Source organism: Kitasatospora sp. NPDC089797, from assembly GCF_040684795.1.
Classification (GTDB): Bacteria; Actinomycetota; Actinomycetes; order Streptomycetales; family Streptomycetaceae; genus Kitasatospora.
The window spans coordinates 57,672-113,726 of record NZ_JBFBGS010000007.1 but is presented as its reverse complement, the minus strand read 5'-3'; the positions used below and the strand labels follow the sequence as shown (position 1 = coordinate 113,726).

Annotated in this window: 55 protein-coding genes and 4 pseudogenes (2 of these 59 running past the window's edge); 34 read left to right on the top strand and 25 right to left on the bottom strand. The window is 72.0% G+C overall.

The genetic code is table 11. From position 1 onward, the window contains the following. The 3 genes from AB0O91_RS07760 to AB0O91_RS07750 form a co-directional block, all read right to left on the bottom strand. Positions 1-321, bottom strand: the 5' portion of a protein-coding gene (locus tag AB0O91_RS07760) for a hypothetical protein (protein WP_363429014.1). 39 nt of this gene lie to the left of the window's left edge; only the first 321 of its 360 coding nucleotides appear in the window; its start codon is at positions 319-321; the stop codon falls past the left edge of the window. Between the two features lie 83 nt (positions 322-404). Next, complete coding sequence (locus AB0O91_RS07755; RefSeq protein WP_363429012.1) at positions 405-860, bottom strand: DUF6262 family protein; 456 nt, start codon at positions 858-860, stop codon at positions 405-407. Between the two features lie 5 nt (positions 861-865). Next, a complete protein-coding gene (locus tag AB0O91_RS07750; RefSeq protein ID WP_363429153.1) occupies positions 866-1,609 on the bottom strand; it encodes a tyrosine-type recombinase/integrase in 744 nt (247 codons plus the stop codon). Between the two features lie 133 nt (positions 1,610-1,742). Between AB0O91_RS07750 and AB0O91_RS07745 the strand changes: the two genes are divergently transcribed. Beyond that, on the top strand, positions 1,743-2,096 hold the full coding sequence (locus tag AB0O91_RS07745; RefSeq protein ID WP_363429010.1) for a hypothetical protein: 354 nt from the start codon (positions 1,743-1,745) through the stop codon (positions 2,094-2,096). A gap of 12 nt (positions 2,097-2,108) precedes the next feature. Here the strand turns inward: AB0O91_RS07745 and AB0O91_RS07740 are convergent. Then, positions 2,109-2,372 (bottom strand): annotated as a pseudogene (locus AB0O91_RS07740) (ATP-binding protein); the annotation flags it as partial. 280 nt (positions 2,373-2,652) lie between these two features. Between AB0O91_RS07740 and AB0O91_RS07735 the strand changes: the two are divergent. The 6 genes and pseudogenes from AB0O91_RS07735 to AB0O91_RS07710 all read left to right on the top strand — a co-directional run. After that, a complete protein-coding gene (locus tag AB0O91_RS07735) occupies positions 2,653-3,753 on the top strand; it encodes a tyrosine-type recombinase/integrase (RefSeq protein WP_363429008.1) in 1,101 nt (366 codons plus the stop codon). Then, positions 3,750-4,682 carry a tyrosine-type recombinase/integrase gene (locus AB0O91_RS07730; RefSeq protein ID WP_363429006.1) on the top strand — a complete coding sequence of 311 codons (933 nt, stop codon included), beginning with the start codon at positions 3,750-3,752 and terminating at the stop codon, positions 4,680-4,682. Before AB0O91_RS07735 ends, AB0O91_RS07730 begins: the two co-directional genes overlap by 4 nt. Continuing rightward, positions 4,679-4,909 (top strand): annotated as a pseudogene (locus tag AB0O91_RS07725) (site-specific integrase); the annotation flags it as partial. The gene AB0O91_RS07730 and the pseudogene AB0O91_RS07725, both read left to right, overlap by 4 nt. Before the next feature lie 178 nt (positions 4,910-5,087). Next, positions 5,088-5,660: a tyrosine-type recombinase/integrase gene (locus AB0O91_RS07720; protein ID WP_363429150.1), complete on the top strand. Its 573-nt coding sequence runs from the start codon at positions 5,088-5,090 to the stop codon at positions 5,658-5,660. A 59-nt stretch (positions 5,661-5,719) separates the two neighbouring features. Continuing rightward, entirely contained in the window at positions 5,720-6,133 is a 414-nt protein-coding gene (locus AB0O91_RS07715; protein WP_363429148.1) for a CPCC family cysteine-rich protein, read from the top strand. 60 nt (positions 6,134-6,193) lie between these two features. Further along, positions 6,194-6,463 (top strand): annotated as a pseudogene (locus AB0O91_RS07710) (ATP-binding protein); the annotation flags it as partial. Positions 6,464-6,518: 55 nt separating this feature from the next. On the opposite strand, the gene AB0O91_RS07705 reads toward AB0O91_RS07710, so the two are convergent. The 4 genes from AB0O91_RS07705 to AB0O91_RS07690 all read right to left on the bottom strand — a co-directional run bounded on the left by AB0O91_RS07705 (position 6,519) and on the right by AB0O91_RS07690 (position 11,164). Continuing rightward, a complete protein-coding gene (locus AB0O91_RS07705; RefSeq protein WP_363429004.1) occupies positions 6,519-6,752 on the bottom strand; it encodes a hypothetical protein in 234 nt (77 codons plus the stop codon). Positions 6,753-7,351: 599 nt separating this feature from the next. Continuing rightward, entirely contained in the window at positions 7,352-8,566 is a 1,215-nt protein-coding gene (locus tag AB0O91_RS07700; RefSeq protein WP_363429002.1) for a hypothetical protein, read from the bottom strand. Positions 8,567-8,766: 200 nt separating this feature from the next. Then, entirely contained in the window at positions 8,767-9,498 is a 732-nt protein-coding gene (locus tag AB0O91_RS07695; RefSeq protein WP_363429000.1) for a hypothetical protein, read from the bottom strand. 247 nt (positions 9,499-9,745) lie between these two features. Further along, positions 9,746-11,164, bottom strand: coding sequence for a hypothetical protein (locus tag AB0O91_RS07690; protein WP_363428998.1), 1,419 nt, complete (start codon positions 11,162-11,164; stop codon positions 9,746-9,748). A 406-nt stretch (positions 11,165-11,570) separates the two neighbouring features. Between AB0O91_RS07690 and AB0O91_RS07685 the strand changes: the two genes are divergently transcribed. The 3 genes from AB0O91_RS07685 to AB0O91_RS07675 all read left to right on the top strand — a co-directional run bounded on the left by AB0O91_RS07685 (position 11,571) and on the right by AB0O91_RS07675 (position 14,159). Next, positions 11,571-12,131, top strand: coding sequence for a hypothetical protein (locus tag AB0O91_RS07685; protein ID WP_363428996.1), 561 nt, complete (start codon positions 11,571-11,573; stop codon positions 12,129-12,131). Positions 12,132-12,274: 143 nt separating this feature from the next. Then, positions 12,275-13,744 carry an NF041680 family putative transposase gene (locus AB0O91_RS07680; protein ID WP_363428994.1) on the top strand — a complete coding sequence of 490 codons (1,470 nt, stop codon included), beginning with the start codon at positions 12,275-12,277 and terminating at the stop codon, positions 13,742-13,744. A gap of 37 nt (positions 13,745-13,781) precedes the next feature. Continuing rightward, positions 13,782-14,159, top strand: coding sequence for a hypothetical protein (locus tag AB0O91_RS07675; RefSeq protein ID WP_363428992.1), 378 nt, complete (start codon positions 13,782-13,784; stop codon positions 14,157-14,159). A 7-nt stretch (positions 14,160-14,166) separates the two neighbouring features. On the opposite strand, the pseudogene AB0O91_RS07670 reads toward AB0O91_RS07675, so the two are convergent. The 6 genes and pseudogenes from AB0O91_RS07670 to AB0O91_RS07645 all read right to left on the bottom strand — a co-directional run bounded on the left by AB0O91_RS07670 (position 14,167) and on the right by AB0O91_RS07645 (position 19,101). After that, positions 14,167-14,995, bottom strand: a pseudogene (locus tag AB0O91_RS07670) (IS5 family transposase). A 202-nt stretch (positions 14,996-15,197) separates the two neighbouring features. Further along, entirely contained in the window at positions 15,198-16,103 is a 906-nt protein-coding gene (locus tag AB0O91_RS07665; RefSeq protein ID WP_363428990.1) for an alpha/beta fold hydrolase, read from the bottom strand. A 284-nt stretch (positions 16,104-16,387) separates the two neighbouring features. Continuing rightward, positions 16,388-16,810 carry an organic hydroperoxide resistance protein gene (locus AB0O91_RS07660; protein WP_363428988.1) on the bottom strand — a complete coding sequence of 141 codons (423 nt, stop codon included), beginning with the start codon at positions 16,808-16,810 and terminating at the stop codon, positions 16,388-16,390. Beyond that, positions 16,807-17,751, bottom strand: a complete 945-nt coding sequence (locus AB0O91_RS07655) for an NAD-dependent epimerase/dehydratase family protein (protein WP_363428986.1) — start codon at positions 17,749-17,751, stop codon at positions 16,807-16,809. The genes AB0O91_RS07660 and AB0O91_RS07655 overlap by 4 nt, the downstream gene beginning before the upstream one ends. A gap of 106 nt (positions 17,752-17,857) precedes the next feature. After that, positions 17,858-18,373 carry a TetR/AcrR family transcriptional regulator gene (locus tag AB0O91_RS07650; protein WP_363428984.1) on the bottom strand — a complete coding sequence of 172 codons (516 nt, stop codon included), beginning with the start codon at positions 18,371-18,373 and terminating at the stop codon, positions 17,858-17,860. A 164-nt stretch (positions 18,374-18,537) separates the two neighbouring features. Further along, entirely contained in the window at positions 18,538-19,101 is a 564-nt protein-coding gene (locus AB0O91_RS07645; RefSeq protein ID WP_363428982.1) for a GNAT family N-acetyltransferase, read from the bottom strand. 405 nt (positions 19,102-19,506) lie between these two features. Here AB0O91_RS07645 and guaD point away from each other — a divergent pair, with 405 nt between their 5' ends. Together guaD and AB0O91_RS07635 are read left to right on the top strand one after the other, a co-directional pair. After that, a complete protein-coding gene (gene guaD / locus AB0O91_RS07640) occupies positions 19,507-20,931 on the top strand; it encodes a guanine deaminase (RefSeq protein WP_363428980.1) in 1,425 nt (474 codons plus the stop codon). After that, the gene (locus AB0O91_RS07635; RefSeq protein ID WP_363428978.1) at positions 20,928-21,875 is read left to right on the top strand and encodes a hypothetical protein; all 948 of its coding nucleotides are present in this window, start codon (positions 20,928-20,930) and stop codon (positions 21,873-21,875) included. Before guaD ends, AB0O91_RS07635 begins: the two co-directional genes overlap by 4 nt. A 106-nt stretch (positions 21,876-21,981) precedes the next feature. Here AB0O91_RS07635 and AB0O91_RS07630 read toward each other — a convergent pair whose 3' ends face one another. From AB0O91_RS07630 to AB0O91_RS07620, 3 genes are all read right to left on the bottom strand, one after another. Beyond that, positions 21,982-22,722, bottom strand: a complete 741-nt coding sequence (locus AB0O91_RS07630) for a TIGR04222 domain-containing membrane protein (RefSeq protein ID WP_363428976.1) — start codon at positions 22,720-22,722, stop codon at positions 21,982-21,984. Positions 22,723-23,291: 569 nt separating this feature from the next. Continuing rightward, complete coding sequence (locus AB0O91_RS07625) at positions 23,292-24,038, bottom strand: AIM24 family protein (RefSeq protein ID WP_363428974.1); 747 nt, start codon at positions 24,036-24,038, stop codon at positions 23,292-23,294. Between the two features lie 575 nt (positions 24,039-24,613). Then, on the bottom strand, positions 24,614-25,057 hold the full coding sequence (locus AB0O91_RS07620; protein WP_363428972.1) for a hypothetical protein: 444 nt from the start codon (positions 25,055-25,057) through the stop codon (positions 24,614-24,616). Between the two features lie 177 nt (positions 25,058-25,234). Between AB0O91_RS07620 and AB0O91_RS07615 the strand changes: the two genes are divergently transcribed. Together AB0O91_RS07615 and AB0O91_RS07610 are read left to right on the top strand one after the other, a co-directional pair. Next, positions 25,235-25,537, top strand: coding sequence for a hypothetical protein (locus tag AB0O91_RS07615; RefSeq protein ID WP_363428970.1), 303 nt, complete (start codon positions 25,235-25,237; stop codon positions 25,535-25,537). A 156-nt stretch (positions 25,538-25,693) separates the two neighbouring features. Then, positions 25,694-26,221: a ferredoxin gene (locus tag AB0O91_RS07610; protein ID WP_363428968.1), complete on the top strand. Its 528-nt coding sequence runs from the start codon at positions 25,694-25,696 to the stop codon at positions 26,219-26,221. A 373-nt stretch (positions 26,222-26,594) separates the two neighbouring features. Here AB0O91_RS07610 and AB0O91_RS07605 read toward each other — a convergent pair whose 3' ends face one another. Continuing rightward, on the bottom strand, positions 26,595-27,599 hold the full coding sequence (locus AB0O91_RS07605; protein ID WP_363428966.1) for a CehA/McbA family metallohydrolase: 1,005 nt from the start codon (positions 27,597-27,599) through the stop codon (positions 26,595-26,597). 334 nt (positions 27,600-27,933) lie between these two features. Between AB0O91_RS07605 and AB0O91_RS07600 the strand changes: the two genes are divergently transcribed. The 12 genes from AB0O91_RS07600 (at position 27,934) to AB0O91_RS07545 (ending at position 40,068) form a co-directional block, all read left to right on the top strand. Then, positions 27,934-28,854 (top strand): hypothetical protein, encoded by a 921-nt coding sequence (locus tag AB0O91_RS07600; protein ID WP_363428964.1) that lies wholly within the window; start codon positions 27,934-27,936, stop codon positions 28,852-28,854. A 64-nt stretch (positions 28,855-28,918) separates the two neighbouring features. Then, entirely contained in the window at positions 28,919-30,670 is a 1,752-nt protein-coding gene (gene uppS / locus AB0O91_RS07595) for a polyprenyl diphosphate synthase (protein WP_363428962.1), read from the top strand. Positions 30,671-31,026: 356 nt separating this feature from the next. After that, positions 31,027-31,428, top strand: coding sequence for a hypothetical protein (locus AB0O91_RS07590; RefSeq protein ID WP_363428960.1), 402 nt, complete (start codon positions 31,027-31,029; stop codon positions 31,426-31,428). A gap of 48 nt (positions 31,429-31,476) precedes the next feature. Beyond that, on the top strand, positions 31,477-32,070 hold the full coding sequence (locus AB0O91_RS07585; protein ID WP_363428958.1) for a hypothetical protein: 594 nt from the start codon (positions 31,477-31,479) through the stop codon (positions 32,068-32,070). Positions 32,071-32,316: 246 nt separating this feature from the next. Next, positions 32,317-32,409, top strand: coding sequence for an Ms4533A family Cys-rich leader peptide (locus AB0O91_RS07580; protein WP_363428956.1), 93 nt, complete (start codon positions 32,317-32,319; stop codon positions 32,407-32,409). A 169-nt stretch (positions 32,410-32,578) separates the two neighbouring features. Then, the gene (locus AB0O91_RS07575) at positions 32,579-34,297 is read left to right on the top strand and encodes an ABC transporter substrate-binding protein (RefSeq protein ID WP_363429146.1); all 1,719 of its coding nucleotides are present in this window, start codon (positions 32,579-32,581) and stop codon (positions 34,295-34,297) included. Between the two features lie 42 nt (positions 34,298-34,339). Further along, on the top strand, positions 34,340-35,434 hold the full coding sequence (locus tag AB0O91_RS07570; RefSeq protein WP_363428954.1) for an ABC transporter permease: 1,095 nt from the start codon (positions 34,340-34,342) through the stop codon (positions 35,432-35,434). After that, positions 35,431-36,420: an ABC transporter permease gene (locus tag AB0O91_RS07565; protein ID WP_363428952.1), complete on the top strand. Its 990-nt coding sequence runs from the start codon at positions 35,431-35,433 to the stop codon at positions 36,418-36,420. The genes AB0O91_RS07570 and AB0O91_RS07565 overlap by 4 nt, the downstream gene beginning before the upstream one ends. 53 nt (positions 36,421-36,473) lie before the next feature. Next, a complete protein-coding gene (locus AB0O91_RS07560; RefSeq protein ID WP_363429144.1) occupies positions 36,474-38,126 on the top strand; it encodes an ABC transporter ATP-binding protein in 1,653 nt (550 codons plus the stop codon). A gap of 161 nt (positions 38,127-38,287) precedes the next feature. Further along, a complete protein-coding gene (locus AB0O91_RS07555; protein ID WP_363428950.1) occupies positions 38,288-38,719 on the top strand; it encodes an Rrf2 family transcriptional regulator in 432 nt (143 codons plus the stop codon). A gap of 106 nt (positions 38,720-38,825) precedes the next feature. Further along, a complete protein-coding gene (locus tag AB0O91_RS07550) occupies positions 38,826-39,572 on the top strand; it encodes a glucose 1-dehydrogenase (protein ID WP_363428948.1) in 747 nt (248 codons plus the stop codon). A 130-nt stretch (positions 39,573-39,702) separates the two neighbouring features. Beyond that, positions 39,703-40,068, top strand: coding sequence for a hypothetical protein (locus AB0O91_RS07545; RefSeq protein ID WP_363428946.1), 366 nt, complete (start codon positions 39,703-39,705; stop codon positions 40,066-40,068). Positions 40,069-40,118: 50 nt separating this feature from the next. On the opposite strand, the gene AB0O91_RS07540 is transcribed toward AB0O91_RS07545, so the two are convergent. Then, positions 40,119-41,114 (bottom strand): winged helix-turn-helix domain-containing protein, encoded by a 996-nt coding sequence (locus tag AB0O91_RS07540; protein ID WP_363428944.1) that lies wholly within the window; start codon positions 41,112-41,114, stop codon positions 40,119-40,121. A 208-nt stretch (positions 41,115-41,322) separates the two neighbouring features. Here AB0O91_RS07540 and AB0O91_RS07535 point away from each other — a divergent pair, with 208 nt between their 5' ends. From AB0O91_RS07535 to AB0O91_RS07510, 6 genes are all read left to right on the top strand, one after another. Continuing rightward, the gene (locus AB0O91_RS07535) at positions 41,323-41,685 is read left to right on the top strand and encodes a hypothetical protein (RefSeq protein ID WP_363428942.1); all 363 of its coding nucleotides are present in this window, start codon (positions 41,323-41,325) and stop codon (positions 41,683-41,685) included. An 84-nt stretch (positions 41,686-41,769) separates the two neighbouring features. Next, entirely contained in the window at positions 41,770-42,678 is a 909-nt protein-coding gene (locus AB0O91_RS07530; RefSeq protein WP_363428940.1) for a hypothetical protein, read from the top strand. A gap of 173 nt (positions 42,679-42,851) precedes the next feature. Further along, positions 42,852-43,184: a putative quinol monooxygenase gene (locus tag AB0O91_RS07525; RefSeq protein ID WP_363428938.1), complete on the top strand. Its 333-nt coding sequence runs from the start codon at positions 42,852-42,854 to the stop codon at positions 43,182-43,184. Between the two features lie 117 nt (positions 43,185-43,301). After that, positions 43,302-44,066 carry an IclR family transcriptional regulator C-terminal domain-containing protein gene (locus AB0O91_RS07520; RefSeq protein WP_363428936.1) on the top strand — a complete coding sequence of 255 codons (765 nt, stop codon included), beginning with the start codon at positions 43,302-43,304 and terminating at the stop codon, positions 44,064-44,066. 474 nt (positions 44,067-44,540) lie between these two features. Continuing rightward, complete coding sequence (locus AB0O91_RS07515; RefSeq protein WP_363428934.1) at positions 44,541-45,569, top strand: dihydroxyacetone kinase subunit DhaK; 1,029 nt, start codon at positions 44,541-44,543, stop codon at positions 45,567-45,569. Beyond that, a complete protein-coding gene (locus tag AB0O91_RS07510; RefSeq protein WP_363428932.1) occupies positions 45,566-46,270 on the top strand; it encodes a DAK2 domain-containing protein in 705 nt (234 codons plus the stop codon). Before AB0O91_RS07515 ends, AB0O91_RS07510 begins: the two co-directional genes overlap by 4 nt. A gap of 69 nt (positions 46,271-46,339) precedes the next feature. On the opposite strand, the gene AB0O91_RS07505 is transcribed toward AB0O91_RS07510, so the two are convergent. After that, complete coding sequence (locus tag AB0O91_RS07505; RefSeq protein ID WP_363428930.1) at positions 46,340-47,032, bottom strand: HAD family phosphatase; 693 nt, start codon at positions 47,030-47,032, stop codon at positions 46,340-46,342. Between the two features lie 268 nt (positions 47,033-47,300). Then, positions 47,301-48,239: a ScbA/BarX family gamma-butyrolactone biosynthesis protein gene (locus AB0O91_RS07500; RefSeq protein WP_363428928.1), complete on the bottom strand. Its 939-nt coding sequence runs from the start codon at positions 48,237-48,239 to the stop codon at positions 47,301-47,303. Positions 48,240-48,352: 113 nt separating this feature from the next. Between AB0O91_RS07500 and AB0O91_RS07495 the strand changes: the two genes are divergently transcribed. After that, positions 48,353-48,988 carry a ScbR family autoregulator-binding transcription factor gene (locus AB0O91_RS07495; RefSeq protein ID WP_363428926.1) on the top strand — a complete coding sequence of 212 codons (636 nt, stop codon included), beginning with the start codon at positions 48,353-48,355 and terminating at the stop codon, positions 48,986-48,988. Positions 48,989-49,007: 19 nt separating this feature from the next. Here AB0O91_RS07495 and AB0O91_RS07490 read toward each other — a convergent pair whose 3' ends face one another. Together AB0O91_RS07490 and AB0O91_RS07485 are read right to left on the bottom strand one after the other, a co-directional pair. Further along, a complete protein-coding gene (locus tag AB0O91_RS07490; RefSeq protein ID WP_363428924.1) occupies positions 49,008-49,970 on the bottom strand; it encodes a DUF5133 domain-containing protein in 963 nt (320 codons plus the stop codon). Between the two features lie 106 nt (positions 49,971-50,076). After that, a complete protein-coding gene (locus tag AB0O91_RS07485; RefSeq protein WP_363428922.1) occupies positions 50,077-50,853 on the bottom strand; it encodes a DUF4389 domain-containing protein in 777 nt (258 codons plus the stop codon). 357 nt (positions 50,854-51,210) lie between these two features. Here AB0O91_RS07485 and AB0O91_RS07480 point away from each other — a divergent pair, with 357 nt between their 5' ends. Continuing rightward, positions 51,211-52,032, top strand: a complete 822-nt coding sequence (locus tag AB0O91_RS07480; RefSeq protein ID WP_363428920.1) for a serine protease — start codon at positions 51,211-51,213, stop codon at positions 52,030-52,032. Between the two features lie 68 nt (positions 52,033-52,100). Here the strand turns inward: AB0O91_RS07480 and AB0O91_RS07475 are convergent, their stop codons facing one another. Together AB0O91_RS07475 and AB0O91_RS07470 are read right to left on the bottom strand one after the other, a co-directional pair. Continuing rightward, positions 52,101-53,651 carry a condensation domain-containing protein gene (locus AB0O91_RS07475; protein ID WP_363428918.1) on the bottom strand — a complete coding sequence of 517 codons (1,551 nt, stop codon included), beginning with the start codon at positions 53,649-53,651 and terminating at the stop codon, positions 52,101-52,103. Further along, positions 53,648-56,055 carry the 3' end of a MupA/Atu3671 family FMN-dependent luciferase-like monooxygenase gene (locus AB0O91_RS07470; protein WP_363428916.1) on the bottom strand. Its footprint extends 11,140 nt past the window's final position, so 2,408 of the gene's 13,548 nt are visible here — the last part of the coding sequence; its start codon lies beyond the right edge, outside the window; its stop codon occupies positions 53,648-53,650. The genes AB0O91_RS07475 and AB0O91_RS07470 overlap by 4 nt, the downstream gene beginning before the upstream one ends.

Sequence of the window (56,055 nt, the reverse complement as noted above, 5' to 3'; positions counted from 1 at the left end):
GGTCTCGACCAGGCCGACGAGGACCTGGGTCATCTTGCTGATGCCGGCGTCGCGGACGATGAGGCCGTCCGAGCACGAGAAGTAGGCACCGCCGAGGGCCTCCCCGGTCGCCGCCCACCGCTCCATGACGGTCTCCACTTCAGCGAAGGTGATGACGGTCGCACTCCAGCGGGTCCCGTCGTTGAGGTCCACGAAGACGTCGACGTTGTCCACCGACTCCAGGTCCTCGCCGGCATTCGGAAGGAACGCCGCCTCGAAATGCTCCGTGCGGACCCTGTACCAGGGCCCGTCCCATCTGCCCGCTTGTTCGTCGTGGCTCACCGGGCGAGTCTGCCGGGCTGATCCTCCGACCTCAACCGCATTGTTCTGGCACACATGCGGACATGCAGTGGCTGGCCCCTCATTCACCGGGGCGCGTCGCCGCGTTCCCGAAGCCGACGCTGGAGGCGAAGGATCTCGCCATGGGCAGCGGCCAGCCGCTGTTCGAGCTCTTGGACGCGCTCACGGTGGGCGGCGCGTTCGCGGCGGAGAGCCTCGGTGAGGCTATGGATCACCGTGCCGTCGTCGGCTGACGGGTCCTGCTGGAGGGGCCGGTGGTCAGCCCGTTGCTGGCCGCGCAGGGTTTCGATGCGTTTGCGCAGGTCGGCGTGGGCGTAGAGGAAGTCCAGGCTGACGCCCGCCGCGCGGGCGACAGCCCGAAAGTTGATCTCCTCGCCTGCTTTGACCAGCCGCCGGATGCCTGCCTCTGCTCGGTGGACGGCCTGCTCGTGCTTCTCCTGGGCTGCCTGCCGCAGGGCGATGATGCGCCGGTTCTCGGCTGGGGCAGCGGTAGGGACCGAGGTGGTCGGGCGGGTGGTCATGCGGGCTATGTCCCTTTGCCATCAGGTGTGTTGGCGGTGCTCTGGTAGCAGGTGCGACCGAGCACGCCCGCGCCGCGGACGACGGCGGCGCTGTCGTCCGGCTGGGCTTCCAGAGCGGTGATCTCCAGTTGCATGCTGCGGATCTCCGCGGTGCGCTGTTCCAGCCAGACGTTGGCCTCGCTCATCGGCTCGCCGTAGCGTTCGGTGTGCCGGGCCTGTCGAGTGGCGACCAGCGCCTGGGTCTCGGAGAGTTGGCGCTGGATGTCAGGGAGGAAGGTGCGATCGGTGGCGAAGTGGTCGCATCCGTGGCAGGCGTTCCCCTTGTCGCAGGACCGGGTGGGCGGCAGCAGGCAGTAGCCGTTGGGCAGGATGCGGTCGGTGCGGCGGTCGAGCTGGACGAGGTCGAGCATGTCCCGGCGATCCATACCGAGTTCGCGTCCGTCGCGGCCGACTTTGGCCAGGGCAAGGAACTCGCGCTCGGCGGTGCTGGCCAGGGTCGCCGCGTAGCGCATCGTCATTTCCGGAGAGAGGTGGCCGAGGTAGCGCTGGACGACGTGGATGGGGGCTCCGGCGTTGATCAGGGTGGTCGCCTTGGTGTGGCGGAGCCGGTGGCTTCGCGAGTAGAGGAGGAGTTCGCCGCGCGAGTAGCGCAGGTCCAGGTGGTGGCTGAAGTCCTTCAGGACGTGGTTGTAGTTGCTGGTCTCCCAGGACTTGGTGCCGTGCCGGTTGCCGGTGGTCTTAGGAAACAGGTGTCCGCGTACTTGTTGAAGTGCTCAGCAAGGTACAGCTGAAAGTGCTCAGCTCCTGCTGCGGGTGGACGCCGGGAAGGCCCAGCCGCTCAGCCCGTGCTCGGTGTCTGTCGCGGGTGTCATGATCTCGCTTGTGGACGAGGTCATGGGTGTTCTGAGGCAGGAGTTTGATGCGGAGGAAGGAAGCTTCCTCCTTCGGCTGCGGGATGATCTGGAGTGGGACCGAGTGGCCTTCAGCCGCCTGGAGCGGGCAATGCGTGCGGCGTGTGAGCAACTCCAGGGAGACGAGAACCTTGATCGCTGGGTCGCCGAGGGTTTCTACGAGGTTGCGACGTGGGTTCCGTCGTGGACTTCACACGCGAACTTCCCAAGGCCGGTTCCGGACTCCTACTACGAGGACTGCATCGAGCGTCTCGGTGATCTGGCCGACTGGTTCTTCCGCGGGTGGCACGACCGCTCGGCCGCAAATTCCTGGGTCGACCTCTGAAGCCGTCGTCGGTCACGCCGCGTCAGTTTCGCGTTCGATTGCGGTGAGGCGGTTCTTCAGCCGGTAGCTGGGGCCGTTGATCGAGATCACGTCGCAGTGGTGGAGGAGCCTGTAGAGGATGGCGGTGGCGAGGACCTCGTCACCGAACACCTGTCCCCACTCGCTGAAGGTCTTGTTCGAGGTCAGGATGATCGAGCCCTTCTCGTAACGCTTGGAGATCACCTGGAAGACCAGGTTCGCCTCGGCGCGTTCAAGGGGCTGGTAGCCGACCTCATCGACCTATGCGGATATCGGCATAGATCGACCTATGCCGAGACCGCGACTATGCCGAAGCCGTGTGCGTTCTTCCGCTCCTTCGTGGGGTTTCGGCTGGTCATGGCTCTGCATAGTTTCCGTGCCGGGCAGCCTCGTGGGCGAGGGGCGGGGTGCTCCCGGCGAGGGGGTGGCAATGCCGCACGGAAGTACGCGTCGGAACGCGGGTGCCCTGGCACCGCAGGTCGAGGGCTATCGGGCATGGCTGGCGGAGCGTGGGTACACGACCCTGACCGTCAGGAACATGCTCAAGGATCTGGGGCAGGTGGGTCTGTGGCTGTCGAGGCAGGGTCTCGGTGCCGCTGATCTGGACGAGGGGCGGCTGAAGCAGCACCTTGCCGATCTGCGGAAGTCGGGGCGTCGCCGGGTGGCTGGGCCGCGCGGCATGGTCCCGCTGCTGACGTTCCTGCGTGAGGCCGGGGTGGTGCCCGCGCCACGGGTGCCACTGTCGCCGGTGGATCTTCTGCTGGAGCGGTACCAGCGCTGGATGGAGTCCGAGCGTGGCCTGTCGGCGTCGACGATGCTGCGCTACGGGAACACCGCCCGGCGCTTCCTGGACGAACAATCCATAATCGACGGAAAGCTCACGCCGGACAGCCTGACCGGCGCCGACCTGAACGCGTTTCTACTGCGGGAATGCGCCAGGGTCTCGGCGGGCTCGGCGAAGGGGCGGGTGGCCGAACTGCGGTCGCTGATGCGATTCCTTCACCTGCACGGCGTCACCCCGATGAAGCTCGGCGGAGCGGTGCCCCCGGTGGGCGGCTGGCGCTTCGCCTCCGTGCCGCCGACGATGGCAGCCGGCGACGTTCAGCGATTGCTGGACCATACTCCGCGCCACGGGACGGTCGGCATCCGCGACTACGCGATCCTGATGCTGGTGGCCAGGCTCGGGCTGCGTTCGATCGAGGTGGCCCGGCTGCTGCTGGACGACATCGACTGGCGCTGCGGCGAGATCGCCGTCCGCGGCAAGGGGCGCCGGGAGGACCGGCTCCCGCTCCCGGCCGACGTCGGAGAGGCCCTGGTCGCCCACTTGGCTGGCCCGAGACCTCGCCTGGATGCCCGCCACGTCTTCCTGACCTGCAAGGCTCCGCACGGTCCGATCCGGGCGGACCTGGTCGGCGACGTAGTGGAACGAGCCTGCCGGCGGGTCGGCACGCTCAAAGTCGGCCCGCACCGACTGCGTCATGCCCTGGCGGCCGACATGCTCCGACACGGCGCCGGGCTCACGGCCATCGGCCAGGTGCTCCGGCACCAGGACCTGGCCACCACCGCCCTCTACGCGAAGGTCGACTTCATCGCCCTGCGCGCGGTCGCACAGCCCTGGCCCGGGACGGAGGCGGCATGACCGATCTTCGCCAAGCGGTCGACGACTACCTGCGGCTTCGCCGTTCGCTGGGGCACCAGATGGCCGAAGCGGCCTATCTGCTGCCGGACTTCGTGAGATTCATGGACGACCGCGGCGAACAGACCGTCACCATCGCCGCCGCCCTGGACTGGATGAAGACCCGCGAGCCCGAAGTGATCACAACGGTCAGCCCTCGGAGGATCACCGCCGTCCGCGGGTTCGCCCGCTACCTGAGCGGGATCGACCCGGCGACCGAGGTCCCGCCGCTGGGGCTCGTGCCCTACAACCGACGCCGGGGGCAGATCTTCCTCTACTCCGACGCCGACATCGCGGCGATCATGACGGCGGCCAAAAAGACGATCCCCCAGCCACTGCGGGCGGCCACCTATCACACGCTCATCGGGCTGCTGGCCGCGTCCGGCCTACGGATCGGCGAAGCCATCAAGCTGGACCGCAACGACATCAACTGGACCGAGGGCGTCCTGCACATCCGCGAGTCCAAGTTCGGCAAGTCCCGCCTGGTCCCGCTGCAGGACAGCACCACGAACGCCCTGCGCGAGTACGACAGGCTGCGCGAAGACCTGATGCCCAGGCGCAAGGACCCCGCGTTCTTCATCTCCCTCACCGCGAAGCGGCTGATCTACGCCTGCGTGCATCCGGTGTTCCGGGCTCTGGTCGACACCGCCGGAGTCGGCCTCGACGCCCTGCACAGACCCCGGCTGCACGAGCTGCGACACACCTTCGCCGTTCGAACCCTGCTGCACTGGTATCGCACCGAGGACAACATCCAGGAGAAGATCCCGTCACTGTCCACCTATGTGGGACACCGCGAACCAGCCTGCACCTACTGGTACTTGTCGGCTGCCCCGGAACTGCTCGCACTGGCCGCCGCCCGCCTCGACGGCATCCGGAAGGCGGCCTGCACATGACCCTGATCGCACCGACCCTGCAGGCGTTCTTCACCGAACGCCTCGCCCGCCAGCGACAGGCCAGCCCCCGCACCATCGCCGCCTACCGCGACGCGATCCGCCTCCTGCTCGGCTTCGTCCGGCATCGGACCGGAACCGCGCCGGCGAAGCTGGACTGGAACGACCTGAACGCGGACGTGATCTCCGCGTCCCTGAACCATCTGGAAGAGGAGCGCGGCAACAGCACCCGAACCCGCAACGTCCGCCTGACCGCGATCCGCTCCCTGTTCTCCTACGCCGCCCTCCAGCACCCCGAACACGCCCTGCTCATCCAGCGGGTCCTGGACATCCCGCCCAAGCGGTTCGACAAGAGGACCGTCACGTTCCTGACCAGCCAGGAGGTCGACGCCCTGCTGGCGGCACCGGATCCGAAACGCTGGGAAGGACGACGGGACAAGGCCATGGCTGGCACTGGCCGTCCAGACCGGCCTGCGCGTCACCGAACTCACCAGCCTGAACTGCGACGACATCACCCTGGGCGACGGCACCGCCGTCCGCTGCGAGGGCAAGGGACGCAAACAGCGCACCGTCCCGCTCGACCGCCCTATCCAGAGCCTGCTGGGCACTTGGCTGAACGAGCGAGCCGGACGCCGCGGCGACCCTCTCTTCTGCACCCGCGCCGGGCGGCGCCTCAGCCGCGACGCCGTCGCCCAACGCCTGAGCATCCACGCGCAGGCCGCGGCGCGAGCCTGCCCTTCCCTGCTGGACAAGAGCATCCATCCGCACGTCCTGCGGCACAGTTGCGCGATGTCGTTGCTGCAGGCAGGCGTCGACACCACGGTCATCGCGCTCTGGCTCGGCCACGCCGGCGTCCGCTCCACCGACGCCTGCGTCCACGCCGACTTGACCATCAAGGAGAAGGCGCTCGCGCTGACCGCGCCGGTCACTGCTCGGCCGGGCCGCTACAGGGCCCACCGACAAGGTCCTCGCCTCCCTTGACCGCCTGTGACACAAATGATCGAAGGCCGCAGGTCCGGCTATGCGACACTCACCGCGTGATGACGCCCAGAGAACTGCGCGAGGCATGCCCAACCGGTGGAGGTCCTTACGCCTGCCCTTGTTGCAAACTCCTGACCTTGGACGCCCGCTGCGACTGGGAGATCTGCCCCGAATGCGGCTGGGAAGACGACGGTCAGGACGACTTGAACGCCGACGAGGTATGGGGCGGTCCCAACGGATCCGAAAGCCTCACCGACGCCCGCCTCCGCTACTCGAAGTATGCCGCGACCGCCAGAGCAACAGACTCAGGATCGGCCGCAAACGGTGGTCAGGGCAGGTGGCTCAAAGCCTGCCGGAGTTACCGCGCCTCTCGGCGTTTGCCAGAGCACTTCGATGCCACGCCTTCCCCGGTGACTATGCCGAACACCGCCGAGCGGAGCGGCGGTTCAACCAGCGGTGATCTCGCAAACTGAGACGACCCTCGGCATAGTCGCGGTCTCGGCATAGATCGACCTATGCGGATATCGGCATAGGTCGATGAACTCGGATACATGGAACTCGACCGCAGGGGCGCCGAGTTGCTGTTCCAGGTCCTGACCGAGCGCGAGGAGAAGAACAGCGTCGCCATCGCCTCCAACGAGTCGTTCGGCGGCTGGACCAAGACCTTCACCGACCCAAGGCTCTGCGCGGCCATCGTCGACCGCCTCACCTTCGGCGGCAACATCATCGAGACGGGAACCGATTCCTACCGCCTCGCCACCACCCGAGCCCGGGCCGAACAGCAAGCGGCAGCCGCCGGCTGAGGATCGCAGCAGGGTCTTCCTCGGCTGCAGCCGGCAGGCGCCGAGGAAGACCCCATCACAGGTTCGGCCCACCCGAGTAGGAGGACTGACCAAACACACGGGCCACCCAGCCGTCGAGCCGGACGCCGAACTCCCGAGCTGAAGCGATACCCGAGGCCGGAAGAGCGCCACCGTCGTCCATGCCGTCGAAGTAGTCGACATCGGCCCAGCCACCACGGAACAGCACCACCGACAGCTCAGCCTCCGCCGGACCCGAGATAAGCACACCAACGGAGTCAGGATCGTTCACAACCGACCTGTCCGTCTCAAGTCGCTGAGGCCAAGGAGCAGCTTCATCGCGCCAGGTCACCCGGCCCCACCGTCAGACCACCAGCCCGCCACCCCGGCGCCCGATCAGCTACTTCTGCAGCCGCCTCATCAAGATCAATAAATCGCTCCATGGACAGATCATGGTCCATGCCCGGCGCACTGCTCCACCGACTTCCCCCAGAGCGACACGACCCAAGCGCTGCCACTTCTCGGCAACATTTCCCGTCGAACAGATCCACAACCGCTGTCGGAACTCACCGACAAGTGCTGTCAGGTCTCACCTACGCAGCCAAGCGGCGCCTGCGCCGTACTCGGGCAGGCCGCCGGGACCGGGCACGTTCACTCCTGCCTGGCCGGGCACATTCATGTGCACGCCGACATGGGATCGCTCGCGTCTGCCCGGGGCGGGCCGGTGCGAGTCGTCGCGGCGCGTTGTTCGCCGGGTGCACAGGCGAGTTGCTCGCGAAGCTGCCGGTTCTCCTCGGTGAGGTGCCGGATGCGGGCGTTGGCGGCTTCGAGGCGCCGCCGCACGGAAGCGTCGGAGGTGCGCTGACGTGCGCGCCACCCGCGGCCTGCCCGTCAGTGCATCGGTTCATCGTCCAGGACGACCGTCACGCCACGCTCGTCGAAGATCTCCAGGACGTCGTCGAAGTAGGAACTGCTCGCACCGCACTCGACGGCCCGGTCGCCGAAGGCACGACGGGCGATGTCGGAATCGTGCCAGACCAGGGTGAACGGGGGAACGACCGCCGACCCGCCGCCGAGGCGGTCCTGGAGCCAGAAGAGTCCTGTGCCCAGTTCCCGGCCGGGGCCGAGGACGGCCTCGCCGATGGCCAGGTGAAGGCCCGGCACGTCGGTGGCGAACCGGCCGTCGAGGTGGTACTCGCGGCCGGAGCGGCCGATGCCGGGGCCGTACGGGCCACTGGTCGTCAGGCGCAGCCACGCGTACCGGCCCCTGGTGGTGAGCGGTGCCCAGAGGTTGGGCCGACTCGGTTCGCCGTCGTACCAGGCCTCGTGGATCGCACGGGCCTCCAGCGGCGGCCGTGCGTCGCCACGGTCCGCGAGCGTGAGGTCCAGCAGGGAGCCGCCCAGGACGGAGGGCCGCACGTCGGCGATGTCGACGTCGACGCCGTGGCGGTACATGACCCGGCCGTTGCGGTCCAGTGCCGCCAGCCACACGCACTCCCAGGGCCGGGGGTACGGGTCCTTCAACCGTTCCAGCAGCGCGTCGGTGGGTTCGCAGCCGATCAGGTGGATCGGCTCCGGCCGCGGGGGGCGCTGCGGGTACAGACCCCGTGTTTCGAGGCAGGTGCCGAGCGGTTCGTCGCCCCACCGGTGCGCCGGCCGGATTTCGAAGCGGTAGGACGTCGGGGGCGCCGGCACGGCAAGGGCCCCGTACATGGTGTTCGCGACACCGGCGCCGAGGACCAGGTCGATGCGCTCCGGATCACCGGGCGTGGGGCGGTGGGTGATGACGGAGACGTCGACGAGCTCGACCTCCGTCGGCGATGTCATGTCGTCCGCGTCGAGGACGTCCACGACCAGGTCGCCGAGCAGCCGGTCCCGCGCAGCGGGTCGGGTGGCGAGCGCGACGAGCCGGCTTTCCCGTGGGCAGCCGCGCAGAGTGACGACCTCCCGGTGCGGCGGCACCGGCGCCACGTACAGCCCCTCGACGTCGAGGCAGCGCGCGAGGAGCGCGACGCGTTCGGGGTCCTCCAGGCTGGATTCGTCCGCGACGAGCAGGTAGCGCAGCGGGAGGTCCCGCTTCCAGCCGAGGAACTCCGTGACCCGCATTCGACCTCCGGTACTCGACCCCTTCCGAACCGGGCCACCCTACGGCCCGTCGGAACGACGGTCACACGGGTTTTTCACCGGTGAGAACCCCTCTCGGACGGCCCCGGGCTCCTCTCTCCGACCGGATCGCGCCCAGCGCCACCGCTCCGGAGCTCACCAGCGGCGACCGGGCCCGGCTCATCGCAGGCTCGGCCCGGCGACTACGAGTTCTCCCAGAAGAAGCGTCCCTCGCGGTGATCGGGGCTGACGAAGGCAAAACCCTGGCCGTGGCCGAAGTTGAGGAAGTACGGGTCGTCCTCGCGTTCGCCGGCGTCGCTGATCTTGAAGAGGAACTGCCAGGGGGACCCGACCCGCGCGTAGCAGTTGGGGTAGCAGGCGGAGCCGCCGAAGTAGTCGTGGAGATCTTCGCCGCCGGGAAGCTCCACGTCGGGCCCCTCGCCACGCATGCTCCGCTCCCACGCGGCCTGCTCATCGATCGAACGGTCGACCGCCGGCGATACCGGTTGCAGGTCGACAAGCCACTCGACGGGCACCTCCGCCTCGTCAGGCCCCCAGCGCCAGAGCGTCCGGCCGCGCGTTCCCGGCGGCCCGATGACGGCGAAGTCGGGTACGCGACCGTCGGGTTGGAGCAGGAGCACCCCGTCCCCGGCCTCCGGGTCCAGCCCGCCCATGATCAGGTCCTCCTCATCGAGGAAGAGGTAGGCCATGCGGAGCTCGTCGCCGGGGACGGGGAACTGGCCGATGAACACCAAGGGCACGCCGGTCTGCGGGTGCACGGGCCAGGCGGGTTCGGACAGCCAGACCGGATCGCCGCCGAGCTTCGCCACCGGATCGGCGACCGGCCGCTCGGGAGCCCGAAGAACCAGCTGCCGGCGCGGCAGGAACGCAGCATCGTACGGCCCGGTCGCCTGCCCGGTAGGACGCGTGATCATGCCGTGGACCCTACGGCACCGTACTGACGAACCTCCACCGACCGCCAAGGCTCGTGCGGCCCGCCGACGCGACTACGGCAAAGGCGCGCTCTCCCGCCCGGCAGACCACGCCATGAACCGCGCGTACCGGACGGACGGCACCACGCACCATGCCTTCGAAAAGCCATCGCCGCAGCTGCCCACACCCATCGCGGAGTCCTCGCCGATGTAGCTGCCGAGTGCTCAGGTCCGTACGGACCGGCACAGCTCACGACGAATCGTCGTCGCTCCGGTCTTCCCCGCTCGTGATGTCGAGAGCTCCGTCGCGCAGAACGAAGTGGCGGGCCGCACTGTCATCAACGGTGACGCGAGGCCGGCTGACGCCCTGGAATGCCTCGGCCCGCAGCTGGAAACGGGCCGGGTTGGCGCCCCCCACAGCGCGCAGACGCCAGGGGCCGTCACCGGCACTCTGCGTGTGCGGCGGCACGGCCAGGTGCAGGAGGGCGGAGGCGTCGTGGTGAGTGCCGTAGCGCGTGTGAGCAGAGGTGTACGTGGCCAATCGGAGCTCGGCCGGCGGCGAGCCGGGGGCCGTTAGGAGGTCTGGCGTGGACTGCTGCGGTACGTCGGCGGCCGAGTGCGATGGGCTCCGGGCACGCAGGCTGACGAGGACGTCCGGTTGATGGGCCGTCTCCATCTCCGCCAGCACTGCGGCGAACCAGTCGGCGAGAGCAGGGCCACCACGCCGGGCCCAGGTCTCGATGAGTCCGCGGAAACCGGCTTCCCGGCGACGGGACGTGCGCTGCGCGCCTACGGCGAGGATCGCCTCGCCGGCGCCGGCGAAGGCCCGCTGGAAAGAGCGCACCGGGACGCGGTGCGTGTGCCCGGCAGAGCGGACCATGCGGATGTGCAGCATGGCGCGGTGCAGGAGAGTCGCGGCGGCCTTGGCGTTGGCGCCCAAGTGCCCCTCCTGCGGGGAAACGGGCACGGCAGGCCGGCTGTCGCCATGCGGCGTGGTCGCGTCAGCCCGACGACCGGCGGCGGACCGGTGCCAACAGCTGTCGTCCGGGCGGAGGTCGGCCATCGCCGCACGGAGCACGCCGCGGGCTCCGACGCCGATCGATACGCCGTCTGCATCTGGTCGAAGGACGACGCCCCGGGCGTCATGGGAATCGAAGCGGACCTCGGTGATGTCGCGCAGCCGTATGTCCAGCCTGGCAGTCTCGGGAGAGGTGACCTCGTCCACGGGATAGGAACGCGCAACAGCCAGTTCGAGATACCCGATGAGACGGCTGCCAGTCCGTTCGACCTGCAGATGGCGAACCTCGGCCGACGGCAGGTCGTAATCGGTGGCGAGGCTCTCCGCACTCTGCGGCGTCACCACCATCGTCGGGGCCATCACCTGCCCCAGATAGTCTCGACCTGGTACGTCAGGCTCCGCCGGCGCCAACAGCTCGTCCAACGAGTGACCGGCGAGCGAGGCCTGTTCCCGCATCCAGGCTCGCCTTTCCTCACCGAGGCCGGCCATCCACGCCAAGGCCGCCCGCGCACGACGCTCGCGCCCGGTTCGCGTGCTGGCCGTCACCGCCCGAAACAGCGGAACGGTGTTGTTGTCCCACACGTCCGCCGCCGCGCGGATGGTCTCTCGGTCGAAGCGGCGCGCGTCCGAGGAAGCCTCGGCGATCTGCACCAGAGAGCGGTCCAACAACGCGACCAGGACGGCGACCGCGGAACTCCGTTGAACGGGCGCCGCTCCACAGAGCCAATCCGTACCTGCACGGCGCCAAGGAGAGGAGGCATCAAAATTGGCCATGCCGGGATCCTCGCACGAAGCACGATCACACCGAACAGGTAGATGAGCACGTTCCTCTGCGTCGAGCTGGGAGTGCGGCACCACTCTCCTTCGGTCGATCCCGGGCCCTGCACGTAGCACCTGGAGCTCGCTGATTTCCGTCACGATCACCCGCCCCTCCGACACACCGCGCCCTAACTTGTTGTTTAACCTTGGCGCCTGCGAGGGTGTGGTGGGTGCTGAGCTGGTGGCTGGTCGGAAATTCGATCGTCGACCGGCAGGGTGACTTGGCAGAGTGCTCGTCATGAGCAACTCGTACGCGCAGGCAGTGCTGAGGACGACGGATGTTGCGGAGGCATTGCGAGTCGCTGGGCAGTTGCTCGATCTCGCTGACACCGGGGAACTCGAAGTTGACTTCGAAGCGCGGGTCTCCACGCCCCGTGAGCTGGAGCGGCTGACCGAAGTCATGCCGGACGCTGACTGGTGGTCCTACGGGGCCGACCGGCACGGCTCCTCCCGCGATGGCGACTCTCCGTCAGAGTGCCTCCCGATCTTCATGAGCAGATGGTGCATGGCCCCGGAAGATGTGGAGGCGTTCCTGGCTGCGGCGGGGAGCGTCCCAGTCATGGTGCGCTGGGATTTCAGCAGTTGGCCCGAGGCTCCTGAGGTCGGCCTCGGCTTCGGAGGCACCAGAGGCGCTTACGTGACGGTATGTGTGAATGCTCGCGACCTCTACCTTGAAGAGCCCGCGACGGATCACACGGTGTACGTCCACGTGAAGCAGGTCGAAGCCCAACGGGCTGCCTGGCTGGCAGCGCAAGTCGGCCTTGAGGTCATCGGCGAGTTGCAGATGGCACCCCTCTGAGTTTGTGATCTAGCCAGCGGGCTCGAACAGGCCAGCTCTGTGATCACTCGTCCGGGTATTCACGGGACACTGGAGCAGCCTTCGCGTAATCCTGAACTCGACTAAGAGGACACGGACTTGACGCGAAGGCCGTACTGGTGTTCATGGTGGAGCAGGGCGTGCAGTGCGATCCATTCGCGGAACTGTCATGCTTCCGAGGGGTCTTCTACGACTGCCTGACCGGACGGCGCGACGCGCTGTTCGAGCTCGCCGATGCGGTGCTGTGCACCGACGGCCCGGTGAAAACGCTGGTCGGCTTGGCGCCGGCTCCCGAGCACCGGCGCGGCCACGGCGCCCTGTACGGCGCGCTGAACCGGGGCCGCCTGGACGTCGATCGGCTGAGGGCCGAGCTGGCCGGCCTGCCGCTGCCCCGCGCCGCCGACGGCCGCCTGGTGCTGGCGGTGGACGTCCCGCCGTGGCTGCGGCCCGACGCCGACACGAGCGATGCCCGTTCGTTCTGCCACACCTACGGCCGTGGCGATGCCAGGCACCAGATGATCCCGGGCTGGCCCTACTCGTGGGTCGTCGCCCTGGAATCGGGCCGGACCGCGTGGGTCGCCCCGCTGGACGCGGTGCGGCTGCGGCCGGGCGACGACCTCGCCGCCGTCACCGCCGCACAGCTGCGGGATCTGGTCGAGCGTCTGGTCGCCGCCGGCCAGTGGAGCCCGGGCGATCCGCCGGTGTTGATCGTGGCCGACGCCGGCTACGACGTGATGCGGCTGGCCTACCTGCTGCGCGACCTGCCCGTGGAGATTCTGGGCCGTCCGCGTTCGGACCGGGTGATGCGCCGGCCGGCACCGACCCGTGCGCAGTTCGCCGCGGCCAACCCCGCCGGCGGGCGGCCGCCCAAGCACGGGGCTGAGTTCATCTTCAAGGACGCCAGGACCTGGGGCACCCCAGATGCGGAGACGAAGGCGCAGACCACCCGCTACGGCACCGCCCGCGCCCAGAGCTGGGACCGGCTCCACCCAGAGCTGCAAGGGCGCGCCGCCTGGCGCGACCACCCCGGCCGGCTCCCGGTCATCGAGGGCACCGTCATCCGACTCCAGGTCGAGCACCTGCCCAGCGGCGGCGACCCCAAGCCGCCGTGGCTGTGGTGGTCACGGCCCACGGCCGGCCCCACGGAGACCGACCTGGCCTGGCAGACGTTCCTGCGCAGGTTCGACATCGAGCACTTCTTCAGGATGATCAAGCAAACCCTCGGCTGGACCGCTCCGAGACTGCGAGATGCCGAGGCTTTGGACCGCTGGACCTGGCTGATCGCGGTCGCGCACACCCAACTCCGCCTCGCCCGCTCGCTGGCCGTCGACCTGCGACGTCCCTGGGAGAAGCCGGCCGAACCGGACAAGCTCACCCCGGCACGGGTCCGACGTGGGTTCCGACACCTGCACGCCAGAACCTCAACGCCGGCCGCAGTGCCGAAACCCACCCGCGCCGGCCCCGGGCGCCCGCCCGGCTCCACGAACCGCCGCTCCACGACCCGCTACGACGTGGGCCTGCTCCTGGCCACCGGCGAGTCCTACCGTCGACCGGCCCATCACACGGTCGGCAGCAAACCACGCCGCACTGGATAAATCACAAGCTTAGATCCGTCCGTGAGATCGTCTACCCGTGATCGAAACCTGGGTGATCAATGACGGCAGCCGTGCCTCTGTGTCGTCCGAGGTCGTGCTGGAGGGTCTTCGGTTGAGGATCGCCAGCGGGCAGCTTGAGACGTGGCTGATCAGTTCGTCTGGGCGGTCACTGGCCTTTGTGACGAACACCGAGCGCGCGATGGTGATGCTGCTGGAAGAGGAGGGTGATCCTGGCGGACATGCTGTGGACCCCGGATCCGATGGGTCGAGCGGCGGGTTCGTCCTGTCCAACGGACAGCATGACGAGTACCCGAACCAGGACACCGTGCCCATCGGTGACGCATTCAGAATCGTGGAGCACATCGTCGGCACGGGCTCGTGGCCAGCGGACGCGCGTTGGGTGGTCGATCGCTGACAGCGGCCTAATGCCTGGCCCAGATGAGGATGGCGGCGAGGTGGAGTGCGGCCTGGTAGGCGATGGCGAGTTTGTCCGTTCGCATGGCCAGGCCGCGCCACTGCTTGAGCCGGTTGATGCACCGCTCGACCGTGTTGCGCTGCTTGTACGCCTCGGCGTCGAAGGCGGGCGGGCGGCCGCCGGCACGGCCTCGCCGCAGACGGTGGCCGATCTGGTCGGAGGGCTGGGGGATGACAGCACGGATCCGGCGTCGGCGGAGGTGACTTCGGATCGCGCGGGATGAGTAGGCGCGGTCCGCCAGGACGGTGTCCGGCCTGGTCCTTGGTCGTCCGGGCCCGCCCCGTGGAACACGGATGGCAGCCATGACGGCCTCGAAGGCTGGGGCATCGCCTGCTTGACCTGCGGTGACGCGGAGGGCCAGTGGCCTTGCACTGCCGTCGCCGGCAAGGTGACCTTCGTACTCAGGCCGCCTCGGGACCATCCGAGTGCGTGATCGTCGGGCTTGGCCCGGCCTGGAGCCCCTTTTTCCTGACTTCGGAGGAATGCTGGTGGGCCCGGCAGACGGTGGAGTTCACCGACACGGTCCAGCCGACGTCGTCGTTGCCGTCCGCTGCTGACAGGACTGCAACAAGGATCCGTTCCCAGGTGCCGTCCACGGCCTATCTGATGAGCCGTTTGTGGGCGGTCTGGAACGGGCCGAGCTCGTCCGGCAGATCCCGCCAGGGCGAGCAGGTTCGGTACTTTAGCGCGATGGCTTCCAGGGTTCGGCGGTGGTCGGCCCATCTCCGCCCGCGAACCGGATCGGTCGGCATCAGCGGCTCGATCCGGTCCCACATCGCATCAGTGATCACTAACCGGACGGACGCATCTGATCAACTGACCAGCCGTTCAAAGAGACACGCTCTGATCCCGCGGCCTCCTTCTTGCTTCAGAGAAGTCCCCCGACGCCGTCCCTCCTCAGCACCAGATCCTCAACCTGCGGGTGCGGCGAGCATCGCAACCTTCCGGTCCCGACGTCCCGCTCGACATTCCGATCCCCTACGCGATGTGCTCGCGAATTATTTCTCCGACCTGCCGAGGAAGCCCGGGCGAGAACAATGAGTGCCCCATTCCCGCCATCGGCTGGAATCGGGAATGCGGGATCTCCTCGGCCAGGGCGCGGCCGTGCGGGAGCGGGCGCAGGGGGTCCTCGGTGCCGTGGATGACCAGTGTCGGGGCCTTGATCGAGGCCAGCGGGGCCAGACGGTCCTCGGTCATGTGACGTCCGGCCAGGTCGTGGTTGAGGGCCGCGGTGTGGTCGCCGGTCCGGTCGAAGGAGGCTTGCACGAAACGGTGAGCGGCCGGCTCGTCGAACGGCAGGACGTCGCCGTTGAGCACGCGCCACGTCTCCAGGTTCGCCGTGACGTACTCGTCGCGCGTCCCCTGCGGGAGGGTGGCGCGGTGTGCCAGGTGTGCCAGGAAGCGTGGTGTGGGTGGCGGCAGGTCGCTTGGGTCAGCTGCCTGACCGGCCATGGCGCGCGCCCAAGCCGGACCCGCGCTGTGCCCCATCGGGCCGGTCATGATCGCGGTCAGGGTCAGCACGCGTTCAGGGCGGTGCACGGCCAGCCACTGGCCGATCGCGCCGCCCAGAGACGCTCCCACGACGTGCGCGGCGGCTACCCGGTGACCGTCGAGCACCGCCGTCGCATCGAGGGCCAGGTCCGCCAGGGCGTAGGGGTGGGTGGCGAAGTCCACGCAACTGGAGCGACCGGTGTCCCGGTGGTCGTAACGGATGACCTGGAGACCACCGGCGACGAACGCATCCACCAACTCGTCCGGCCATCCGAGGCCCGGGGCGGAGGTACCCATCACCATCAGGACCGCCGGGTCGCCTGGGGAACCGAGGCGTTCGGTCCACAAGCGCAATTCACCGGATTCGACGATCAATTCAGTAGGCGCAGTCATGGCAGTCAACATAGCGAGCAATCAGGCAATTTTCCATCGCCTTGACCGATATGACTTTCCATCATTTTCTGGTAAAATACTGAATGGTTCACAGAGGTGCTGCAGGAATTGGCCAGCTGCATCAACTCGGACAGCCCCTGCTCGCCGAGACGAGTTCGGGCCCGGCATCGTGCAGTCGCCCGGAAGCTCCGGGTTCTGACGGATGCCGGTGCTGCGACCGTCGGCAGGACGGTCGCAGCACCGTGGTATCGGCGCTCCGCCTCGCGGATGCCGGGGCCCGTCGGTCAGACGGTGACGCGCAGCGTGACGTCGATGTTGCCGCGGATCGCCCGCGAGTACGGGCAGCGCCCGTGGGCGTCCCTGGCCAGCGACTCGGCGTCCGCCTGGGACAACCCCGGCAGCAGCACGGACAGTTCGACGTCGAGCAGGAAACCGGCCTCGTCCTGGGCCAGGCCCACCCGTGCGACGACCGTGTCGTCGGACAGCTTGACCTTGCGTTCGCGGGCGACCAGCCGCAGTGCGCTGTGGAAGCAGGCCGAGTAGCCCGCGCCGAACAGCTGCTCCGGGTTGGTCGCCGCGCCGGAGCCGCCGGCTTCCCTGGGGAGCGCGAGTGCGGTGTCCAGCAGGCCGTCGCTGGAGCGGACCCTGCCGTTGCGGCCGTCGCCGCTGGAGGTCACTTCGGTGGTGTAGAGGGTCTTCACGGTCACTGTCCTTCCTGGACGGAGTGGGCGAACCAGTCGAGGGTCCTGGCGAGCGCCTCGCGCATCGGGGTGGCGCGGACGCCGAACGTGCCGGTGTAGAGCGAGTCGTCCATGACGAACGGCTCGGTGTGCCAGTAGAAGAGTTCGCGGTACTCGGCCATGAACTCCTCGTCGTACGGGCCGAACGGCTCCGCCTCGCGCTGCACCGTGAGCTGCGTCGGCAAGCCGGTCAGGTCGCCGATGAGGTCGTGGATCTGCCGGGTCGTGTACGGGCCGTCGACGGGCAGGTGCCACAGCCGGCCGAGTGCGCGCTCGTCGGAGCCGAGCACGGCGAGCCCGGCGGCGAGGTCGGGCACGTAGGTGTAGCTCCTCGGCAGGTCGATGTCGCCCAGTCCGAGCCTGGTCGCGCCGGCCAGCGCGGCCGGGAACACCGCCGCACCCAGCGAGGACAGCAGGACGCGCGGGCCGAAGAAGTCGGCCGCCATGCCGAGCGCGACGCGGACATCCCCGCGCTCGTGCGCGGCCAGGTACCGCTCGGTGATCCCGGCGCGCGTCCTGCCCTTGGGGCCCGGCGCGGCGAGCGGCGTCCGCTCGGTCATCGGCACCCCGCCGGTGGGGCCGTACTGGTTGAGCGTCTCGACGGTGACCAGCTTCGCGCCGCTGCGGCCGACCACGTCGAGCAGCGCGTCCTGGATCACGGGCAGCACCTGCGGCTGCAGTTGGTACGGCACGTGCGTGCAGTTGTAGACGACGTCGGCGCCCTCGACGATCTCGGCGAGCTGGGCCCGGTCGGTCACGTCGGCGGCGACCCGCACCGAACCGGCGATCTGCTCACCGCCGCCGGACCGGTTCACCGTGCGCACCCGGTTGCCCCGGGCGACGAGCTGCTCGGCGAGGGTCAGGCCGACCGGTCCGGTGCCGAGGACGACGTGCAGTTCCTGGGTCATGACTTCTCCTCCAGTGATTGAGTGGTTAACCACTCACACTTTGGTTCGAAAAAAGGGCCGCATGACGCGGCCGTTCTCGCAGCGAAGACTCGATCGGTGACGGGGCTCAGTAGTGGCGCAGGCCCGCCGAGAGCGTGTTCGCCCACGGCGCGTCGACCTCGGTGGCGCCGATCGCCACCACCAGATGGCACAACGCCCCTCTGGCCATGAAGAGTTGGACCGCATCGGCGTCCGCACCGGAGACGCTGCGCACGTACTCGACGCTCCTGGCGTAGCTGCGCCGCACCACCTCGCGCACCGCCGGCTCGGAGGCCGCGGCCGCCTGGGCGTGCACCTGGACCAGAAGCAGGTCCTGGTCGGCGATGAGCCGGGCGTACTCGTCGCCCATCGCCATCAGCACCTCGTGCGGCTCACTGCCGCGCGCCTTGGCCGCGCCCCTGGCGAAGCTGTCCCGCACGAGGTCGAAGCAGTGCTCGACGACCGCGACGAACAACGCCTCCTTGTTGGGGAACAGGCGGTAGACATAGGCCTGCGAGATGCCCGCCCGCTTCGCCACCTCGGTGGTGTTGGTGCCGTAGTAGCCACGGGCCGCGAAGCTGCTGACCGCGGTGCTGAGCACCACTTCCCTGCGTTCCTCCGCGGTACTGAGCACTCGTTTCGTCGTCGCCATATGAGTAATAAACCACTCACACTTTTCCGCGTCAACCCCTCCCCGCTTCCCATCGGACCGAGCGACGGGGCGGGACCCCGGCGGTCCTCGACAGGTGGGCAGGTGGGAGGCAGGGGTCAGCGCTGCTCCCACTGCTCCTTCGTGATCTCGTACTGCACGCCACCGAGGTCGGCGCCCTCGACCATCAGCATGTCGTCCGGGGTGGGGAGGGGGTGGGAGAACGTCATGCCCACCTTCTCCATGACGTTGCGCGAACCGCGGTTCAGCACCATCGTCGCGGCCCAGACCATCCGCAGGCCGAGCTCGCCGAACCCCTTGCGCAGCAGGGCCCGTGAGACCTCGGTGGCGTAGCCCTTGCCCCAGGCCGCCCGCCGCAGCCGGTACCCGAGCTCGGCCTCGTCCTGCGGGCCGTCCTTCCCGGGGCGCAGACAGAACCAGCCGACGAACGCCCCGCCGTCCTGCTCGAACGCGGCGAACAACCCGAGCTCGCCGCTCCACCGCTCGTAACCGGCGATGATGCCCGGCAGATGACTCTCCCGGACGACCTCCGCAGGCGTCGCTTCCCCACCCGACAGGAACCGCATCACCGCCGGATCGCTGTCCAGCTCGATCAACAGGTCCGCGTCGTCGGCAGTGAACCGGCGCAGCGTCAGGCGCTCGGTCTCCAGATAGATGGTCACGCAGCGGATCATTCACGAACCGCCTGAGACCCTCAACACATTTACGGCACCGCCCACTTACGAGGACGCAGCCGGACAGGCACGGGCGCCGACAGCAGACGCCCCGGGGGACGGCCTGCCCGACGCCCGACGCCCCGGACTCTCCCCCGCCGCCCATCGCACACCGCGGCGGCAGGAGTCCGCCCGGGCGTCTGGTGACTCTCGGTCACCAGGCCGGGGCCCGGGCCCGACCGCCCGCCGGTGGTCAGCATGCGAACGGAGCCGATCGTATCTATGGTTGATGTGCCCTCTTCGCAGGGACCTTCACAGGCTGCGACGCGGCGGTGCCCGATGCCCAGCGCCCGGCACCCTGCTCCTTCCGGCCGTCTCACTCCCGCCACCCCAGTCACTCCAGGAGGCGCCGCCATGCGGTCCTCGAACGCACCTGACGTCCCCCACCCGGCCCGTTCTCACGACTGCCCGAGTACGACGGCGGTCCGGGGCCGCCTCGTGTGGTTCCGCGACGACCCGTTCCTGAGACCCAGTGCCGAAGCGCTGGAGTACGTGGAGGACGGCCTGCTGGTCTGCCAGGAGGGGAGGATCGTCGCCGCCGGCGACTACGGCCGCCTGGTCCGCGCCCTCCCCCCGGGCGTGACCGTCGAGTCCTACCGCGACAAGCTGATCCTGCCGGGGCTCGTCGGCTCCCACGCGCACTACGTCCAGATGCGGATCATCGCCTCCTACGGCGAGCAACTGCCCGAGTGGCTCCAGGACTACGTCTACCCGGAGGAGGTCCGCTTCACCGACCCCGCCTACGCCCGGTCGATCGCCGCCCTGTTCTGCGACGAGTTGCTCCGCAACGGGACGACGACGGCCATGGTCTACTGCGCCCCCTCGCCGCAGTCCGTCGACGCGCTCTTCGAGGAGAGCGTGGGGCGCGGCATGCGGCTGGTGGCCGGGAAGGTGATGATGGACCGCAACGCCCTGCCCGGGATGCTGGATTCCTCTCCCGAGCAGGCCTACGAGGACTGCGCGAAGCTGATCGACCGGTGGCACGGCGTCGGCCGCAGCGTCTACGCGGTCACGCCCCGCTTCGCCTTCACCTGTACCCCCGGGATGCTGAGTGCGGCCGGCGCGCTGTGGCGCGAACACCCCGGCACCCGCCTGCAGACCCACGTGTCGGAGAACACGCGGGAGATCGAGCTGGTGAAGGGCCTGTTCCCACGCCCGCCGTACAAGGACTACATCGACGTCTACGAGAAGCACGGGATGCTCGGCCCCGGCGCGGTCTTCGCCCACGCCGTCCACCTCGGCAAGCGGGAGTGGCGTCGGCTGCACGAGACCGGTAGCGGCGTGTCGCACTGCCCGTCCTCGAACCTGTTCCTGGGCTCCGGGCTCTTCCGCATGAAGAGGGCCGTCAAACCGGGGCGCCGGGTCCCCGTCGGCCTCGGCTCCGACGTCGCCGGAGGCACCAGCCTCTCCCTGCTCCAGACCGCGAGCGAGGCCTACAAGGTCGGAGCACTGCGCCGGTACCCGATGGACGGGGTCCAGCTGTTCTACCTCGCGACCACCGGCTCGGCGACGGCGATGCGCCTGGAGCACCTGATCGGATCGCTGGAGCCGGGCCACGAGGCCGACTTCATCGTGCTGGACCCCGCCGCGACCCCGACCCTGGACGCGCGCACCAGCGGCGACGACTCCATCGACGACCTGCTCTTCTCCCTCGCGGTCATGGGCGACGACCGTACCGTCCTGGCCACGTACGTCGCCGGACGCCTCGCCCACCACCGCGACACCTGCCCCGCACCCATGCCCGTTCGACTGAACGAGACGAGAGGACCGGAGAAATGACCTACGAAACCAGCCCGTTGCTGTGCGCCTCCTACGACAAGGACGCCAAGGAGAAGTGGAAGCCGGAGCCGGGGATCCCCGGGGCCGGGTCGAGCTTCGCGCCCGCCGTCGAGGCGTACAAGAGCCTGCTGTACTGCGTCCACCAGGACCTGACGGTCGACGGCTCCAGCACGCTGTGGTGGAGCCGGACCGGGGACACACCCATCGACTGGACCCCGGACGAGGCGGTCCTCGACGCCGACGGACGCGCGGTGCCCTGCGTCGACTCCCCCGCGCTGACCCATGCCAACGACTACCTGTACTGCGTCAACCACCGGAGCACAGCGAACAGCTACCTCTGGTGGTCGCGCTACAACACGGAGGGTGAGGAGACCGGCTGGCGCAACTGGCAGCCGGTGGAGGACAAGGAACACAGCATCGTCCGCTCGACGAACCCGGCCGCGCTCACCGTCTACGACGGGCTCGTGTACTGCGTGCACGACGACGAGAACGGCGAACTCAAGTGGATCACCTACGACACCCACGCCAGGGCCTGGGGAGAGGACAGCCCGATACCGGGAGGCATCCACTCCGACAAGGTCCTCGCGATCGAACGGTACAAGGGCCTGCTGTACTGCCTGCACGACGGCGAGGACGACTGCCTGTACTGGATCACCTACGACAGCAGCACGGGCGAGTGGAGCCAGGACCAGCTCGTGGTGGACTTCGTCGACCGACCGGTCCAGGGCGCCCGGGCGCTCGCGGTCTCCCGGGCCAACGACGCCCTCTACTGCGCCTACTACAAGGGCCCGGACGCCGGCCCCGGCACACTCCACTGGCTCAAGTACAACAGCGACTACGAGAACCCCTGGAGCACGGAACAGTCCATCCCCGTCGGCCGGGCGTACCCGGGGCTCGACTCCGCGCCCTACTTCGGCCTGATCCACCTGGTGTACCGGGGCTGAACGGACGGGCGCCGAGCCGCTGACAGCGATGCCGGAAAGAACGCGGTCAAGCCCCCCGCCACTGCTTCGGTGCCCGATGGACGGCGCCGGGGCGGACGGCGACCGCTCAACTGCCGTCGGCATCGCTGAGACTGGCGCTCCAGCCCTCGTAGGGCCCGCCGGACCGGGCGACCGTCTCCCGGGCGGTACGGGCTCCGAGCAGGCCGGCGCGGGCCGCGAACTCCGGGCACACCACCCGCAGCGCCCGGCGCCCGTGAAGTGCGACCAGGAGCCCGGCCGCCTCCGGCCCGACCGGACCGGAGGCGGGAACGGGATGCAGGCGGCGCAGCTCCCGCAGCAGCCGGTACCCGGCCAGGGTCCGCAGCGGAGCGCACAGCACGACGAGCGAGAGCACGGCCGTCACCGGCCCGATCCAGGGGAAGCCCTGCACCGTGGCGGCGACGGCCGTGCCGGCGGTGGCGAGGGACAACAGGCCTGCCGCAGCCGGCCGGCCCCGGCCGCATCGCAGACCACGACCGGCCAGTTCGGCGCGCACCGCCTCCTCGGCCCGCCGTACGCCCGGTCCGGCGGCGGCATCAGCGAGCGACAGGTCGCGGCCGAGCGCCGACCACACGGCCCGGTGCAGCAGGGTCGCGTCGCCGCCCGGACCGGCGTGCACCACCCGCCGCAGTTGGCCGGACGGGCCGACCGCGATGACTCCTGCGCGGTGGAGTTCCACGACGGCCACCATCAGCGCGGCCTTCGAGCCGCCCCGTACTCCCGCGACACCGACCGCGGTCAGGCCGTCCGCCCGCCCGCGGACCGGCAGCCACCGCAGCAGCCCCGCGCCGACCCGGCCACCAGGCACACGACACCGATCGGATCCACCGCACCCCCTCTTGACGGACAGTCGGCCCCCCGGCCACCTCAGGGAAGGATGACACGAGCGGACAGGCCGCGCGGAGCCCCCGGGGGGCCGGCTGTGCCCCGCGCCTCCGATCCCGCTGATCCCGCTGAACGTCGGCGACGGGCAGCGCAGGAGGACCAGAATGGTTGATCCCGGTATCGACTCGGAGAGGGCGTCATGAGCGGTGTTGTCCCGTTTGACCGGCAGGGTCGCTGGTCTGGTCGCCGGCGAGGAGCCGCGTCTCCGACGGAGCGGAAGCGGCATCCGCAGTTCCCGCCGCCGGACACGGTCCTGGCGGCGTCGGAGGAGGATGCGGTGCACGAGGGCGGACAGGACCCGGCGTCGGGAGGGTCCGGGGGCATCGGCGGCCCGAAGGCGCCGCCAACCGGCCCGGCCACCCCGCCATCGACCGCGTAGCGCACCTCAGGCCGTCCCGTACGGCGGGGAATCCCGCTCAGTGCCTGCGCGTGGGGGTCTCACGGCGCCAGGGCCGTAGCGGATGGTCGCGCCGTTCCCTGCGCCCTGACGGTTCACCTCCGGAGGATGCCGCCGACGATGCCGCCGATCGCGCCGCCCTCGCCGGCGGCGACCGCGCTGTCGCGGACGAGGTAGGGCTCGAGGGCGTGGGCGAGGCCGGAGACCGGCATGCTCTGCAGCGAGATCTGCCCGGGGCCGGTGAGGGCGACGAGGAAGATGCCGTCGCCGCCGAAGATCTTGTTGGCGATGCCGGGGACCCGGGTGATGGTGAACTGCACCGATGCGTCGAACATCCCGACGTGGCCGGGGTGGACCAGCATGGTCTGGCCGGGTGCCAGGGTGTACTGGGTGATCTCGCCGCCGAGTTCGACCCAGGCGCGGCCCTGGCCCTGCAGGCGCTGGAGGACGAACCCCTCACCGCCCCACAGGCCGCCGCGGAAGGACTGCTGGAGCGCGACGGTCGGGCTGACCCCGGGAGTGCCGCAGATCCAGCCGTGCCGATGCACGATGACGTCGCGCCCGGGCGCGATGTCCACCGGCACGATGTGGCCGGGGACCTTCGCCGCGAAGGCGACCAGGCCGGAGCCGCTCTGGGCCCGGTACTGGGTGAGGAAGAGCCCCCCGCCGCCGACGGCCCGCTTCAGCGTGTTCATCAGACCGCCCCGGCCGCCGCCGGTGTTGGTGGTCTGCGACATCTGGATGTTCGGGGACATCCAGGACAGCTCTCCATGGGGGGTGATGACCGCTTCCCCCTGGTCGAGCCGGATCTCCAGCACCGGCATCGCGCTTCCGTTGACCACGGCTTGCATCGTCGTTCCTCCCCTGGACCTGCCGCACCTCGGCCCCGCCCCCGGGCGGCAGGCTACCCTCCTCGTCCGGCTGCCAATCAGGGGGACGGGACCCGCGGCACCGTCGTCGGCTCCGCTGCGTCAGCCGCCGTTGTCGGGCCGGAGCGGGTGGCCGCGGCTCCGGCGGCCTGGGTGGGTATCTCGAGGGAGCATCCGGTGACGACGCAGCCGGCAGCAAGGCCGAGAGCACTCGCTGCCGCCGGAGCGCGAGCAGTGCAGCGGCCCGGCGCGCGACGGCGGCTCCGTTGTCCGGGACGGGCACCTGCGATCGGGCTTCCTCGATCAGCTTCCAGAACTGCTGGATGTCCATGGCCGCTGAGCATGCCAGCGGGCTCTGACAGGGCATTCCGGAGGCGAAGAGGTCGCAGCTGGTGGGTGCGGGCTGGTGAGGCGCGTCACCAAGTGGGTGGCCTCGTGTCAGCACTGTTGCGGGTCACTTCAGGGCAGCGTGCCCGCTGTTCAACCGTCGACTGGACGGAGCCATCCCCGCACCTGGGGGGATGGCTCCGGGAAGGAGACCACGGCACTCAAAGGGCCCACCAGCAATACAGCCGCAGCCCCGAGGCGTGAGCACGCCGAGCCAGTCCGGCCAGGGCCTCCAGGAGATCGAGCGTGACCTCGACACCGAGTCGGAGCTGCCTGATCTCGTCCGTCTTCGACCACGGCTCCGCGAACCGGACCAGGTCGTCCGGCGATGCCGTGGCAAGTGCCTCCGCCAGCGTGTCCGAAATGCTGACGACGAAGGACTCGCCTTCCGGCGAGGACAGTAGTTGCCCCGATCGCGAGCGCTCGCCGGCCTCCTCATAGCTGCAGCCGGTCATCACCCCTTCGAGTCGGGCGATCGCGACGACCGGGTCGATGTTCTTGAGCAGGACCACGTCCAGGCCGGCCTGTCCGGGTCCTCCAGGATTCTGGAGAACCGCGACGGCAGCCTGATCGTCAGCGGCGGAGAAGTAGTCGCACAGCGGCATGCCACCGATTCTCACACCCAGGTACAAGAGCCCCGCCACCCCCAAGGCGCTCGACCTCCAAGCCCGTTGGAGACGGACTTCCGAGACCCGGGAACCTGGCCGTGGTCGCGTTGGGAGGCCTTGTGGGAACTCGCCCGAGGTAGCCTACGGCCGTGAGTCCTGAGTACCGGCCGCTGGTTGACGTCGATCGTCCTTCGCACCGACCTGGAGCCTAGCGAGGCTGTTGTCATACTGGGCTCGGACAGCGACAGCGTGACCCTCCGCCTTACTGGCATCGCGCATGCCAGGGCCGACCTCAGCGACCCTGCCGGCGATGTCGTGGACGAGATCGCGGTGCGGGAACTTCCTCTGAACGGCCCGTGGCCGGTCGAGGCCCGCCACCTGTTGCACCATCACAACAACTGTTCGGTGCTGCAGTGGCTGACCATCACCGGTCCGAGCGAGGTGGAGATCGTCGCCGAGGCGCTCAGCGTCGAATAGCCATCAGTCCCGTCCGTCCAGTCCTTCACCAGGAGTTCGCGGCGGGTCCGGGTGCGGTAGCGGCCGCCGGCGCGGGTGGGGGCTCGGCATGGCGGACGAGGCGGTCGATCATTGCGGCCACGAGACCACGTCGAACGGATGCCCTAGTCTCAGCGGATGACGCTCTACTTCGACCCGGTGGCCGTCCTCGGCGACGACCGCAACGCCTTTCGCGGCCGTTGGGAAGACCGACTGTGGCTCAACGTCCCCGGGCCCTTCTACGGAGGGGAGACCGACACCTGCTGGACGGGGCGGCTCTCGGCACCCGCCCACGTCCTCTACGGGGGCGAGTACCTCAGTGAGTACGTCTACCGCCAGCCCAGAACGCGTGCGGACACGGCCCTGCTGGTCGAGGCCGCGGACAACGACCCGTTTCTCGGGTACGGCTGTGATGGCGACTCGCGATGGACACCGGAAACGGTCCGGGAGTGGTGGCGCAACCGCAGTGAGATCGTGCAGTACCTGTCCGATCAGCGGAGCAAGTGGGATGAGGGCGATGCCTGGGCAGACCAGGGCATAGCCGCTGCCACCCGCGACTTCGAGCACTACATCGCCGGCAGTCTGGCAACTGACCTGCGGATCTACCTCTACTGGCTGGAAGAGCGGACGTCCCCCACCCCCGATGACCGGTTGCCCCAGCTGTAGCGTCAAGCGGCGAGTCCGTGGGCCCGCCGGGACCAAGCCGTCGCCGCGTCGTACGGTGTGCCGGTCTTGAGGCAGCCGTGCAGGATGCCGACGAGTCGGTTGGCGAACTGGCATGAGGCGGCGTTGAATTGTCGGCCCCGCGCTCGCGGGGATTGCTCAAACACGCGGGGCGAACCCGACCGGGCGCTATTGCCGACCTGATCCCCGTGTTCCCGTCGGCTGATCAGCGCTATGCCCGGGGGCGGGCGCGCGCCGGGTGGCGTGGATGGAGCCGAGCAGGTTGAGGGACCGGGCACTGGGGCTGCCCGGTTCGGCGTGGTAGATGACGAGTTGCTGGCCGGGGGCGTCGCGGACCTCGGACCGGCCTGCAGCCTCAGCCGCCCGCGACGTCGGTGAGGACGATCGGATTGGTGAGCGCGGCGACGTGCCCGTCGGGACGGCGGACCTCGATGCGGACGAACGCCGAGTCCTTCGCCGTCGTGTCCCACCGCACCGTGCTCGCCCCGTCACCGGGGAGCATCGCCCGGTGGATCTTCCCCCGATCGGTGTGGAAGCTGACGGTCCCCGTCGGCACGCCCCGTACCGCCGCCCGCACGTCGACCTGGTCGCCGTGAGTCGAGAGCCGTTCGCCCACCCCGGCGACGCGACCAGCGGCACTCGCGGTGAACGACACGTCCACGTCCGCCGACTCGGCGATCCAGCTGCGGCCGGCCCGGACTGCGGCCAGGATCGCCTCGGTGCTCAGCTCCTCGGCGAAGACCACGGTGTGCGGGGTGCCGATCTGTCCCTCCAGGTGGGTGTCGCTGTTGCCCATCGCCGGCCGCCACGAGCCGGTCGTGATGTCGGCTGCGAGGCTCCGGCCCCACTCGGCCAGAGCGGCCTCGTTGTCGGCGTTCCAGGGCCGGTCCGAGGTCCACAGTCCGTTCCAGACCTCCACCGCGTCGAAGCCGGGGAAGGGGAACATGAAGTCGCCCGACGGGTAGGGCGCATGGGGGTGCGCGGCCACGCACAGGCCGCCTGCTCGATGGACCTGGTCCAGGAACCGGCCGATCCGCCCGTCCCTGACCTGGTGGTTCCAGTCGACGACCTCGCCGGGGTCGAGGCCGAGCGCGAGCCAGTGCCCGGTCCTCGTGGTCACTTCCTCGCCGAGGAGGATCAGGAAGTCATCGGTGGCCAGATGCCCCCATGCACCGGGTTCCGCAGCCGAGTTGTGCTCCGTCGTCGCGATGAAGTCGAGTCCGGCAGCGCGCGCCCGAACGGCCAGCTCCTCGGGGGTGAGTTCCCCGTCGGAGTGGACGGAGTGGACATGGCAGTCCCCTCGGTACCAGGCCGGCCCGCGTCCGGCCGCCCGCGCCGGCGGGAAGCTCGCATCCGACAATGTTTCCCCCAAGGTCCTGCCGGGCCAACGCGCAAGCAGCGCTACCGGTTCCGTCCCGCCGCTGAGCGCCGTTCCGGCCCGTTCCGCTCACCGCGGCAGCGGAAGGACAGCGCCCTCGCACGCTGCCGGTGCACCCACTGCGCCGGGGCTCGGGGCAACGGCACCGCCGTGCGCCGCGGGGGTCGTACGCGCGTCGGCCCACCGGCGTTCGCGCCTCCCGGCCCGCGCCCGGGACCGGCGACAATCCGGGCAACCGCCCTGTCGTGCGCGGACCGCCGAGCGGCGCGGGCCGCGGCCCCGGACGTGCGGAGCAGGTCCGCAGGAGGTACGCACCATGCCCCGTGACCCCGGCGCCGCCACGGCCCGCGTCCCCGCCGGCCCCCTACCGCACCGCCTGCCGCGCCGCCTGGTCGCCGGGCTGCTCCTGACGGGCGTCAGCTGGGCGCTGTACTGGACGGCCGTCACCGCGTGGACCGAGGTGTTCTTCTTCGGCCTCTGGTCCGGCTACGTCCTCATCGTGGACGGCCTGGTCCACCGGCGCACCGGCGACTCGCTCCTGGACCGCGGCCGGGCCGGCTTCGTGCTCGTCTTCGTCCTCTCCGTGCCCTTCTGGTGGGCGTTCGAGTGGTGCAACTGGCGCCTGCACAACTGGTCCTACGTCCACCCGGTCGCACAGGACCGGCTCAGCCACGTCCTGCTGTTCTCACTCTGCTTCAGCACCGTGCTGCCCGCCCTGTTCGAGACCGCCGAACTGCTGGGCTCCACCCGGCTCTTCCGCGGCTCCTGGCGCGGGCCCCGGCTGCCGCACACCACCGCGCTGTCCTGGGCGGTGACGGTGCTCGGCCTCCTCGCACTGGTGCTGATGCTGCTCTTCCCGCGCCAACTGTTCCCGCTGGTGTGGGTCTTCCCGGTGCTGGTGCTCGACCCGGTCAACTGCCGCGCTGGGCGGCCGAGTCTGTGGGGCGAGGTGGCCCGGGGCCGCTGGCGGCTGCTCTTCCTCCTCGCCCTGACCGGGCTGGGCTGCGGCCTCCTCTGGGAGTTCTGGAACGAGTGGACCGCCGGGGTGCACTGGCGGTACCACCTGCCCGCCTTTCTCTCCCACCCCCACCTCTTCCGGATGCCACTGCCCGGCTACCTCGGCTACGTGCCGTTCGCCGGTTCCGCGTACGCCTGCTACCAGAGCGCCCGCCACCTCCTCGCCCCGCGCGCCGCCGGCCCCGTCGACCTGCGGACGCCCGCCGGGCCGACCCGGTGACCGCCGCCGTCCCGGCCGAGGAACAGCCCCACCCCCACCCCACAGCCGCGGACGGGAGACCGCCATGCGCGCAGCGCGCTACCGACGCCTGGACATCGCCGAGCCCCTGGCGCAGCAGGGCTTCGAGCTGTGCCGCCGGGCCACCCGCCGGACCGGCGAGATCGAGTACGCGACCACCCTGCTGCTCCCGCTGCGGCTGCGCGTCGCGCTCTGGTCCCTGTACGGCGCGGCCCGCACCATCGACGACCTCGCCGAGGACGACAGCGACCGCACCGGCGCCGCCGAGCGCCTGGACGCCTGGAACCGGGAGTTCCAGCGGGACCTGCGCCGGGGCCGCAGCGACGACCCGGTCCGCGCCGCGCTCCTGCACACCGTACGCGGCTGGGACCTCCCGCCCGACTGGCTGCGCTCGGTGTTCGAGGGCCAGCTCGCCGACACCACCGGCCGCGAGTTCGCCACCTGGGATGACTGGTACGACTACGTCGCCATGGTCAACGCGCCGTTCGTGATCCAGACCGCCTCGATGCTCGTCCAGAACGCCGGCCTGTCCGTCAGCCTCCGCCAGGACGCCGGCACCCTCGACGTCTGGCAGAACCTCGCCCGGGCCGTCAACCTCACCGACGCCCTCGCCGACCTCGGCGAGGACGGCGCACGCCACCGGATCCGGCTCCCGGCCGAGGTCCTGGACCGTTTCGGGGTGCCGCCCCGGGACCTCCTGACCGGACGGAGCTCCGCCGCCCTCCAGGCGATGGTCCACCACCTCACCGGCACCGCACGCACCTGGTTCGACAACTCCCCCCAGCTCCCGCCCGTCCTGCACCCCGCGATCGGCACCGCCCTCACCTGCTACCTGGACCTCCACCGGCTGCTGCTGGACACCGTCGACGAGCGGGCCGCCGCCCTCCCCCGCCACCGGTTGACCATCAGCCGCCGCCGCTCCCGCCGCCTGCTGCTCACCGCCCGCGCCACCACCGCGCTCGCCTGGGCGCTCTTCCCCTCCCCGCTCGGCGACCTCTCCCTGCCCCCTCCGGCCCCGGCCGCCCCGGCCTCCCTGCCCGCCACGCCCGCCACGCTCCCCGACGACCCGCCCACGGGCGGCCCGCCCCGGCACGTCGCCGTCATCATGGACGGCAACGGCCGCTGGGCCGCCGCCCGGGGCCTGCAACGCGACCACGGACACCGGGCGGGCATGAAGGCCCTGAACGACGTCGTCGACGCAGCGCACGAGCTCGGGGTCCGCTACCTGACCGTCTACGCGTTCTCCACCGAGAACTGGAGGCGCCCCGCCGCCGAGGTCAACACCCTGCTGCACGCCCTCCCCCGGGAACTGCTCCGGGACAGCGCCGCGACCTGGCACCAGCGCGGCGTGCGGGTCCGCTGGGCGGGGCAGCGCGCGGGCCTGCCGCTGGACCTGGTCAGCGTCCTGACCTCGATGACCGAACGCACCCGCCACAACAGCGCACTCACCCTCACCCTGTGCCTCAACTACGGTGGCCGGGCCGAACTCACCGCCGCCGCGGGCCGCCTCGCCACCGAGGCCGCCGCCGGACGCCTGGACCCCCGCACCCTCTCCGAGGCCGACCTCGCCGCCCACCTCCACCTGGCCGACCTGCCCGACGTCGACCTCCTGCTGCGCACCGGCGGCGAGCACCGCCTGTCCAACTTCCTTCCCTGGCAGTCCGTCTACGCGGAACTGATGTTCCTCGACACACCCTGGCCCGAGTTCGACCGCCGGGCCCTGCGCGACGCCGTCGAGGCCTACGCCCGGCGCAGCCGCCGCTACGGCGCCGTCCCCCGGCCCGACCCCGCACCGTGACGGCGGCCGGGGGCGGGTACGTCGCCTTCGCGCACGATTCCCCCGGGCCGTTCAGCGCACCGACCTGCGCCACACCGAACCGCGCCACACCGCACCGCGCCACACCGCACCGCGCCACACCGCACCGCGCCACACCGCACCGCGCCGCACCGCACCGCGCCGCACCGGACGCATCACCGGCTAAGTCAGATGACTGATGCCCTGCGGTCGCCCTCGCTGACAGCCTCTCCGTCGAGCGGCCCCGAGCCCGCCGGGGACCACACCCCCGTGCGGGCCGTCGGCGGGCCGCGTGACTCCACGTCATCGCTCCGGAGCCACCCGTGTACCCGGGCTCACGGAGCAGAAGGGCAGCAGACATGACCGCACGACCCCGCACCCCCTCGCGGCTGCGAAGGAGCTCCAGGCTCGCCACCCTGGTGGCCGTCCTGCTCACCGCGCTGGCCGCCGTCTTCGCGACCACCGCCCCGGCCGGGGCCACCACGCCCTGGCAGGAGGCGGACCACAACGGCAGCACCCCCGACTCGCCGGCGATGGCGTACTACCGGGGGAGCAACGTCGAGGTCATCCGGGGCGGGGACAACGCCCTGTGGTTCAACGTCGACGGCGGCGGCTTCAACCACATCGGGGGCGTGACGTTCGGCGCGCCCGCGATCACCGCGTACCGCGGCGAGCTCTGGATCTGGCACACCGGGCAGAACGGCGACCTCTGGGGTCAGACCCTCGCCAACCCCGGTGATTCCAACCACCGCAACTGGTAATGGAGTTCGGCCATCCAGTTCAGCACGCAGCGGATCGGCGGCTCCAACGTGGCCGTCCGCCCCGACCTGGGACCGGCCGTCGCGGCCTCCCCGGACCTGCTGCACTTCATCGCCGTCGGCGCCAACGAGCGGATCTACCACGCCACCATGGGCGTCAACCGGAACTTCAGCCCCTGGACCGAACTGCCGGGCGGCGCCCGCACGGAGTCCGCGGCCGGTGCCTCGACCTCGCCCGACAACCGGCTGACCGTGCTCCACCGCGGCACCGACAACCGGATCTACCGCCAGGGCCTGAACTTCCAGTACTGGCACTGGGACAACAACTGGCAGCAGGTCCGGAACACCAACACCAACGCCGCCCCGTCGATCGCCTACAACGGCCACGACAACCTGATGGTCCAGGCCTGGCGCGACGCGGGCACCGGCCAGATCCTGACCTCCGAGAGCCTGACGTACGCCGCCGAGTCGACCGCCCCGCAGGGCGTGCCGAGCGGCAACAACGTCACCAGCCCGTCGGCCCCGCGGGTCGACTCCGAGCCCGACGGCGTCGGCGTGACCATCCGCGGCGGCAACTTCTACGACGTCCAGGGGCACTACTTCCGGAACAACATCATCTACCAGATCCACAACTACTACGGCTGACCGGTCCCCCCGCCGCCGCCCCGTCCCGCCGCCGTCCCGGGTCCGCCGCCCCGGGGCGGCGGCGCCCTCGTACCGCCGGCCCGGAGATCGTCCGTCCGCCATCCGGGCGGGGCCGTCCGGTCGATCTCCGGCTCCCTCCCCCGGCCCGTCATCACCAGCCTCCGACCCCATCTGACCTGGCCCTTCGCCCGGTCGTCCGGAGTCGGAGGTTTGACATTCCGATTGTCGTCCTACAGTCTTCTCGACATGTCTGCCCGTCACCCGATCGAGTGCGCCGCCATCGAGCTGGCGCTGATCGGCGTGGCCGCGCACTGCGTCTCCGACAATCACTGTCGCTGAAACCGCCTGTCCCGAAGCGTTGCGGTGACCGCCGCCTCGGGCTTCGCCCCTCCCTGCGGGCGCGGTGCCGCGCACTCTCCTGACGGCCTCACTGTCGCCCGCCTTCCTCCGTGCACTATCCGTGCACCATCGGTAGCGAAAGGCTCACTTTCCGATGTCCCGATCCGCCCTGTCCCGCCCCGCCCTCACCCCCCGCCGCCTCGCCGCGGCGATCGCCACCGTCGCCCTGGTCGCCGGAGCGGCGGCCTGCGGGCCGAAGACCGACGGCGGTGGGAGCACCGGCAAGGACGCCGCGCCCCAGCAGGGCGGCACCCTGACCGTCCTCAACCAGAACCCGCAGGACCAGTTCGACCCCGCGCGGCTCTACACCTCCGGCGGCGGCAACGTACCCTCGCTGGTCTTCCGCACCCTGACCACCCGCAACCGGGCCGACGGCGCGGCCGGCACCAAGGTCGTCCCCGACCTGGCCACCGACACCGGCACCCCCTCGGACGGCGCCAAGGTGTGGACGTTCCACCTCAAGGACGGTCTGAAGTTCGAGGACGGCTCGCCGATCACCACCGCCGACATCAAGTACGGCATCGAGCGCTCCTTCGCCCCGGAGCTCTCCGGCGGCGCACCGTACCTGCGGGACTGGCTGGTCGGCGCCGCCGACTACCAGGGCCCGTACAAGGACAGCCACGGCCTGGACGCCATCGAGACGCCGGACGAGAAGACCATCGTCTTCCACCTGAACAAGCCCGAGGGCGACTTCCCCTACCTGGCCACCCAGACCCAGTTCACCCCCGTCCCCAAGGCCAAGGACACCGGCGCGAAGTACCAGGACCACCCGGTCTCCTCCGGTCCGTACCAGGTGGTCAAGAACGAGAACGACGGCACCCACCTCGTCCTCAAGCGCAACCCCAACTGGTCGACGGCCACCGACGACCAGCGCAAGGCCTACCCCGACACCATCGACGTGCAGTCCGGCCTGGACCCGGCGGTGATCAACCAGCGGCTCGCCACCGGCACCGGCGCCGACGCGGCCGCCGTCACCACCGACACCAACCTCGGCCCCTCCGAACTCGCCCAGGTGAAGGACGACAAGGCCCTCGCCGCCCGGGTCGGCACCGGCCACTTCGGCTACGTCAACTACCTGGCGTTCAACCCCAAGGTGAAGCCCTTCGACAACCCGAAGGTCCGGCAGGCCGTCGCCTACGCGCTCAACCGCACCTCGGTCGTCAACGCGGCCGGCGGCTCCTCGCTCGCCGAGGCCGCCACCACCTTCCTGCCCGACCAGGAGACCTTCGGGTACACCCCGTACGACCCGTTCCCGGCCGGCCCGACCGGCAACCCGGAGAAGGCCAAGGAGCTGCTGAAGGAGGCCGGTTACCCCGACGGCCTGACCATCACGCTCACCCACTCCAGCTCCACCGGCAAGGGCTACGGTCCGGACCTCGCCACCGCCGTCCAGGACGGTCTGAAGGCGTCCGGGATCACCGTCCAGCTGGAGTCCCTGGACTCCACCAAGTACTCCTCGACCGTCCACACCGTCAGCACCGAGCCGGGCCTGTTCCTCTCCGGCTGGGGCGCCGACTGGCCGTCCGGCGGCCCGTTCCTCGCGCCGATCTTCGACGGCCGGCAGATCGTCACCGACGGCTACAACTTCAACTCCGGTCTGCTGAACGACCCTTCGGTGAACGACGAGATCGACCGGATCAACCAGATCACCGACCACGCCGAGGCCGCCAAGCGCTGGGGCGCCCTGGACAAGCAGATCGGTGACCAGGCCCTCACCGTCCCGCTGTTCCACCCCGTCTACAAGCGCCTCTCCGGCAAGGACGTCCGCAACATCGTGATCAGCGACTGGACCGGGGTGCTCGACGTCTCCCAGGTCGCGGTCAAGTAGCGGACGGGATCGGACGGGATCGAACGGATCGATCGGACCACCATGGCTACAGCACCACAGCAGCCCGGCACCGGGGAGGCCCGCGCGGCCGCCCCGGCCGCCGGGGGCCGGCAGGTGTGGCGGCGGCTGCTCGCGCGGCGCGCCGCCCGCGCGGCCGGCCTCGTCATCGTCCTGCTCGTCCTGGTCGCGGCGGCGGCGCCGCTGCTCAGCGCCCTCGAGGGGCAGGACCCCACCGGCTTCCACAACGACCTGATCGACTCGGCCGCCGGCGGCGTCCCCACCGGCTCCTTCGGCGGCGTCAGCGCCGACCACTGGCTCGGCGTCGAACCGGGCACCGGGCGGGACGTGTTCGCCCGGCTCGTGTACGGCGCGCAGATCTCGCTGCTGGTCGCCGTCGGCGCCACCCTCGTCCAGGTCACCCTGGGCGTCCTGCTCGGCCTCGCCGCCGGCCTCGGCAGCCGGCTGCTCGACCAGCTGATCGGCAACACCACCGAGGTGATGCTCGCGCTGCCCTCGCTGGTCTTCGCGATCTCGCTGATGGCCGTCGTGCCCTCGGACTTCCCCCGCCCGCTGCTGCTGACCCTGGTCATCGGACTGCTGGGCTGGGGCGGCACCGCGCGGATCGTCCGGGCGCAGACGCTCAGCCTCCGTCAGCTCGACTACGTGGCCGCGGCCCGGCTGGCCGGGGCGGGCCGGTGGCGGATCGCCCGCCGGGAGCTGCTGCCCTCGCTGGCCGCGCCGGTCATCACCTACGCGATGCTCCTGCTGCCCTCCAACGTGATGGCCGAGGCCGGACTCTCCTTCCTCGGGGTGGGCGTCAAGCCGCCCACCTCCTCCTGGGGGCAGATGCTCTCCGGCGCGACCACCTGGTTCCGCGCCGACCCGATGTACGTCCTGCTGCCGTCGGCACTGCTGTTCGCCACCGTGCTCGCCTTCACCGTGCTCGGCGACGCCGTGCGCACCGAGCTCGACCCCCGCGCCGCCTCCCGGCTCCGGGTCGGCACCGCGAAGGACGGCACCGCGAAGGGCGGCACCGCGAAGGACGGCGCCGGGGGCACCACCGCCGCGGCAACCGCGGGCAGCACCGCCGACACCGAGGGCACGACCGCCGGCACCACCGGGGAGGCCGCCGCATGATCCGCTTCCTGTTCCGCAAGGCCCTCGGCATGATCGGCGTACTGCTCGCCCTCTCGCTGATCGTCTACGCGGTCTTCTACATCGCCCCCGGCGACCCGGCCCAGCTGGCCTGCGGCGAGAAGTGCAGCCCCGCCCAGGTCCTCCAGGTGCGCGAACGCCTCGGCCTCGACGCGCCGGTGTACCTGCAGTACGCCCACTTCCTCCAAGGCCTGTTCGCCGGCCGCGACTTCAGCGCCGGGACCGGCCTGCTGCACTGCCCGGCGCCCTGCCTCGGCGTCTCCTACCGCAGCGGCGAGCAGGTCACCGACATGATCACCGCCCGGCTCCCGGTGACCGCCTCACTCGCGTTCGGCGCGATGGTGATCTGGCTGGTCCTCGGGGTCGGCACCGGCCTGCTCTCCGCGCTGCGCCGGGGCCGGCTCAGCGAGCGCCTGCTGACCGGGCTGACGCTGGCCGGCACCTCCGTCCCGGTGTTCGTCATCGGCCTGGTGCTGCTCATCGTGCTCTGCGCCCAGCTCCAGTGGCTGCCGTTCCCGACCTACGTACCGCTCACCGAGGACCCCCAGCAGTGGTTCTGGGGACTGCTGCTGCCCTGGGTGTCGCTCGCGCTCATCGAGTCCGCCAAGTACGCCCGGCTGACCCGCTCCTCGATGCTGGAGACGCTCGCCGACGACCACATCCGGACCTTCCGGGCGTACGGCGTCAGCGAGCGGCAGTTGGTGACCCGGCACGCGCTGCGCGGCGCGCTCGCCCCGGTGATCGCGCTCAGCGCCATCGACCTCGGGACGCTGTTCGGCTCCGCCGTGCTCACCGAGACGCTCTTCGGCCTGCCGGGGCTCGGCAAGCTGCTGGTCACCTCGGTCGGCCTGATCGACCTGCCGACCGTCGTCGGCCTCACCCTCGTCACCGGGTTCTTCGTGGCCCTCGCCAACGTCATCGCGGACGTGCTCTACGCGGTGACCGACCGAAGGGTGGTCCTGACGTGAGCGCCGAAGCCCCCGCCACCGCCGCCACCGGACCCCTGGTCGACGTCCGCGACCTGGTCGTCGACTTCCCGACCGATTCCCCCAGCGGCACCGGTCACCTGCGCGCCGTCGACGGCGTCGGCTTCACCCTGGCGGCCGGGGAGGCGCTCGGCATCGTCGGCGAGTCCGGCTCCGGCAAGAGCACCGTCGCCTACGCGCTGCTCGGCCTGCACCGCGGCACCGGCGCCCGGATCGGCGGCTCGGTCCGGGTCGCCGGCGTCGACGCCGTCACCGCCGAGGGCGCCGAACTCCGGCGCCTGCGCGGCTCGCTGGCCGCCATGGTGTTCCAGGACCCGCTGTCCGCGCTCGACCCGTACTACGCCGTCGGCGACCAGATCGCCGAGGTCGTCCGGGTGCACCGGCCGGTCTCCCGCCGGGCCGCCCGGGAGCGGGCCGTCCAGGTGCTCGACCGGGTCGGCATCCCCGACGCGGCCCGCCGCTCGCGCTCGCGCCCGCACGAGTTCAGCGGCGGCATGCGCCAACGGGTGCTGATCGCGATGGCCCTGGCGTGCGAGCCGCGCCTGCTGGTCGCCGACGAGCCCACCACCGCCCTGGACGTCACCGTCCAGGCCCAGGTCCTTGACCTGCTGCACGAGCTGCGCGCCGAGACCGGGGCCGGGCTGGTGCTGGTCACCCACGACCTGGGCGTGGTCGCCGGGAGCGTCGACCGGGTGCTGGTGATGAAGGACGGCAGGGTGGTGGAACACGGCCCGGTCACCGAGGTGCTGGGCGCCCCGCGCGAGCCGTACACCCGGGCGCTGCTCTCCGCGGTGCCCCGGGTCAACGCTCCGCAGACCGCACCGCAGGCCGCACCGCGGGCGGCCGGAGCCGACGTCCTGCTCGAGGCCACCGACCTGCGCAAGGACTTCGGCACCCGCGGCGGCGGCCTCGTCCGGCGCGGCGCCCCGGTGCCCGCGGTGGACGGCGTCTCGCTCACCGTCCGGGCCGGCGAGACCCTGGGCATCGTCGGCGAGTCCGGCTCCGGCAAGACCACCCTCGGGCGGATGCTCGTCCGGCTGCTGGAGCCGACCGGCGGCCGGCTGCACTACCGCGGCCGGGAGATCGGCACGCTCGGGGAGAAGGAACTGCGCCCGCTGCGGCGCGAGCTCCAGATGGTCTTCCAGGATCCGGTCTCCTCGCTCAATCCGCGCCGCAGCATCGGCGATTCCGTCGCCGACCCGCTGCGGATCGCCGGTGAGGGAGACGAGCGGCGGATCCGCGCCCGGGTCGGCGAGTTGCTCGAGCGGGTGGGGCTGGACCCCGACTGGTACCACCGCTACCCGCACGAGTTCTCCGGCGGCCAACGCCAGCGGGTCGGCATCGCCCGGGCCCTCGCGCCCCGGCCGAAGCTGATCGTCTGCGACGAGCCGGTCTCCGCGCTGGACGTCACCACCCAGGCCCAGGTGATCGACCTGCTGGGCGAGTTGCAGCGCGACCTCGGCCTCGCCCTGGTGTTCGTCGCCCACGACCTCGCCGTGGTCCGCCAGGTCAGCGACCGGGTCGCCGTGATGCGGGCCGGCCGGATCGTCGAACAGGGCGACGCCGCCACGGTGTACGACTCCCCGCAACACCCGTACACCAAGGGCCTGCTGGCCGCCGTCCCGGTCCTCGACCCGGCCGAGGCCACCGCCCGCCGCCACGCCCGCCTGGCCGCCACCGGAGTCTGACCGCCGTCGGCCGATCGCCCCGGGTCTCCCCGCACCCTGCGGGGAGACCCGGGGCGTACCGGCGCCCGCCGACCGACGCCCGCAGCCTGTCCGCGCTCGGGCCCTTGCCCCGGGCGTCATAACTGTTATGGTTACAACAGGACAGGGGGGTGGAGGCCGCAATGAGCGCCAACAGCAGGTTGACCGTCGCGGCGCACGCCCTGACCTGGATCGGGCTGTACCAGCGCCGTGGCCACGAGGTCGCCACCTCCGAGCAGATCGCGACCAGCGTCAACACCAACCCGGTGGTGATCCGGCGCCTGCTGGCCCAGCTGCGCAAGGCCGGGCTGACCGACTCGCGGAGGGGCGCCGGCGCCGGCTGGACGCTGCTGCGGGAGCTGTCGGAGATCACCTTGCTCGACGTGTACGAGGCGGTGGAGCCGGGGCCGGTCTTCGCGCTGCACCCCGCCGCCCCCGACCCCGCGTGCGTCGTGGGCCACGGCATCGGGCCGGTGCTGGGCGCCGTCTACGACGGGGTCGAGACCGCCCTTCGCGCCGAGTTGGCGAGGACCACGCTGGAGGCCGTCCTGCGCGACGTCCTGAAGGCCGCCTAGCGCCACCCCCGGGCCGGGCGGAACCGTCCGGCCGTGACCGCGGGGCACTTCTTGCCGCCCACAATGTAACAATAGTGGTTACATCAACGACCAGGAGAGAACCACCATGGGACAGCTGGAGCACAGGACCGCCCTCGTGACCGGAGCCTCCACCGGCATCGGCCTCGCCATCGCCCGCCGGTTCGCCGAGGAGGGGGCCACCGTCTACCTCACCGGCCGCCGCGAGGCCGAACTCGCCGACGCCGTCGCACAGATCGGCGACCGGGCGATCGGCATCCGCGGCGACGTGTCGCGCCTCGACGACCTCGACCGGCTGTTCGCCGAGATCACCGAACGCAGCGGCCGTCTCGACGTCGTGGTGGCCAACGCCGGGGTCGGCGGCTCCGGTCCGCTCGGCACGATCACCGAGCAGGAGTACGAGCGCACCACCTCCGTCAACCTCAAGGGCACGGTCTTCACCGTCCAGAAGGCGCTCCCCCTGCTGTCGCCCGGCGCCTCGGTCATCCTGCTCTCCTCCAGCGCGGCGCTGCGCGCCGTGCCGGGCCTGGGCCTCTACGCCGCCACCAAGGCCGCGATCCGCAGCCTCGCCCGCACCTGGGCCGCCGAACTCGCGGGCCGCGGCATCCGGGTCAACGCCCTCACCCCCGGTCCGGTCTCCACCCCCGGCGCCGACGAACTGCGGGCCGCACTCCCCCAGGAGGCCCGAACCGACGGGCCCGCCGCACCGACCCCGCTCGGCCGGGCCGGACACCCCGAGGAGGTCGCCGCCACCGCCCTCCACCTGGCCGGCGACCAGAGCTCCTTCACCACCGGCGCGGAACTCTTCGTCGACGGCGGTGCCACCCAGCTGTAGCACCGCACCGAGGGCGATCGCCCGACAGCGGGGGACACCGGTCGGCCGTCAGGCCTCCGGTGTCTCCCGCCGACACCGGGCGGGCGGACGCCGGTTGACGCGCCGGCCCCGCGGATGATCGGCTCCCGGCATGGACGACAGCACCGCCGACCCCCGACCGCCCGCCGAGGCGGTCGCCCTCCTGGAGGCCCTGCTCGGGGCGGACACACCTGCCGACCGCGCCCTGCGCGCCCAGATCCCCCACCTACGGGTCACCGGCGGCTGTGCCTGCCCCTGCGCCGGCCTCGACTTCGACCTGGACGACACCGCCCCCGTCCCCTCCGTCCCCGTCCCGGGGCGCCCCGCCGCCGAGGCCACCGTGGTCGACGCCGACGGCGAACCGATCGGTGGCGTCCTGGTGTTCGCCACCGAGGGGCGGCTGTCCGCCCTGGAGGTCTACACCTGGGCCGACGAGCCGATGACCCGCCTGCCCTCCCCCGACCGGCTCCGGCCCTGACCCCGATACCCCGGGGCCGGTCCGAGTGCCCACCCGGCGCGGCCGATGCGTCAACTCCGCACGGCGGGCTCGGGATTGTGCAACAGGAGGTCCCGGCCGAGCTGGGTGAGGGCGTGGCGGACCTCCGTCCCGGCCCGCTCGGTGGTGATCGCCCCGGCGGCCCGCAGGACGGTCGCGTGGGCCGACGCGGTCGCCGGGCTGAGGCCGATGCGGTCACTGAGCAGGGTCGTGGTGCACGGGCCCCGCCCGATCGAGCGCAGCGCCCGGGCCCGCGTCCCGCCGATGAGCAGGGCCAGTCCGTCCACCCTGCGCACCGCGGCCGGGTCCGGGTGCGGAACGCAGACCGGGTACAGCAGGACGGGCGGTTGCCGCCCCTCCAGACCGGCCGCGACTCCGGTCAGGAAGAAGTTCGGGCGCAGCTCCAACCCCCGGCCCCCCAGGTCGAACTCCTCGTCCGCGGCCTGGACCGGGATCCGCAGGACGCCCTCGGGCCGCCAGAGCGCCTGCGCGTGGAGGGCGCCGAGCATGGCGCCGGGCCCGGCCTCGGCCGCCGACCGCGCGTGCTGGGCGATGTCCGCCCTCAGGACCCGCTGGATGTCCGGCCAGTCCGGGGCGAGGCAGGACCGGAACAGCGCCCAGACACCGTCGGCGACCCGGCGCAGCGGGCGCGCGCCGCCCTCCCGCAAGTCCCGGACGATGGGGGCGAGTTCCCGTCCGTCGCCGTGGAAGGCGAGGTCCTGGCGCAGGGTGCCGTCGGTGACGGCGAGCAGGGCGTCGAGTTCGTCGGTGAGCGTGCGGCGCCCGGCGTCGGCGTCGACCGCGAGGAAGTCCGGGACGGCCCTGAGGCTGGCGTTGACGAGTTCCAGGAACGGGGTGGCCTGGTACGGCACGCGCTGCCGCACCCGCCGCCACCACCGGTCGCGGGCGCCCGACGGGCCGACGCAGTGGTGCCCTGCTCCGGCGGTCCCGCCGAGGATCTGGTCCATCGGCGAGATGGTGAACCTGGTCCGGGCCAGGTCCGACACGGTGAAACGAAGGTCGAGCATCTCTCCCCCGAGTGCCTGCGGTCGGCAAGTCGACGGCGGGCAGCATGAGGTGCTCCGTACAAGTTTGACTCGAATTCGCGGCTATTCAGCTCTCCTCTAACAGCTCGCGCCCCTGTCCCCCTGGCCCCCACCATCGCAGTGGGCCGGGACGACGCAGCTGAGTCCGCCCCCGGCACCGCACCCCAGGACGTCCTTCGAAAGGATTCCCATGCAGATCCGCAGGAAGCTCCTCGCCGTCGCCGCCACCGCCGGCCTCGCCCTCACCGGGGTGGCCGTGGCCGGCCCGGCGAACGCCATCGGCCAGGTGGGCTGCCCGACCCACGGACTGACCGTCGCCAGCGGCTCGGAGAGCACCTTCTGTGCAGCGGGCTCCATCGGCTACAAGACCATCAGCGACCTGACCGACGGCTACAAGGGCCAGGTCAGCGATGTCGTCTACGAACAGACCGACTGGAACTGGGCCGCCTTCTACAACTCCACCGGCCCGCTCAAGATGAAGCCCGGGGGCAGCCAGTCCCTCCCGCACGTGATGACCTACGCGCTGGAGATCGACAACCCGAACTGGACGTGATCCCGGGCCGTCCCGGCCTGTGAACCCGGCACCCGCCACCGACCCCTGGTCCCGTGTGGCGGGTGCCGCTCCCGGAGGACGAACATGAAGCGCTCCACCACAGCGGGCCTGGTCATCGCCCTGGCGGCGGCCCTCGCCGCCTGCGGCGCGGAGGACACCCGGCCGGCCCCGCCGCAGCTGGGCGAGATCTCCACCGTCACCGCGATCGGCCAGGTCGTACGGCCGATCGACGTCTACCTGCCCACCTCCGCCCAGAGCGCGGTCGTGCAACGGGCCGTCTACGCGGCGAGCGCGCACTGCCTCCGGCAGCTGGGCATCTCGGAGGCGCCCTGGCCGGACCCGGGCCCGGACGCGGCCGCCGACCAGGACGTCCGCTCGCAGCTCTACGGCTACTTCTCCCCCGGCCGGGTGGCGACCACCGGCTACGACGCCGTCACCGCCGCGGACGACCGCCCGGCGCCCTCGGCCGCCACCCAGCAGGTCCTCGCCGGACGGGACGGCAGCGGCGCCCCGCTGACGGAGTACCAGGGCAGGCCCGTGCCCGAGGGCGGCTGCCTGCGGGCGGCGCTGGACGCCGTCGGCGGATCGATGGCCACCACCCCGGACCCGGCCGCCCTCCCGGGCGGCGGCCCGAAGGAACCGCTCACCGACCCCCGGATCGTGGCCGCCGACCGGCAGTGGAGCGGCTGCATGAAGTCCCGCGGGTTCAGCTACGCCACCCCGGCGGACGCCTTCATGGACCCGCGCTGGCGCGACCGGCGACCGGCTCCCGGGGCCGCCGTCACCCACAGCCCGGTCGAGCTCGCCACCGCGACCGCCGACGACGCCTGCAAGCGGTCGACCAACCTCATGGGGATCGCGGTGGCCGTCCAGACCGCCTACGACAAGCAGTACATCGCGGCCCACGCGGACGACCTGGCGGCGTTCACCCGCCGTGTCCGGCAGCACATCGCCGACTGCGAGAAGCTCATCGCCACGGACGGCGCCGGATAGCGGCCGGGGCGCCGGACAGTCGCCACGGAGCCGGTCGGCGCCCCCGGCGCGGCCCGGCGGGAGGCGCTTTCCGGCATGGGTGGAATCGCGGCGCGGCGCGTTTCGCCCGCCGGGCAGCGGTCCGGGAGGGTGGGGTCCGACCGTCCTCCCCACCCGACCCGAAGGGACCTGCCATGATCTTCATCACCGTGAAGTTCCCCGTCCGCCCCGAGCTCAGCGCGCAGTGGCTGGACATCGTCCGCGACTTCACCGAGTCGACCCGCGCCGAGCCGGGCAACCTGTTCTTCGACTGGTCCCGCAGTGTGGCCGACCCGGACGAGTACGTGCTGGTCGAGGGCTTCCGGGACGGCGAGGCCGGACGGGAGCACGTGGAGTCGGCGCACTTCCGGCAGGCGATGGAGACGCTGGCCGGCGCGGTCGCCGCCAAGCCGAAGATCATCAGCGTCGACCTCCCCGACCGGTCCGACTGGGACCTGATGGGCGAGATCACGCCGCGCGAGGTCTGAGGCCGCGCGAGGCCCGGGGCCGCAGCGGCCCGGAGGCCCGGGGGCCGGTGGCCGCTCCGGCGCAGGTCACCGGCAGACTGGAGGGGTCACGCAGGACGACCCCGAGGAGCATCCGTCATGGCCGGTCAGACCGGGCCGCGCGCCGCCGACCGCACCCTGGAGGTGCTGGAACTCGTCGCGCGGGCGAGCGGGCCGCTCTCGGCCAAGGCCCTCGCCCGCAGCCTCGGCTGCGCCCTGTCGACCGCCTACACCCTGCTCGCCCCGCTCACCGAGCGCGGCTACCTGGTCCGCACCGACGGCGGTTACACCCTCGGCTACCAGGTCGCCGCGCTGCACCGCGCCTTCCTGCGGCAGACCGGCCTGGGCAGCGGCATCGACGGGGTGCTCGCCCGGATGCGGCGGACCACCCGGGCCTCCGCGAACTACGTGGCCTACCAGGGCGACGGCCTGGTGATCGCCGACGTGCGGACCGTGGCCGCCGAGGGCGACGAGCGGCCCGAGCTCGCGACCGGCGTCGACCCCCGCTCGCACGCCTACGCGCACGGCAAGATCGCACTGGCCGCCGCCGGGCCGGCCGCCCGGCGCCGCTACCTGGAACAGCCGGGGCTGCGCCGGTTCACCCCGCGGACCATCGCCTCCGTCGAGCAGCTCGACGAGGAACTGCGGCGGATCCGCCGCACCGGCGTCGCGCTGGACGTCGAGGAGGCCCGGCCGGGGCTGGCCTGCCTGGCGGCGCCCGTCCTGGGGGCCGACGGCGGCGTGGTCGGCAGCGTCTCGCTGTCCGTCCGCCCGGAGGACCTGCGGGCCCGCCGCCGGGAGCTGATCGCCGCCGTCAAGCGGGCCGCCGAGGAGGCCGCCGAGGCCGGTCAGCCGGCCGGGTAGCCCGGCCGCGTCACCGGAATGCGGGACGGCGGCAGCCGGGCCAACTGGGGTGAATGAGGCTGCGATCCCATTCACCTCAGCTAGCCCGGCTGCCGCACAGCATCGTCCTCCGCGGCGATCCCCGTCAAGTACCGCGCACCACGGTGATGTTGGTCGGGTACCGGCCGGCGTGCCACGGCTCCCCAACGCTCCAGCGCAGGCTTTCCCCCGACTTTTCCACGGCTTTCCCACCACCCGGACGTCCGCTGCCCGGACGGTGCACCGTCTCCCTCACCGGAATGCAGCAACGGGGGCCGGAACGCCCGGCACCCCACGGGCACCGCCCGCTCCGGCCCCGTTCCCCTCCCCCGCGCGGACGCCGGCGCCACCGAACCGCCCGGACCACGAGTTGCCGCCCACCGCGCCGCCCTTCAGGCTGAGCGCAAACAGACAGATGCGGAGCCGTTCGGCTCCGCCTTTGTCCGAGGAGGCGCTGTGGCCGGATATTTCGCGACCTCTCAGGAAACCTTGGTCGGCGACGCCCTGGCCGGCTTCGCCACCGTGCACCGCGGGCTCGTCGTGCACGACGCCGAGGACGGCTACCTGCACTCCCGGCACCGCTCCGCCGCGCGCCGGGTCGGGCTGCTCTCCGGGGGCGGATCCGGGCACGAGCCGATGCACATCGGCTTCGTCGGCGCCGGGATGCTGGACGCGGCCTGCCCGGGGCAGGTGTTCGCCTCCCCGCACAACCGCCAGCTCTTCAAGGCGTCCTGCGCGGTCGCGGGCCCGGAGGGCGTGCTGCACGTCGTCAAGAACTACACCGGGGACCGGATCAACTTCGGCATCGCGGCCGAACGGCTGGCGCACGCGGGGATCCCGTGCGCCCGGGTCCTGGTGGACGACGACCTCGCCTCCGAGTCCGGGGACATCGCGGTGGGCCGCCGGGGCACCGCCGGGACGGTGCTGGTGGAGAAGGTCCTCGGCGCCGCCGCGGACCGCGGCCTCGGGCTGGCCGAACTGACCGCGCTCGGCGGCCGGTTGGTCGACCGCTGCCGGAGCATGGCGGTCGCCGCCGCCGCCCACACCTCCCCCGCCACCGGGCTGGCCGCCTACCTCCCGCCGCCCGGGACGATCGAGTTCGGGGTGGGCATCCACGGGGAGCGCGCCGCCCGTTCGGTGCCCAGCGGGCCCCTGGACGAGCTGGTCGACTGGATGGCCGGGGCGCTCGTCACGGCGCTGCGACCGGGCACCGACGAGCCGGTGATCGCCCTGGTGAACGGGCTGGGCGCGGTGACCGACCTCGAACTGTACGCGGTGGCGCGCGAGTTGCTGCGCACGCTGGAGCGGCAGGGGGTACGGGTCGCCCGCAGCCTGGTGGGCGACTTCTCGACCGCGCTGGACACCCGGGGCTTCTCGGTCTCGCTCCTGGTCGGCGACGACCGGATCCTCGGCCTGTACGACGCGCCGGTGCACACCCCCGCCCTGCGGTGGACCGGCCCTACGGCGATGGAGGCAGTACGGTGACGACCTTCGACGAAGCGTTCACCCGGGCGTGGATCACCCGTTTCGCCGACTCGGTGGCGGCCACCGAGCCCGAACTCACCGCGCTGGACCAGCAGTCGGGGGACGGCGACTTCGGGGTCAACCTGCTCGCCGGGGTCTCCTGCGCGATGACGGCACTCGGCGGGCTGCCGCCGGGCCCGGCCCTGCCCGTCGGGCGTCCGCTCCAGGTCGCCGCGACCGCCTTCCTGGACGAGGTCGGCGGAACCAGCGGCCCGCTCTTCGGGCTGCTGCTGCACCACCTCGCCGAGGCCGCCGTCCACCCCGCCCTCACCGCACCGGACCTGGCCCGCGGCACGGCCGCCGGTCTGGCCGCGATCCAGCGCGTCGGCGAGGCCGTGCCCGGGGACAAGACGCTCGTCGACGCGCTGGCGCCGGCCGCGGCGGCCCTGGAGCTGTGCTCGCGGGACACCCCGGTGGACGCCGCCCTGCTGCTGGCGGCGGACGCCGCCTTCGGGGGCGTCCGCGCCACCAGGGCCCTGCGGGCCCGCCGGGGCCGGGCCAGCTACCTCGGGGAGCGGGCGTCCGGCCTCCCCGATCCGGGGGCCGTGGGCGTGGGGCTGTTCTTCGCCTCGGCGGTGCGGCCGCTCACCTCGCTGACCCCGGTGCTGACGGACGACGGCGTCGGCTGCGAGGAACCGGACGCCCCGGTCGCGGCGGGCTGACCGCACGGGCCCGGGTGCGCGGAGGGCTCTCACCCCCGCGCACCCGGGCCCGTTTCGGACCCTCCGGGCTCAGCCCGCCGGGCAGCGGGACGGCCGGGAGGCCGCCCAGGCGAGCACCGACGGGTCGGCCAGGCTGGTGACCCAGAGGTCGACCGCGGCCCGCTCCTCGTCGCTGGGCCGGGGTCCCACGCCGAGGACCCGCAGGCCCGCGCCGACGGCCGACCGGATCCCGCAGGCGGAGTCCTCCACCGCGAGGGCGTCCGCCGGCACCGCGCCGCAGAGCTCCACGGCGGCCAGGTAGAGCGCCGGGTCCGGCTTGGGCCGCAGGCAGTCCTCCGGCACCAGCACGTGCCCGAAGAGCGGCAGCAGGCCCGCGTGGTCCAGGCTGGACTCGACCACGTCGCGGGGGCAGTTGCTGGCCACCGCCAGCGGGGCGAACTCCGCGGCGGCGCGCACCAGCTCCGGGGCGCCGGGGCAGGTGACCGGGTTCTCGGCGACGAGCTTGCGGAAGCTCTCCAGGAGCTGACGGGTCATCTCCTCGGCCAGCCCGGGCCGGCCGGCCGTCTCGGCCATCAGCCGACCGCACTGGGTGTAGTGCAGGCCCTTGGCGCGGTCCGAGAAGGAGGCGTCCGGGGCGACGCCGTAGCTGTGCAGCACCAGGCTCCTGGCGTCCTGCCAGTGGCTCTCGCTGTCCATGAGGGTGCCGTCGCAGTCGAAGACGACGGCCGTGGGGGTCCAGCTGAGGATCGATTCTTTCGCCATGCCTCTACCGTTCGATGAAAGGGAGGAGTACGGGCGAGCGAAGGCCGTGACCGATCGCGCAGGCGTGAGGGGCGACGCGGCGAGCTCGCGGTTCCCGGACGCGGGCCCGCCGTGGGAGAACGGACCGTCGACCGCCGGGGTGGCCGGACATGTCCGGCCGGACCGGTTCCGGATCCACCCGTCGGGCGGATCCGGAACATAACGTTCCCAACGTTATGACCGTTACGCTTTGCGGTCAAAGCGATTCCCAGCGTGTTCGGGATGCGGATCAGGAGTACCTCAGCACCCCGACGGCGGTCGGACCGGCGCCCTGGCGGATCCGGAACACCCCCGTCGTCCCGTACACCGCGCACTGGACCGCCGCCGGCGGCCGGTACTCGGTGAAGCGCAGGGCCCGGAGCACGCAGGCGACCGGCCGGCGGAGCCACCCCGCGCTCTGCACCGCCACCGCCTGCCGGGCCGCCTCCAGCAGGGCGACGCCGGGCACGTGGTCACTCGTGTGGTCGAAGAAGTACGGGTGCCGGGGGTCGGCCGGGTCGAGCCGGGCGCCGTCCGGGCCGAGGGCGAGCAGCACGTCGTGCGGGGAGGCCACCCCCAGGACGTCCGGGTCCGGCCGGGTGCCGGAGCCCCCGACCGGGGCGTGCGGCCCCGGCACCGGACCACGCAGGGCCGCGTACCGGTCGGTGTCCAGGATCCGCGCCCCGCCGCCCGCCGTGGCGAACAGCCGTCCGTCGGCGTGGAATCCGGCGCGCAGCCGCAGGCCCGACAGCGCGCCGGAGGCCGCGTCCCGCCGCAGCCCGTCCATCGCGACCGAGCAGGTCACCTCGGTGGCGCCGTGCCGCGCCACCGGTTCGGCCCGCGGGTCGATCGCGTAGTGCACGTCGGTGATCAGGAAGTGCGGCCCGGGCGGGGTGACGCAGAACCGCAGCGGCAGGTAGATGCCCAGCTGGCGGAGGGTCTCCACGATCATCAGGGGGCTGTGGGCGCCGCGACCGCCGCGCGGGAAGGTCGGGTGGGAGAGCGGCCACTGCACCGCCGCCGCGAACCGTCCGGCGCCGAACTCCCGTACGTCCGTCAGAAGCACTTCCGCCACCGAGACCCGGTGCACCAGCTCACGCGGGACCGTCCGCGACCAGCTGAGCGGCGGAGCCGCTCCGGTCACCGGGAAGGACTCGTCCGCCGCGACCGCGAAATCCCCATCAGACATATGAATAGCACATATCAAGCCTTTCGAAAATGCATGTGGAATACGCCTGCGCACGACCCGGAAGCCGCTATTTTTGCCCCATCAGCGGGCGGACCGACCGAGGCAGAGAACACGTGCAAGAACGGGCTACGACGACGCGAACGGCCATCCTGGAGGCCGCCGCACGGCTCTTCGACGAAAAGGGCTACGCCGCGACGAGCATCAGCGAGATCAGTGCGCTCTCCGGACGCACCAGCGGCGCCGTCTACTTCCACTACACCAGCAAGGAGAACCTGGCCCGGGCCGTCGTCGAGGCCCACTTCGCCGCCTGGCCCCCGCTCATCGGCGGCGCGGATTCCGCCGGGTGCCCGATGGAGCGGCTGGTGCTGTTGAGCTTCCTGGTGGCCCGGGCGTTCCGCGACGACGTGGTGGTACGGGCCGGCGCCCGGCTCTGGTCCGAGCGGAAGGCCATCGACGCCGTCCTGCCGGTGCCCTTCGTGGGCTGGATCGAGACGGTCACCGCACTGCTCCGGGACGCCCGCCTCCGGGGCGACCTGTCGCCGGGCGTCGATCCGCAGGCCGCCGGCCGGTCCGTGGTCTGCGCCTTCTACGGGCTGCACACCGTCTCCGACGCGCTGGACGGGCGGCGCCGGATCGAGGCCCACCTGGTGGACCTCTGGCACCTGCTGCTGCCCGCCCTCCAGCCCGGGCCGGACCCGGCGGCCCTGCTCACCCGTGTCCGGGACCGCCTGCCGGTCGCCCGCGGCTGACTCCGACCGCCACCGGCCGCTACCGGCCGGGCCCCGCAGCCCCGTCCGGGCCCTCCTCCCGGAGCGGGTGCCGGGCGTCGGCGACCAGCCGACGGATCACCGTGTCGAGGTCGGTGCCCAGCCGCTGGGCCACCCGGGTGAGCAGGGACAGCGCGGTGTGCGCCGTCACTCCGAACCGCTCCATGGTGAGGCCGATGGCGACGCCGGTCGTATGGCTCCGGTCGAACAGGTCGGTGACCGACCGGGCCAGCGCGGTGCGGTCCAACTCGATCGACGCCTGGAGGGCGAGGAAGGCGACCAGCCCCTCCGAGGGCGCGCCCACCACGTCCGAGGAGGAGCGCAGGTAGGCGCTGTACGCGGTGCACCCGTACGGGTGGGCCCGCAGGTGCGCGGTGACGACCGATCGCGCCCCGCAGCGCCGGGCCCGGTCCGTGAACCGGCCGGGGCGCCCGGTGTCGAGCAGGACCACGACCTGGCCGTCCCCCTGCCGGCGGATCCGCGGCAGCGGGCCCGAGCCGGCCTCGCCCTGCGCGCGCTCCAGCGTCAGCAGCTGCGGGGAGCTCGCGGCCAGGACCTCCACCGTCCCGTCGTCGTGCCAGGTGCTCACGGCCGCGCCCACGCAGTCCGGCACGGTGACCCGGGACAGCTGGACCAGTTCCTTCAGGGTGGCGGTGGGCCGGTGCCGCTGCCCGTCGCTCACCGCGAGTTCACCCAGGGAGGCGAGCAGCCCGCCGGTGCCGTCCGCCGCACCCTCGGTGGGGGCGGCGCCGGGGCCCGCCGCCGGGGCGGCGGACGGGCGCGCCCGGGTGAGCAGGGCCCGGGCCCGGGCGACGGCGCGGGCGCCGTTCTTCTCCCCGGTGTAGACCCCGAGCGTGTAGCAGACGTCGCGCAGTCGCTGCCGGGCCTCGGCCGAGCGCTGGGCGGTCAATGCCTCGTACTCCGCGACCAGCCGGGCCAGCGCGGTGGGATCCACGATCGCCATGAACACCTCCTGGTGTCCCGGTCAGTATGGACCCGTCCGCACCGCCGCCCGCGAGGTCTCTGCCGCCGTCCGAGCGACGGCCCCGCCCCGGCCGCCGGTGCCGGGCTCAGTCGGCCGCGCCCCGGTCGACCGGGCCCGGGACGAGGGGCGCCATCACGTGCTGGGTCGGGTTGGTGCCGTAGTCGTCGGCGGGGCCGTCGTCGTCGGAGTTCACCGAGGCGGTGACCGAGCTGGTCGCCCAGGACACCACGCCCAGGATCAGGAAGACCACCACCAGGCCGCGCCCGGCGCCGCTCAGCACCAGCGGCCGGGTGGCCGACACCCGCTCGGGCTCGCTGCCCGGCTCCTCGCCGAACAGGCGCTTGGGGTAGGCCGAGGTGAGCATCAGCAGGTAGGCCGTGTACCGCAGCTGGTAGCGCAGGATGGCGGTGGTCGCCTCGTACAGCGGCTGCGGCATCCGGCCGAGGACGAGCACCACCAGCCAGATGATGAACGACACCATCCACCACCCCGCGTGCAGCAGCCCCTGCACGATCGACGCCGGGATGACCAGGATGATCCGGAACAGCACGGCCAGCCGGTTCAGCTCCCCCGGGCGCAGCCCGACCTGCACGGGGTGCTGGGGCGCCCGGAACCGGAACGGCGGGTAGTGGTCCGTGGTGAGCATCAGGTAGGCGTTCACCCTCACCTCGTACGGCACGTACGAGGTGAGGTAGGCGGCGGCGAACCCGGGGAGCCGGCCGAGGATCAGCGCGCCGAACCAGCCGATCACCGTGACGAAGAACGCCACCACCGACAGCACCCAGACCACCACGAACTGCGGGATCAGCAGCAGCAGGCGCAGCAGCACCGTCCAGCGGTCCTGGCGACCGACCGCCGGCATGTCCAGTACGGGAAGCCACTCACGGCTGACGGGGGCGGGGGGAGCCTGCCACATCCGGGCCTCCACGGTCTCGGGACGACGGGACCCGGCGGTCCGTCACCGCCGGGTCCCTCCGAAGATCGCAGTCCGCCGACCGCACCGCGCGTCACGTTGCTCCGGACGGGTGCGCCGGGCGCTGTCGGGCGCCCGGAGCTGTCGGGGCGTCGGCCTGACCGCGGGTCGGCCCGCCGGGTCGGCCCGCGGCCCGGGCCTGGGGAAATCCCCACCCCCGGTACGCCGGTTGGCCGGATCGTCCGGACGATCTTGGAACGCGAGGCTGGGGGCCTCAGGAAGTTCCCACGTCAAGGAGGATCCCCGATGTTCGACAGGACGTTCGTGCGGCGTCGTGCCACCCGTCTCGCCACCGTGACCGCGGTCGCCCTCGGGTGCGCCGTCGCCACCGCCGGCAGCGCCTCGGCGATCGTCAACGGGACGGACGCCGACCGGCCCTACCCGTTCATGGCCTCCGTCCCGGTGTCGGCCCCGGGCCTGCCCGACGGCGTCTGCGGCGGCTCGCTGATCGACCGCCAGTGGGTGCTGACGGCGGCCCACTGCGTCGACCGGGCCCTGGTCACGCCGGCCGGCACGGTCCGGATCGGCAGCTCCGAGCGCAAGGCCGGCGGCACCGTCCGCGCGATCGCCGGCACCTTCACCCACCCCGGCTACCGGCAGGGCGGGGGCACCGGGCCCAACCTGGACGACGTCGCACTGATCCGGCTGGACCGGCCGGTCCGGGAGCGGCCCGTCCCCGTCGCCGAGCGGCCCGGCGCTCCCGGCACCCCGACCCGGCTGCTCGGCTTCGGAACCGTCGTCGACACCGACGCGCTCGGCGGGCTGCGCTTCCCCGACCACCTCCAGCAGCTCGACACCCGACGGGCGGCCGAGTCCGAGTGCGACCCGGGCTACGCGGGCCCCACCCGGCTGTGCACCGTCAGCCGGGTGCCGAACGCGATGGCCTGCTTCGGCGACTCCGGCGGGCCGCAGCTCCAGCGCGGCCGGGGCGGGCGCTGGGAGCTGATCGGCGTCACCTCCGGTCCCGGCGTCGGCGGGCACGTGCCGTGCGCCTCCGGCCCCGGCCTGTACAGCAGCGCGCCGGCCTACGCGGACTGGATCCGGGCGACGATCCGCGCGAACGGCTGACCCGGCGGGCCGGAACGCCGGAAGCGCCCGGCCGGACGGGTGTCCGTCCGGCCGGGCGCTCCGGGCGGTCAGTCCGCCAGCTGCCCGGCCAGGTCGGCCAGCAGGGCGTCCAGCCAGGACCGCACCGTCGCCGGCTCGAACAGGTCGGCGTCGTACTCGACCATCCCCGCGTAGCCGTCCGCGTCCGGGATCAGGACCAGCAGCAGGTCGGAGCGGGTCGAGGGGCCCGGCACGTCCTCGACCTCGGCGGTCAGCCCGGGCAGGTCGAGGGCGACGGCCGGGGTGCTCAGCAGGGTGAGCTGGACCTGCGGGTACGACGCCGGCAACCGGACGCCGCGCTCGCGCAGCTGGTCCACCAACTGGCCGACGGGCACCGTGGCGTGGTCGAGCGCCGTGGCGACCGCCGTCGCGGCGGCGTCCACCAGGGCGGCGAACCCGCCCGGGAGCCGGGTGGGCAGCCGGATCGGCAGGCCGAAGGTGAGCAGGCCGACCAGCCGCTCGTCGATCGGCCGGGTGCGGTTGGCGTGGGCGAGCAGCACCAGGGTCTCCGCCGCCCCGGTCAGCTCGCCCAGCAGTCGGGCGTAGCCGGCCAGCAGCACGGCCGAGGCGGTGGTGGAGCGCCCGGCGGCGTACCGGTGCACCGCCTCGGCGAGGGCCGCCGGGACGCGGAAGCCGAGCGTGCCGCCGCTCCCGGAGCGCTGTTCGGGGCGGGGCCGGGCGGTGGGCAGGGCCACCTCCAGCGGGACGCCGCCCAGCACCCCCGTCCAGTGGTCGAGGGCCTCGGCGACGGCGGCCGGGGTGACCACGGTCCGTTCCCAGCAGGCGTGGTCGGTCATCCGCCCCGGCTCCGGCAGCGGGCCGGTGGGGTGGTACAGCGCGCCCAGGTCGCCCAGCAGGGTGGCCAGCGACCAGCCGTCCACCACGATGTGGTGGAGCGTGAGCAGCAGCACCCACACCTCGTCGGCCGACCGCAGCAGCCGGGCCCGGAGCAGCCGGGAGCCGTCCAGGTCGAACGGCAGGGCGCCCTCGGCCCGGGCGGCCTCGGCGAGGGCCGCGTCCCGGGCGGCGGGGGCGAGTGCCCGCAGGTCGTCGTACGGCAGCTCGGTCGGGGTGTTCGGCAGCACCTGTTGGAGCACGCCCAGGTCGGTGTCCCGGTAGCGGGTCCGCAGGCTCTCGTGGCGGTCGGTCAGCGCCGTCAGGGCGGCGGCCAGCCGTTCGGGGTCCAGCGGCCCGCGCAGGGTGATGCGCTGGGTGATGTTCCACACCGCCGGGTCGGCGGAGCGGCGGTGGGTGCCGTACAGCCGGCGCTGGGCCAGCCCGGCCGGCGCGGCGGAGAGCGCCGCGCCGGAGCCGGTCAGCACGGCCAGCAGCCGGTCCCGGTGCGCCCGGACCAGCCCGGCCGCCTCCTCGTCCAGCGCGCCGGGCGGGGCGAGGTAGCCGAGCCGGTCGCCGGTGGTGCGCAGCACGATCCCGCGCTCGTCGAGCAGCCGGACCAGCCGGCCCCAGTCCTCCTCCGCGGCGGCCCCGGCGGCGGTCCCGGCCGTCGCGGTCGTGCTGGGGGTTCCGGTCGTCCCGGTCGTCCCGGTCAGGCCGGGGGTCCTGGTGGTCCCGGGGGTCACAGCGTGCCCTCCTCGTAGGCCGGGGCCGGGCGGTCCTGGGCGGACGGCAGGTGGGCGGCCATCCCCCGGATGGTGGGGCGGCGGAAGAAGTCCAGCACCCCGATCCGCAGCCCGGTCGTCTCGCGGACCCGGTTCAGCAGTCGGGTGGCGGCCAGCGAGTGGCCGCCGAGGTCGAAGAAGGAGGTCTCCACGCCCGCGGGGCGGCCGAGTTCGTCCTCCCAGAGCCGCTGCACGGTGCGTTCCAGCTCGGTGGCCGGGGCGACGGCGGCCAGGCCGGCGCCCAGCGGCAGCGGTTCCGGCAGCGCGGCGGTGTCGAGCTTGCCGTTCATGGTGAACGGCAGGTCCGGGACGGCGGCCCAGAGGCCCGGCACCATGTGCTCGGGCAGCAGGTCGGCGAGCCGGTCGCGGACCCGGGGCAGGTCCTCGGCCGCGCACTGCACGTACCCGGCCAGGGTGGTGCCCGCCGCGGTACGGCGTCCGGTCACTGCCGCGCCGCGCACGCCCGGTACGGTCCGCAGCACGGTCTCCACCTCGCCCGGCTCGATCCGGTAGCCGCGCACCTTGACCTGGCGGTCGGCCCGGCCGAGGTACTCCAGGGTGCCGTCCGGCCGCCACCGGCCGAGGTCGCCGGTGCGGTAGCGGCGGCCGTCCGGGGTGTCGGTGAAGACGGCGGCGGTCTCCTGCTCGCGGTCGGCGTAACCGAGGCCGACCTGGCGGCCGAGCACGTGGACCTCGCCGACGGCTCCGGCCGGGACGGGGCGTCCGGCGGCGTCCAGCAGCACGATCCGGCTGCCCGGCACCGGGCGCCCGACCGAGGCGTGGTCCGGTCCGTCCGGCGGGACCTCACCGGCCGTGACCCCGTGGGTCTCGGTGGGGCCGTAGTGGTTCAGCAGCCGGCAGCCGGGGTTGCGCGTCAGGAAGCCGCGCAGTCCGGTGGTGAGCATCAACTGCTCCCCGCCTTGGATCAGTTCGCGCAGGTGGGGCACCGGCTCGGCGCCGAGTGCGGCGACCAGCGCGACCAGCGGGGTGTAGGGCAGGTGCAGCCGCTCGGCCCGGGTGGCGCGGACCACGGCGGCCAGCGCGGTGATGTCGTAGCGGGTCTCCTCCTCGATCAGCAGGAGGGTGCCGCCGCCGGCCAGCGTGGTCAGCGTCTCCTGGACGCTGACGTCGAAGCCGCAGGAGGCGTACTGCAGGGTGCGGGCGGCCGGGTGCTCGGCGACGTTCCACTCGATCAGGGTGGCCAGGCCGAGGGTGTGCATCAGCACGCCCTTGGGCCGCCCGGTGGAGCCGGAGGTGTACAGCAGATACGCGGCGGCCTGCGCCGAGGGGGCGGGCAGCGGCGGGAGTTCGGCCCCGGCGGCTCCGACGGCCCCGGTGACCGCGACGGCGTCGCCCGCCGCCCCGGCGGACCGCGCGTCGGTCTGCACGGTCGGCAGCGCGATGCCCATCAGGTCCGTGCCCGGCGCGGTGACCAGCACGGTCGGGGCACTGTCCGCGGCGATCAGCCGGCAGCGCTCCGCGCCCTGCACCGGGTCGATCGGCACCAGGACGGCGCCCAGTCGCAGCACCGCCAGCATGGTGGCCACCTGGTCCACCGAGCGCGGCAGCAGCACCGCGACCCGGCTGCCCTCCCGCACCCCGGCGGCCAGCAGCAGCCGGGCCAGTTCGTCGGCCCGGGCGGCCAGCGTCCGGTAGTCGGTGGTGCTGCCGTCGGCCGCGACCACCGCGACGGTGTCCGGCCGGGCGGCGACGGTGGCGGCCACCATGGCCAGCGGGTGGGCGGGGGCCGAACCGGCCTCGGGGCCGCACTCCAGGGCCGGGTCGGCCGGGGCCGCGGTCAGCTCGACCAGCGGTCGGGCCGGGTCGGCGACGGCGGCGGCGAGCAGCCGCTCGAAGGCCTCGAACAGCCGGTCCACCGTGGCCCGGTCGAACAGGGCCTCGGCGTACTCGACGTGGCAGCGGATGCCGTCCGGCAGGTTGGTGAGGAACAGCGACAGGTCGAAGGCGGAGCGGTCCACCACGTGGTCCAGCGGACGGGCCGTCACCCCGGGCAGGTCCAGTTCGAAGACCGCGTAGTTCTCGAACTCGACCATGATCTGGAAGAGCGGGTTGCGGCTGGTGTCCCGCTCCGGGTTCAGCTCCTGCACCAGGACCTCGAAGGGCAGTTGCTGGTGCTCGTAGGCGTCCAGCGCGCCGGAGCGGACCCGGTCCAGCGCCTCGGCGAAGTCCGGCTCGCCGGAGAGGTCGAGCCGCAGCACCAGCGTGTTGACGAAGAAGCCGACCAGGTCCTCCGTGCCGTCCGCCCGGTTGGCCAGCGGAGTGCCGAGCACCACCTCGTCCTGGCCGGCGTAGCGCTGGAGCACCCCGGCGAAGGCGGTGAGCAGCACCATGAACAGGGTCGAGC

What these genes read in the sequence shown, in the direction of transcription:
- AB0O91_RS07715 (WP_363429148.1), top strand. Translation starts at nt 5,720, where the DNA reads ATGACGCCCAGAGAACTGCGCGAGGCATGCCCAACCGGTGGAGGTCCT.
- AB0O91_RS07665 (WP_363428990.1), bottom strand. Translation starts at nt 16,103, where the DNA reads ATGACTGCGCCTACTGAATTGATCGTCGAATCCGGTGAATTGCGCTTG.
- AB0O91_RS07580 (WP_363428956.1), top strand. Translation starts at nt 32,317, where the DNA reads ATGTCTGCCCGTCACCCGATCGAGTGCGCCGCCATCGAGCTGGCGCTG.
- AB0O91_RS07655 (WP_363428986.1), bottom strand. Translation starts at nt 17,751, where the DNA reads ATGACCCAGGAACTGCACGTCGTCCTCGGCACCGGACCGGTCGGCCTG.
- AB0O91_RS07570 (WP_363428954.1), top strand. Translation starts at nt 34,340, where the DNA reads ATGGCTACAGCACCACAGCAGCCCGGCACCGGGGAGGCCCGCGCGGCC.
- AB0O91_RS07540 (WP_363428944.1), bottom strand. Translation starts at nt 41,114, where the DNA reads ATGCTCGACCTTCGTTTCACCGTGTCGGACCTGGCCCGGACCAGGTTC.
- AB0O91_RS07530 (WP_363428940.1), top strand. Translation starts at nt 41,770, where the DNA reads ATGAAGCGCTCCACCACAGCGGGCCTGGTCATCGCCCTGGCGGCGGCC.
- AB0O91_RS07505 (WP_363428930.1), bottom strand. Translation starts at nt 47,032, where the DNA reads ATGGCGAAAGAATCGATCCTCAGCTGGACCCCCACGGCCGTCGTCTTC.
- AB0O91_RS07545 (WP_363428946.1), top strand. Translation starts at nt 39,703, where the DNA reads ATGGACGACAGCACCGCCGACCCCCGACCGCCCGCCGAGGCGGTCGCC.
- AB0O91_RS07680 (WP_363428994.1), top strand. Translation starts at nt 12,275, where the DNA reads ATGGTGGAGCAGGGCGTGCAGTGCGATCCATTCGCGGAACTGTCATGC.
- AB0O91_RS07600 (WP_363428964.1), top strand. Translation starts at nt 27,934, where the DNA reads ATGCCCCGTGACCCCGGCGCCGCCACGGCCCGCGTCCCCGCCGGCCCC.
- AB0O91_RS07535 (WP_363428942.1), top strand. Translation starts at nt 41,323, where the DNA reads ATGCAGATCCGCAGGAAGCTCCTCGCCGTCGCCGCCACCGCCGGCCTC.
- AB0O91_RS07695 (WP_363429000.1), bottom strand. Translation starts at nt 9,498, where the DNA reads ATGATCACGCGTCCTACCGGGCAGGCGACCGGGCCGTACGATGCTGCG.
- AB0O91_RS07525 (WP_363428938.1), top strand. Translation starts at nt 42,852, where the DNA reads ATGATCTTCATCACCGTGAAGTTCCCCGTCCGCCCCGAGCTCAGCGCG.
- AB0O91_RS07490 (WP_363428924.1), bottom strand. Translation starts at nt 49,970, where the DNA reads ATGGCGATCGTGGATCCCACCGCGCTGGCCCGGCTGGTCGCGGAGTAC.
- AB0O91_RS07550 (WP_363428948.1), top strand. Translation starts at nt 38,826, where the DNA reads ATGGGACAGCTGGAGCACAGGACCGCCCTCGTGACCGGAGCCTCCACC.
- AB0O91_RS07520 (WP_363428936.1), top strand. Translation starts at nt 43,302, where the DNA reads ATGGCCGGTCAGACCGGGCCGCGCGCCGCCGACCGCACCCTGGAGGTG.
- AB0O91_RS07610 (WP_363428968.1), top strand. Translation starts at nt 25,694, where the DNA reads ATGACGCTCTACTTCGACCCGGTGGCCGTCCTCGGCGACGACCGCAAC.
- uppS (WP_363428962.1), top strand. Translation starts at nt 28,919, where the DNA reads ATGCGCGCAGCGCGCTACCGACGCCTGGACATCGCCGAGCCCCTGGCG.
- AB0O91_RS07555 (WP_363428950.1), top strand. Translation starts at nt 38,288, where the DNA reads ATGAGCGCCAACAGCAGGTTGACCGTCGCGGCGCACGCCCTGACCTGG.
- AB0O91_RS07485 (WP_363428922.1), bottom strand. Translation starts at nt 50,853, where the DNA reads ATGCCGGCGGTCGGTCGCCAGGACCGCTGGACGGTGCTGCTGCGCCTG.
- AB0O91_RS07480 (WP_363428920.1), top strand. Translation starts at nt 51,211, where the DNA reads ATGTTCGACAGGACGTTCGTGCGGCGTCGTGCCACCCGTCTCGCCACC.
- AB0O91_RS07620 (WP_363428972.1), bottom strand. Translation starts at nt 25,057, where the DNA reads ATGCCGCTGTGCGACTACTTCTCCGCCGCTGACGATCAGGCTGCCGTC.
- guaD (WP_363428980.1), top strand. Translation starts at nt 19,507, where the DNA reads ATGCGGTCCTCGAACGCACCTGACGTCCCCCACCCGGCCCGTTCTCAC.
- AB0O91_RS07500 (WP_363428928.1), bottom strand. Translation starts at nt 48,239, where the DNA reads ATGTCTGATGGGGATTTCGCGGTCGCGGCGGACGAGTCCTTCCCGGTG.
- AB0O91_RS07730 (WP_363429006.1), top strand. Translation starts at nt 3,750, where the DNA reads ATGACCGATCTTCGCCAAGCGGTCGACGACTACCTGCGGCTTCGCCGT.
- AB0O91_RS07590 (WP_363428960.1), top strand. Translation starts at nt 31,027, where the DNA reads ATGACCGCACGACCCCGCACCCCCTCGCGGCTGCGAAGGAGCTCCAGG.
- AB0O91_RS07735 (WP_363429008.1), top strand. Translation starts at nt 2,653, where the DNA reads ATGCTCAAGGATCTGGGGCAGGTGGGTCTGTGGCTGTCGAGGCAGGGT.
- AB0O91_RS07755 (WP_363429012.1), bottom strand. Translation starts at nt 860, where the DNA reads ATGACCACCCGCCCGACCACCTCGGTCCCTACCGCTGCCCCAGCCGAG.
- AB0O91_RS07700 (WP_363429002.1), bottom strand. Translation starts at nt 8,566, where the DNA reads ATGCGGGTCACGGAGTTCCTCGGCTGGAAGCGGGACCTCCCGCTGCGC.
- AB0O91_RS07565 (WP_363428952.1), top strand. Translation starts at nt 35,431, where the DNA reads ATGATCCGCTTCCTGTTCCGCAAGGCCCTCGGCATGATCGGCGTACTG.
- AB0O91_RS07685 (WP_363428996.1), top strand. Translation starts at nt 11,571, where the DNA reads ATGAGCAACTCGTACGCGCAGGCAGTGCTGAGGACGACGGATGTTGCG.
- AB0O91_RS07635 (WP_363428978.1), top strand. Translation starts at nt 20,928, where the DNA reads ATGACCTACGAAACCAGCCCGTTGCTGTGCGCCTCCTACGACAAGGAC.